The 55,711-nt window shown below is 75.8% G+C and carries 56 protein-coding genes, 1 pseudogene and 2 riboswitches (2 of these 59 running past the window's edge); of the genes and pseudogenes, 29 read left to right on the top strand and 28 right to left on the bottom strand.

Annotated elements, in window-relative coordinates; translation table 11 throughout:
• Positions 1–150, bottom strand: the start of a protein-coding gene (locus tag FS882_RS01360; RefSeq protein ID WP_158370019.1) for a VTT domain-containing protein. Its footprint begins 609 nt before the window's first position; the window shows 150 of its 759 coding nt (coding positions 1–150); it begins with the start codon at positions 148–150; its stop codon lies beyond the left edge, outside the window.
• A gap of 152 nt (positions 151–302) precedes the next feature.
• On the opposite strand from FS882_RS01360, the gene purT reads away from it, so the two are divergent.
• The 5 genes from purT (at position 303) to fbaA (ending at position 4,353) form a co-directional block, all read left to right on the top strand.
• A complete protein-coding gene (purT, locus tag FS882_RS01355) occupies positions 303–1,526 on the top strand; it encodes a formate-dependent phosphoribosylglycinamide formyltransferase (RefSeq protein ID WP_262347989.1) in 1,224 nt (407 codons plus the stop codon).
• Positions 1,527–1,528: 2 nt separating this feature from the next.
• Entirely contained in the window at positions 1,529–2,203 is a 675-nt protein-coding gene (locus tag FS882_RS01350) for a TrmH family RNA methyltransferase (RefSeq protein WP_187365067.1), read from the top strand.
• Between the two features lie 127 nt (positions 2,204–2,330).
• On the top strand, positions 2,331–2,843 hold the full coding sequence (locus FS882_RS01345; RefSeq protein ID WP_187365066.1) for a GNAT family N-acetyltransferase: 513 nt from the start codon (positions 2,331–2,333) through the stop codon (positions 2,841–2,843).
• A 63-nt stretch (positions 2,844–2,906) separates the two neighbouring features.
• Positions 2,907–3,224, top strand: a complete 318-nt coding sequence (locus FS882_RS01340) for a DUF1778 domain-containing protein (RefSeq protein WP_158370011.1) — start codon at positions 2,907–2,909, stop codon at positions 3,222–3,224.
• A 106-nt stretch (positions 3,225–3,330) separates the two neighbouring features.
• Positions 3,331–4,353, top strand: coding sequence for a class II fructose-bisphosphate aldolase (fbaA, locus tag FS882_RS01335; RefSeq protein ID WP_158370009.1), 1,023 nt, complete (start codon positions 3,331–3,333; stop codon positions 4,351–4,353).
• A gap of 93 nt (positions 4,354–4,446) precedes the next feature.
• On the opposite strand, the gene FS882_RS01330 is transcribed toward fbaA, so the two are convergent.
• The gene (locus FS882_RS01330; protein ID WP_410053254.1) at positions 4,447–4,863 is read right to left on the bottom strand and encodes an STAS domain-containing protein; all 417 of its coding nucleotides are present in this window, start codon (positions 4,861–4,863) and stop codon (positions 4,447–4,449) included.
• A 110-nt stretch (positions 4,864–4,973) separates the two neighbouring features.
• On the opposite strand from FS882_RS01330, the gene FS882_RS01325 reads away from it, so the two are divergent.
• The gene (locus tag FS882_RS01325; protein WP_158370007.1) at positions 4,974–7,181 is read left to right on the top strand and encodes a SpoIIE family protein phosphatase; all 2,208 of its coding nucleotides are present in this window, start codon (positions 4,974–4,976) and stop codon (positions 7,179–7,181) included.
• A 10-nt stretch (positions 7,182–7,191) separates the two neighbouring features.
• Here the strand turns inward: FS882_RS01325 and FS882_RS01320 are convergent, their stop codons facing one another.
• Positions 7,192–7,563 carry an STAS domain-containing protein gene (locus FS882_RS01320; RefSeq protein ID WP_158370005.1) on the bottom strand — a complete coding sequence of 124 codons (372 nt, stop codon included), beginning with the start codon at positions 7,561–7,563 and terminating at the stop codon, positions 7,192–7,194.
• Between the two features lie 103 nt (positions 7,564–7,666).
• Here FS882_RS01320 and FS882_RS01315 point away from each other — a divergent pair, with 103 nt between their 5' ends.
• The 6 genes from FS882_RS01315 (at position 7,667) to FS882_RS01290 (ending at position 13,344) form a co-directional block, all read left to right on the top strand.
• Complete coding sequence (locus FS882_RS01315) at positions 7,667–8,089, top strand: DUF3151 domain-containing protein (protein WP_158370003.1); 423 nt, start codon at positions 7,667–7,669, stop codon at positions 8,087–8,089.
• A 186-nt stretch (positions 8,090–8,275) separates the two neighbouring features.
• Positions 8,276–9,562, top strand: a complete 1,287-nt coding sequence (locus FS882_RS01310; protein WP_158370001.1) for an adenylosuccinate synthase — start codon at positions 8,276–8,278, stop codon at positions 9,560–9,562.
• Between the two features lie 96 nt (positions 9,563–9,658).
• Complete coding sequence (locus FS882_RS01305) at positions 9,659–10,708, top strand: alpha/beta fold hydrolase (protein ID WP_158369999.1); 1,050 nt, start codon at positions 9,659–9,661, stop codon at positions 10,706–10,708.
• Between the two features lie 25 nt (positions 10,709–10,733).
• Positions 10,734–11,996, top strand: a complete 1,263-nt coding sequence (purD, locus tag FS882_RS01300) for a phosphoribosylamine--glycine ligase (RefSeq protein WP_158369997.1) — start codon at positions 10,734–10,736, stop codon at positions 11,994–11,996.
• 156 nt (positions 11,997–12,152) lie between these two features.
• Positions 12,153–12,371, top strand: a complete 219-nt coding sequence (locus tag FS882_RS01295; RefSeq protein ID WP_158369995.1) for an SCO4848 family membrane protein — start codon at positions 12,153–12,155, stop codon at positions 12,369–12,371.
• A gap of 49 nt (positions 12,372–12,420) precedes the next feature.
• Positions 12,421–13,344, top strand: coding sequence for a phosphoribosylaminoimidazolesuccinocarboxamide synthase (locus tag FS882_RS01290; RefSeq protein WP_158369993.1), 924 nt, complete (start codon positions 12,421–12,423; stop codon positions 13,342–13,344).
• Positions 13,345–13,386: 42 nt separating this feature from the next.
• Here FS882_RS01290 and FS882_RS01285 read toward each other — a convergent pair whose 3' ends face one another.
• The gene (locus FS882_RS01285; RefSeq protein WP_187365065.1) at positions 13,387–14,394 is read right to left on the bottom strand and encodes an iron-siderophore ABC transporter substrate-binding protein; all 1,008 of its coding nucleotides are present in this window, start codon (positions 14,392–14,394) and stop codon (positions 13,387–13,389) included.
• Positions 14,395–14,480: 86 nt separating this feature from the next.
• Here FS882_RS01285 and FS882_RS01280 point away from each other — a divergent pair, with 86 nt between their 5' ends.
• The 3 genes from FS882_RS01280 to FS882_RS01270 are packed head-to-tail and all read left to right on the top strand — an operon-like array spanning position 14,481 to position 17,382.
• On the top strand, positions 14,481–15,545 hold the full coding sequence (locus tag FS882_RS01280) for a FecCD family ABC transporter permease (RefSeq protein WP_262347988.1): 1,065 nt from the start codon (positions 14,481–14,483) through the stop codon (positions 15,543–15,545).
• Positions 15,546–15,550: 5 nt separating this feature from the next.
• Positions 15,551–16,585 carry an iron chelate uptake ABC transporter family permease subunit gene (locus FS882_RS01275; RefSeq protein ID WP_222848099.1) on the top strand — a complete coding sequence of 345 codons (1,035 nt, stop codon included), beginning with the start codon at positions 15,551–15,553 and terminating at the stop codon, positions 16,583–16,585.
• Entirely contained in the window at positions 16,579–17,382 is an 804-nt protein-coding gene (locus FS882_RS01270; protein ID WP_158369991.1) for an ABC transporter ATP-binding protein, read from the top strand. The genes FS882_RS01275 and FS882_RS01270 overlap by 7 nt, the downstream gene beginning before the upstream one ends.
• Before the next feature lie 7 nt (positions 17,383–17,389).
• On the opposite strand, the gene FS882_RS01265 is transcribed toward FS882_RS01270, so the two are convergent.
• The 11 genes and pseudogenes from FS882_RS01265 to FS882_RS01215 form a co-directional block, all read right to left on the bottom strand.
• Entirely contained in the window at positions 17,390–18,328 is a 939-nt protein-coding gene (locus tag FS882_RS01265) for an anti-sigma factor (RefSeq protein ID WP_187365064.1), read from the bottom strand.
• Positions 18,325–18,900, bottom strand: a complete 576-nt coding sequence (sigK, locus tag FS882_RS01260) for an ECF RNA polymerase sigma factor SigK (protein WP_158369987.1) — start codon at positions 18,898–18,900, stop codon at positions 18,325–18,327. Before sigK ends, FS882_RS01265 begins: the two co-directional genes overlap by 4 nt.
• A gap of 110 nt (positions 18,901–19,010) precedes the next feature.
• Positions 19,011–20,309 (bottom strand): hypothetical protein, encoded by a 1,299-nt coding sequence (locus FS882_RS01255; protein WP_158369985.1) that lies wholly within the window; start codon positions 20,307–20,309, stop codon positions 19,011–19,013.
• 84 nt (positions 20,310–20,393) lie between these two features.
• Positions 20,394–20,630, bottom strand: a complete 237-nt coding sequence (locus FS882_RS01250; RefSeq protein ID WP_147794605.1) for a hypothetical protein — start codon at positions 20,628–20,630, stop codon at positions 20,394–20,396.
• Positions 20,631–20,889: 259 nt separating this feature from the next.
• Positions 20,890–22,590, bottom strand: coding sequence for a dipeptide ABC transporter ATP-binding protein (locus tag FS882_RS01245; protein WP_158369983.1), 1,701 nt, complete (start codon positions 22,588–22,590; stop codon positions 20,890–20,892).
• Positions 22,587–23,099 (bottom strand): GbsR/MarR family transcriptional regulator, encoded by a 513-nt coding sequence (locus FS882_RS01240; RefSeq protein ID WP_187365063.1) that lies wholly within the window; start codon positions 23,097–23,099, stop codon positions 22,587–22,589. The genes FS882_RS01245 and FS882_RS01240 overlap by 4 nt, the downstream gene beginning before the upstream one ends.
• Positions 23,100–23,104: 5 nt before the next feature.
• Positions 23,105–24,541 carry a serine hydrolase domain-containing protein gene (locus tag FS882_RS01235; protein WP_158369981.1) on the bottom strand — a complete coding sequence of 479 codons (1,437 nt, stop codon included), beginning with the start codon at positions 24,539–24,541 and terminating at the stop codon, positions 23,105–23,107.
• Between the two features lie 80 nt (positions 24,542–24,621).
• Complete coding sequence (locus tag FS882_RS01230; protein WP_158369979.1) at positions 24,622–25,527, bottom strand: ABC transporter permease; 906 nt, start codon at positions 25,525–25,527, stop codon at positions 24,622–24,624.
• Positions 25,520–26,446 carry an ABC transporter permease gene (locus tag FS882_RS01225; protein WP_158369977.1) on the bottom strand — a complete coding sequence of 309 codons (927 nt, stop codon included), beginning with the start codon at positions 26,444–26,446 and terminating at the stop codon, positions 25,520–25,522. Before FS882_RS01225 ends, FS882_RS01230 begins: the two co-directional genes overlap by 8 nt.
• Positions 26,443–27,843 carry a M14 family zinc carboxypeptidase gene (locus tag FS882_RS01220; RefSeq protein WP_158369975.1) on the bottom strand — a complete coding sequence of 467 codons (1,401 nt, stop codon included), beginning with the start codon at positions 27,841–27,843 and terminating at the stop codon, positions 26,443–26,445. The genes FS882_RS01225 and FS882_RS01220 overlap by 4 nt, the downstream gene beginning before the upstream one ends.
• Positions 27,840–29,261: pseudogene (locus FS882_RS01215) on the bottom strand (ABC transporter substrate-binding protein). Before FS882_RS01215 ends, FS882_RS01220 begins: the two are co-directional and overlap by 4 nt.
• Positions 29,262–29,746: 485 nt before the next feature.
• Between FS882_RS01215 and FS882_RS01210 the strand changes: the two are divergent.
• From FS882_RS01210 to FS882_RS01175, 8 genes are all read left to right on the top strand, one after another.
• Positions 29,747–30,502, top strand: a complete 756-nt coding sequence (locus FS882_RS01210) for an FMN-binding negative transcriptional regulator (protein ID WP_187365062.1) — start codon at positions 29,747–29,749, stop codon at positions 30,500–30,502.
• A gap of 72 nt (positions 30,503–30,574) precedes the next feature.
• Positions 30,575–32,059, top strand: coding sequence for an amidohydrolase (locus tag FS882_RS01205; protein WP_262347987.1), 1,485 nt, complete (start codon positions 30,575–30,577; stop codon positions 32,057–32,059).
• 159 nt (positions 32,060–32,218) lie between these two features.
• The gene (locus tag FS882_RS01200; RefSeq protein ID WP_158369969.1) at positions 32,219–32,656 is read left to right on the top strand and encodes a hypothetical protein; all 438 of its coding nucleotides are present in this window, start codon (positions 32,219–32,221) and stop codon (positions 32,654–32,656) included.
• 78 nt (positions 32,657–32,734) lie between these two features.
• Positions 32,735–33,022 (top strand): phosphoribosylformylglycinamidine synthase subunit PurS, encoded by a 288-nt coding sequence (gene purS, locus FS882_RS01195; protein WP_154729127.1) that lies wholly within the window; start codon positions 32,735–32,737, stop codon positions 33,020–33,022.
• A complete protein-coding gene (gene purQ, locus FS882_RS01190; RefSeq protein WP_158369967.1) occupies positions 33,022–33,717 on the top strand; it encodes a phosphoribosylformylglycinamidine synthase subunit PurQ in 696 nt (231 codons plus the stop codon). Before purS ends, purQ begins: the two co-directional genes overlap by 1 nt.
• Positions 33,718–34,382: 665 nt before the next feature.
• A complete protein-coding gene (locus FS882_RS01185; RefSeq protein WP_158369965.1) occupies positions 34,383–34,916 on the top strand; it encodes an LLM class flavin-dependent oxidoreductase in 534 nt (177 codons plus the stop codon).
• 101 nt (positions 34,917–35,017) lie between these two features.
• Entirely contained in the window at positions 35,018–35,233 is a 216-nt protein-coding gene (locus FS882_RS01180) for a hypothetical protein (RefSeq protein WP_158369963.1), read from the top strand.
• A 29-nt stretch (positions 35,234–35,262) separates the two neighbouring features.
• Positions 35,263–35,745, top strand: coding sequence for a hypothetical protein (locus FS882_RS01175; protein ID WP_158369961.1), 483 nt, complete (start codon positions 35,263–35,265; stop codon positions 35,743–35,745).
• Between the two features lie 28 nt (positions 35,746–35,773).
• Here the strand turns inward: FS882_RS01175 and FS882_RS01170 are convergent, their stop codons facing one another.
• Genes FS882_RS01170 through FS882_RS01160 form a run of 3 tightly spaced genes read right to left on the bottom strand, consistent with a single transcriptional unit; the run spans position 35,774 to position 37,661 of the window.
• Complete coding sequence (locus tag FS882_RS01170; RefSeq protein WP_158369959.1) at positions 35,774–37,033, bottom strand: O-succinylhomoserine sulfhydrylase; 1,260 nt, start codon at positions 37,031–37,033, stop codon at positions 35,774–35,776.
• Positions 37,030–37,455, bottom strand: coding sequence for a rhodanese-like domain-containing protein (locus FS882_RS01165; protein WP_158369957.1), 426 nt, complete (start codon positions 37,453–37,455; stop codon positions 37,030–37,032). Before FS882_RS01165 ends, FS882_RS01170 begins: the two co-directional genes overlap by 4 nt.
• A complete protein-coding gene (locus FS882_RS01160) occupies positions 37,452–37,661 on the bottom strand; it encodes a DUF1737 domain-containing protein (RefSeq protein ID WP_158369955.1) in 210 nt (69 codons plus the stop codon). The genes FS882_RS01165 and FS882_RS01160 overlap by 4 nt, the downstream gene beginning before the upstream one ends.
• A gap of 6 nt (positions 37,662–37,667) precedes the next feature.
• A riboswitch (SAM riboswitch) is annotated at positions 37,668–37,770 on the bottom strand.
• A 118-nt stretch (positions 37,771–37,888) separates the two neighbouring features.
• A riboswitch (SAM riboswitch) is annotated at positions 37,889–38,004 on the top strand.
• 48 nt (positions 38,005–38,052) lie between these two features.
• On the opposite strand from FS882_RS01160, the gene FS882_RS01155 reads away from it, so the two are divergent.
• Positions 38,053–39,432 carry an aminotransferase class V-fold PLP-dependent enzyme gene (locus FS882_RS01155; protein ID WP_158369954.1) on the top strand — a complete coding sequence of 460 codons (1,380 nt, stop codon included), beginning with the start codon at positions 38,053–38,055 and terminating at the stop codon, positions 39,430–39,432.
• Between the two features lie 176 nt (positions 39,433–39,608).
• Here FS882_RS01155 and FS882_RS01150 read toward each other — a convergent pair whose 3' ends face one another.
• A complete protein-coding gene (locus tag FS882_RS01150; RefSeq protein ID WP_158369953.1) occupies positions 39,609–40,232 on the bottom strand; it encodes a pentapeptide repeat-containing protein in 624 nt (207 codons plus the stop codon).
• A gap of 77 nt (positions 40,233–40,309) precedes the next feature.
• On the opposite strand from FS882_RS01150, the gene FS882_RS01145 reads away from it, so the two are divergent.
• Complete coding sequence (locus FS882_RS01145) at positions 40,310–40,675, top strand: hypothetical protein (RefSeq protein ID WP_158369951.1); 366 nt, start codon at positions 40,310–40,312, stop codon at positions 40,673–40,675.
• Between the two features lie 42 nt (positions 40,676–40,717).
• On the top strand, positions 40,718–40,984 hold the full coding sequence (locus FS882_RS01140; protein ID WP_158369950.1) for a hypothetical protein: 267 nt from the start codon (positions 40,718–40,720) through the stop codon (positions 40,982–40,984).
• A 30-nt stretch (positions 40,985–41,014) separates the two neighbouring features.
• Here the strand turns inward: FS882_RS01140 and FS882_RS01135 are convergent, their stop codons facing one another.
• The 3 genes from FS882_RS01135 to FS882_RS01125 all read right to left on the bottom strand — a co-directional run bounded on the left by FS882_RS01135 (position 41,015) and on the right by FS882_RS01125 (position 44,804).
• Positions 41,015–42,004, bottom strand: coding sequence for a MaoC family dehydratase (locus FS882_RS01135; protein ID WP_262347985.1), 990 nt, complete (start codon positions 42,002–42,004; stop codon positions 41,015–41,017).
• Between the two features lie 98 nt (positions 42,005–42,102).
• Positions 42,103–43,467 (bottom strand): 3-oxoacyl-ACP reductase, encoded by a 1,365-nt coding sequence (locus FS882_RS01130; protein WP_158369948.1) that lies wholly within the window; start codon positions 43,465–43,467, stop codon positions 42,103–42,105.
• Positions 43,467–44,804, bottom strand: coding sequence for an acetyl-CoA C-acetyltransferase (locus tag FS882_RS01125; protein ID WP_158369946.1), 1,338 nt, complete (start codon positions 44,802–44,804; stop codon positions 43,467–43,469). The genes FS882_RS01130 and FS882_RS01125 overlap by 1 nt, the downstream gene beginning before the upstream one ends.
• A gap of 121 nt (positions 44,805–44,925) precedes the next feature.
• Between FS882_RS01125 and FS882_RS01120 the strand changes: the two genes are divergently transcribed.
• Together FS882_RS01120 and FS882_RS01115 are read left to right on the top strand one after the other, a co-directional pair.
• Positions 44,926–45,615 (top strand): TetR/AcrR family transcriptional regulator, encoded by a 690-nt coding sequence (locus tag FS882_RS01120; RefSeq protein WP_262347983.1) that lies wholly within the window; start codon positions 44,926–44,928, stop codon positions 45,613–45,615.
• 50 nt (positions 45,616–45,665) lie between these two features.
• Positions 45,666–47,798 carry an acyl-CoA dehydrogenase gene (locus FS882_RS01115; protein WP_158369942.1) on the top strand — a complete coding sequence of 711 codons (2,133 nt, stop codon included), beginning with the start codon at positions 45,666–45,668 and terminating at the stop codon, positions 47,796–47,798.
• A 116-nt stretch (positions 47,799–47,914) separates the two neighbouring features.
• Here FS882_RS01115 and FS882_RS01110 read toward each other — a convergent pair whose 3' ends face one another.
• The 6 genes from FS882_RS01110 to FS882_RS21500 all read right to left on the bottom strand — a co-directional run bounded on the left by FS882_RS01110 (position 47,915) and on the right by FS882_RS21500 (position 54,201).
• The gene (locus FS882_RS01110; RefSeq protein ID WP_158369940.1) at positions 47,915–48,715 is read right to left on the bottom strand and encodes an ABC transporter ATP-binding protein; all 801 of its coding nucleotides are present in this window, start codon (positions 48,713–48,715) and stop codon (positions 47,915–47,917) included.
• The gene (locus tag FS882_RS01105; protein WP_158369939.1) at positions 48,712–49,545 is read right to left on the bottom strand and encodes an ATP-binding cassette domain-containing protein; all 834 of its coding nucleotides are present in this window, start codon (positions 49,543–49,545) and stop codon (positions 48,712–48,714) included. Before FS882_RS01105 ends, FS882_RS01110 begins: the two co-directional genes overlap by 4 nt.
• Positions 49,542–50,456 (bottom strand): ABC transporter permease, encoded by a 915-nt coding sequence (locus tag FS882_RS01100; protein WP_262347982.1) that lies wholly within the window; start codon positions 50,454–50,456, stop codon positions 49,542–49,544. The genes FS882_RS01105 and FS882_RS01100 overlap by 4 nt, the downstream gene beginning before the upstream one ends.
• Positions 50,453–51,409 carry an ABC transporter permease gene (locus FS882_RS01095; protein ID WP_147794573.1) on the bottom strand — a complete coding sequence of 319 codons (957 nt, stop codon included), beginning with the start codon at positions 51,407–51,409 and terminating at the stop codon, positions 50,453–50,455. Before FS882_RS01095 ends, FS882_RS01100 begins: the two co-directional genes overlap by 4 nt.
• A 4-nt stretch (positions 51,410–51,413) precedes the next feature.
• Complete coding sequence (locus tag FS882_RS01090; RefSeq protein WP_158369937.1) at positions 51,414–52,943, bottom strand: ABC transporter substrate-binding protein; 1,530 nt, start codon at positions 52,941–52,943, stop codon at positions 51,414–51,416.
• Positions 52,944–53,370: 427 nt separating this feature from the next.
• Positions 53,371–54,201, bottom strand: coding sequence for a DUF2599 domain-containing protein (locus FS882_RS21500; RefSeq protein ID WP_262347979.1), 831 nt, complete (start codon positions 54,199–54,201; stop codon positions 53,371–53,373).
• Between the two features lie 377 nt (positions 54,202–54,578).
• Between FS882_RS21500 and purL the strand changes: the two genes are divergently transcribed.
• A protein-coding gene (purL, locus tag FS882_RS01080; RefSeq protein ID WP_158369935.1) for a phosphoribosylformylglycinamidine synthase subunit PurL crosses the window boundary here: on the top strand, positions 54,579–55,711 show its 5' portion. It continues 1,279 nt past the right edge of the window; 1,133 of the gene's 2,412 nt are visible here — the first part of the coding sequence; it begins with the start codon at positions 54,579–54,581; the stop codon falls past the right edge of the window.

Raw genomic sequence — 55,711 nt, 5'->3', positions numbered from 1 at the left:
GGTCTCGATGAACACGACGAGGACGATCCCGATCAGCGCGTACGAGCCGAACGAGGAGATGAGGTGCTCCGCGTCGAGCCAGTCCGGCAGCAGCGCCGGCTGGGCACCGAGGGCAGGGACGAGCGAGACGAGCGCGGCTGACGCAGGCATGGGCCTCAGCGTACGGGGCGGGCGCCGGGACCCCGGGCCCCCGGCGTGCAGGTCCTGTGTGGGTGGCCCACCGCCCGTGAGTGGTGCGCGCGGTGCGGTATGCGCCGTGCCGGGGTGCCGTGGCGGCCCGGCGGTGCGACAGGATGGCCGCCGTGACGACCTCCCCGCAGGCCGGCGAGCCCGGCGTCCTCGGCACCCCGCTCACGCCCGGCGCCACCCGGGTCCTGCTGCTCGGCTCGGGCGAGCTCGGCAAGGAGGTCGCGATCGAGCTGCAGCGGCTCGGCGTCGAGGTGGTGGCCGTCGACCGGTACCCGGACGCCCCCGCCATGCAGGTGGCCCACCGGTCGCACGTCGTCGACATGCTCGACCCGACCGCGCTGCGGGCCGTCCTCGACGCCGAGCGCCCGCACGTCGTGGTCCCGGAGATCGAGGCCATCGCGACCCACGTCCTCGCCGAGGTCGAGGCCGCGGGGGTCCGGGTCGTGCCGACCGCCCGTGCCACCGTCCTCACGATGGACCGCGAGGGCATCCGGCGGCTGGCCGCGGAGGAGCTCGGTCTGCCCACCTCGCCGTACCGGTTCGTCGACGACCTGGACGCGCTGCGGGACGCCGTCGACGCGGTCGGGCTGCCGTGCGTGGTCAAGCCGGTCATGTCGTCGTCGGGCAAGGGGCAGTCGGTGGTCCGGGGCCCGGCGGACGTCGAGGCGGCGTGGGCGTACGCGCAGTCCGGGGGCCGGGCCACGGCCGGCGACGGTGCCGCGGTGCGGGTGATCGTCGAGGGCTTCGTGCGGTTCGACTCGGAGATCACCCTGCTCACCGTCCGGCACGCGGGCGGCACGACGTTCTGCGCCCCGGTCGGGCACGTGCAGGTCGACGGCGACTACCGGGAGTCCTGGCAGCCCGCGCCGCTGCCGCCGGGCACCCTCGCCGAGGCGCAGCGGGTCGCCGCCGCGGTGACGGACGCGCTGGGCGGCTGGGGCCTGTTCGGCGTCGAGCTGTTCGTCGTCGGGGACCGGGTGCTGTTCTCCGAGGTGTCGCCGCGCCCGCACGACACCGGGCTCGTGACGCTCGCGTCCCAGGACCTCTCGGAGTTCGCCCTGCACGCCCGCGCGGTGCTGGGGCTCCCGGCCGGCGACGTCCACGACCTCGGGCCGGCGGCCTCCTGCGCGGTGCTCGCCGAGGGCGACGGCGTGCCGCGGTTCTCGGGCGTCGACGCGGCGCTGGGGGTGCCGACCGCGCAGGTGCGGCTGTTCGGCAAGCCGTCCGTCGCGGGGCGCCGCCGGGTGGCCGTCGCGGTCGCCCGGGGTGCCGACGTCGAGCAGGCGCGGGAGCGGGCCCGTGCGGCGGCCGCGGCGCTGACGGTCGACCTGGTGTGACCGTGGACGCCGCAGACCCCGCGGACCCCGGCGCCCGCGGCCCCGAGGAGGTCGGCGTCGGCCCCTGGCCCGGCGGCCCGGACGCCTGGCCCGACGACCCGCGCCTGGACCCCGAGCTGCTCGCGTACGGCGACCGCCGCAACGTCGCCGACCGGTACCGGTACTGGACCGTCGAGGCCGTCGTCGCCGACCTGGACACCCGCCGGCACCCGTTCCACGTGGCCATCGAGAACTGGGCGCACGACCTCAACATCGGCTCCGTGGTCCGCACCGCCAACGCCTTCAACGCCGCCGGGGTGCACGTCGTCGGCCGCCGCCGGTGGAACCGCCGCGGCGCCATGGTCACCGACCGCTACCTGCACGTGCACCACCACCCCGACGTCGACGACCTGCTCGCCTGGGCGGCGACCGCCGGCCCCGGGGGCGGCGCGCTGCCCGTGCTCGGCGTCGACAACGTCCCGGGCTCCGTGCCGCTCGACGGGTACCCCGTGCCCCGGGCGTGCGTCCTGCTGTTCGGCCAGGAGTCCGCGGGGCTGTCCGACGCGGCGCGGGCCGGCGCCGACGCGGTGCTGCACATCGACCAGTACGGCTCGACGCGGTCGATCAACGCGGGCGCGGCGGCCGCGATCGCGATGCACGCGTGGGCGGTGCGGCACGCGGGACCGCCCCCGGCCTGACGGGCGGCGTCCTCGGCATGTCGCCGGGCGCGCGCCGAGCGTGGTCCACAGGCCGGCCCCGTCCCTGTTCCTTTCGGTGCCGGTCGGCGCGACCCTCGGGGGCGAGCCGACCCGAGGAGGCCCGACGGTGATCGTGATCCGCGACTTCGACCGTGCGCTCGCCCGGCGCAGCACCTTCCGGTCCGGCGAGCCCGCCCTTGACCTCTGGTTCCGGGACCAGGCCTCGCAGCAGGACCGCCGGCACAACGTCCGAACCGTGCTCGCCGTGGACGACGACGCCGGCCGGGTCGCCGGGTACTGCTCCGCCCGAGCGTGCGAGACCGTGCCGGACACCGCCTTCTCGCGCGGCGGCAGCGCGGAGCGGTACCGCGTCCCCGCGGTGCTGATCGCGCGGCTGGCCGTCGACGCCGACTACCAGGGCGGGGGGATCGGGAAGCTCCTGCTCGCCGACGCCCTCGAGCGCATCGCGCGCGCGTCCCGGTCGCTCGGCTTCGAGGTCGTGGTCGTGCACGCGCTGCACGAGGAGGCCGCGCGGTTCTACCTCGCGCGCGGGTTCCGGCGGTTCCGTGATCAGCCGCTCTCGCTCTACCTCACCACGCGCGACCTCCGCGCGACGGTGGCGGACGTCGATCGCGGTTGAACACGTGCAGTCGTCGTACATACAGTGGGCGGACGGACACCAGGCATCGACAGAGGAGGTCCCGTGCTCGCCGAGCCCACGCCCACCGAGCGCACCGCCCGGCTCAACATGCGCATCGCCCCCCGTGCCCTGGACACGATCCGCCGCGCGGCCGCGGCGCAGCAGCAGGACGTCTCGTCCTTCGTCCTCGGCGCCGCCATGGAGCGGGCTCGTACGGTCCTGGTCGAGGAAGGGGCGCTCCTGCTCACGGCGCGCGAAGCCGCCCAGCTCGACGAGGCGCTGGCCCGGGACGCACGCGTGGTCCCGGAGCTGGCCGCGCTCCTGCGCGAGGCGCGCGAGCTGCGGACGCGGACCCCGGGAGGCGGCTCGGCCCGGGTGTGAGGGCTGTGCCCCGCGTCTTGTGGGCAGGACGTCCCGCCCGGCCTGCGCGCAGGACGTGCCAGACTTGGGGAGAAAGCGAAACCCCACTCTCTTTGGAGCTGCTGCGATGCCCATCGCCACCCCCGAGGTGTACGCCGAGATGATCGACCGGGCGAAGGCGGGCAAGTTCGCCTACCCGGCCGTGAACATCACGTCCTCCCAGACCATCACCGCCGCGCTGCAGGGCTTCGCCGAGGCGGAGTCGGACGGCATCCTCCAGGTGTCCGTCGGTGGCGCCGAGTACGCGTCGGGCTCCACGGTCAAGGACCGCGTCTCGGGCACCCGCGCGCTCGCCGCGTACGCCACCGAGGTCGCCAAGGGCTACGGCATCACGGTCGCCCTGCACACCGACCACTGCGTCAAGAAGAACCTGGACTCCTGGGTCCGCCCGCTCCTGGCCCTGGAGGCCGAGGAGGTCAAGGCCGGCAAGAACCCGACCTTCCAGTCGCACATGTTCGACGGCTCCGACATCCCGCTGGACGAGAACCTCGTCATCGCGGCCGAGCTGCTCGAGCTGTCGCAGGCCGCGCGCACGATCCTCGAGATCGAGGTCGGCGTCGTGGGCGGCGAGGAGGACGGCCACGAGGCCGAGATCAACGAGAAGCTCTACACCACGGCCGAGGACGGCCTGGCGACGGTCCGCGCCCTCGGCGCCGGCGAGAAGGGCCGCTACCTGACGGCCCTGACCTTCGGCAACGTGCACGGCGTGTACAAGCCGGGTGCCGTCAAGCTGCGCCCGTCGATCCTCGCGGACATCCAGAAGGCCGTCGGTGCCGAGGTCGGCAAGGAGAACCCGTTCGACCTCGTGTTCCACGGCGGCTCGGGCTCCACGGCCGCGGAGATCGCCGAGGCGGTCGACAACGGCGTCATCAAGATGAACATCGACACCGACACCCAGTACGCGTTCACGCGTCCCGTGGTCGGCCACATGTTCAGCAACTACGACGGCGTCCTGAAGGTCGACGGCGAGGTGGGCAACAAGAAGGCCTACGACCCGCGTGCCTGGGGCAAGCTGGCCGAGGCCGGCATGGCCGCCCGCATCGTCGAGGCCGCGCAGCAGCTGCGCTCGGCGGGCCAGCGCATGCGCTGATCCGCCCGGTCCCCGTCACGGGGAGCGACGCGGCGAGGGCCCGGTCACCGTCACGGTGACCGGGCCCTCGTGCGTCCGCCGGTCGTGCGCCGCTCAGGCCTGGTGGTCGTCCTCGACCACGTCGAGCAGCTCACCGATCCGCGTGACCTCGAGCAGGAACTGCACCGTCGGCGGCACGTGCAGCAGCCGCACGCGGTGCGGGGTCCGCATCGCGAGCCGGGCCAGGAACGCCACGCCGGACGAGTCCATGAACGTCACGTGGTGCGCGTCCACCTCGATGGGCACGCCGGCCTGCTCGGCGTCCGTGGACGCCTGCGCCAGGTCCGCGCCGAGGTCCGCGTCGACCTCGCCCGAGAGCACGATCGTGGTCCGGTCGGGGGACAGGATGACGTGCACCGAGCCCGGCTCCCCGGCGATGTCGCCCGGAGCGGGTACGGTCGGCGCGGCCGAGGCATCCGAGCCCTGGTCCCCGGCGAGCCCGCCCGGGGGTGTGCTGTTACCGTCGCGCACGATGCTCCCTCCCGTCCGGGCGGCTGCCACGGGGGCCGCCGCCGGTGATCGGCCCGTCCCGGCGGGCTGCTGCACCGGGATCTGTCGGGAACGCTAGACGATCGGAGGCGGTGGTGGTCAACTCCACGCCCGGCGACGGTGCCGCGGACACCGTCGGCTCCATCGGGCGCGCGGTCGGCCAGATCGTGGGGATGCCGGTCCTGGTCGTGGCCGCGGAGCCGCCCCGGTGGCCCGTCGTCTGGGTGAACCGTGCGTTCACGGACACCACCGGTCTCACGCTCGACGACGTCGCCGGACCGGCCGTCGACCTGGTCGCCCTGTCCGCCGAGGACGCCTCCGGCCTGCACCAGCTGCAGGACGCGGTGCTGGACCGGCGCGCGACCTCCGCGCTGCTGCGGCTGCGCCGCGCCGGGGGCGACTGGTTCTGGGCCCGCACGGTCGTGACCCCGGTGACCGCCGAGGGCGCGACGGAGCCGACGCACTGGGTGGCCGCGCTGGTCGACGTCACCGACCAGGTCGACCGCGACGCCGCGGTCGCCGCCGAGGTGGAGGTCGTCCGCCGGGAGAGCGAGGACCTCGCGCTGATCGGCGCGGTGTCCGACCTGGTGATGGACCTGGACGACCCGTACGGACTGCGCGCCATCGCGGAGCTGCTCGCGCACCGGGTGGTCGCCTGGGCCGGGTTCTACGTGGACGACGACGGCCTGCAGGCGGCGGACGGCGTCGACGTGACCCGCGCGCCCCGCGCCTCGGGGCGCCGGCACGGCCCCGGCGGCACGGGCGTGCCGTTCGTCGCCCGGCGCGGCGCGCGGCCGCCGGGGGACGACCCCGTGCAGCGGCTGCTGGACGGCGAGGGCGAGACGCACCTGGTCCTGGACCTCGACACCGACGCGCCGGGCCGGCCGGGCACTGCCTCGGCGTGGCTGGCGGAGGACCTGCGCGCCCGCGTCCCCGACGGGGCGGCCGTCGGGCACGTCGCCGTCCTGCCGCTGCCCGGCCGGCACCGCGTGCTCGGCCTGCTGGCGGTGGTCCCGCGCGCGACCGGCCCCGACCTGGTCCACGCCGCCCCCGCCCGCGGCGGCCTCGACGAGCGCACCCGCACGATCCTGTCGCTCACGGCGCGCCGCGTCGGCCTGGCGATGGAGAACGTCCGGCTGTACGCCCGGGAGCACCGCGTGGCGGAGACGCTGCAGCGCGCGATGCTGCCGGAGCAGGCCGAGATCGAGGGGCTCGACGTCTGGTCGTACTACGCGCCGAACGTCGTCTACGCGCAGGTCGGCGGCGACTGGTACGACGTCGCGCAGATCGCCCCCGACGTCGTCGGCGTGGTGATCGGCGACGTCGTCGGCCACGACGTCGAGGCCGCGGCGGCCATGGGCCAGCTCCGGTCGGTCGTGCGCGCGTACGCCTTCGAGGTCACCGAGCCCGGCCCGGTGCTCGAGCGCGTCGACCAGCTCGTGGGCGGCATGCGCATCCCGCGCTCCGCGGGGCTGGTGCTCACCACGCTCACCCGCCGGGACCCCGACGACGGGGGCTGCCCGAGCTGGCACCTGGAGTACTCGCGCGCCGGCCACCTGCCCGCCCTGCTCGTCCGGGACGGGCAGGTCGAGCTGCTCGACGGCGCCGGGGGCGCGCTCATCGGGTTCGGCGACGGACGCCGGCGGACCGCCCGGCACGACCTGCTGCCGGGCGACGTGCTGGTGTTCTACACCGACGGCCTCATCGAGCGCCGCGACCGGGCGCTCCCCGACGGCCTGGCCGCGCTGCGCGAGGTGGCGGCGGGCGCGTCCGCCGTCGACGCCGCGGGCATCGGCGAGGAGCTGCTGGCGCGGCTCGCCGACAGCCCGGAGGACGACGTCGCCGTCGTGGTCGTGCGGATCCCCGACCTCACGGACACCTCCGGGCACGGCGGCAACGTGCGCAGCCGGCGGTGGCAGCTGCCGAGCGAGCCGGGTTCCATCGCCCGCGCCCGGCACGCGGTGCTGCGGACCTCGCACGCCTGGGAGCTGGGTGACGCGTCGAACGCCGAGCTCGTCGTCTCCGAGCTGGTCGCCAACGCCGTGCTGCACGGCTGGGGACGGGTCACCCTGCGGCTGCACGACACCGGCGAGGGTCTGCGGATCGAGGTCGAGGACTCCAACCCGACGCCGCCCGTCGCGACCGAGGGGCATCCGGGCCGGATCGGCGGGTTCGGCATGCGGATCGTCGAGCGGCTCGCCGACTGGGGCTGGCGGCCGTCCCGCGGCGGCAAGGTCGTGTGGGCGCGCGTGCGGCCGTCGGAGCCGTCGGTGCTGGACGGGCCCCGCGGCGGGGCGTAGGTCCGCGAGGTCAGGCGGGGGAGGACGCGTCCTGCGCGACCTGCTCCGTGCCGTCGCCCTCGGGCGCGGCGCACCGGTGGTCCGCGTCGATGCGGAACAGCTCGAGCGCCCCGCAGATCTCCAGCACGAACAGGTCCCGCGGGTCGGCGCCGCGCAGCACCGTGGCGCCGCCGCGCTTGCGGCTGGCGTCCGCCAGCGAGATGAGGAACGCCGCGCCGGTCGAGTCCATGAACGTCACGTCGCACATGTCGATGACGAGCAGCTGGCGGCGCAGGCCGACCACGCGGGCGGCGATCTCGGGGAACTGGTCGCGCTCGGCCAGGTCGAGGTCCCCGGCGATGACGAGGGTCGTCGTCGCGGCCGAGGTGGCGATCTCGATCATGGGGGGACCTGTCGACGAGGGGCGCGTGCTGGACGACTGTAACCGCGTCCCCGGTGCGCACGCATGCCGAGGTTCCTCGCCGACCGCCTGCGACACTGTCGGCATGACCGGAGCCAACCTCCTCGGACCCGAGCCCACCCGCCTCCCGGAGGACGCCGACGCCGACGCGCGCGCCGTCCTGACCGCCGGCGGCGACCCCCGGGACGCCGCCCGCCGCGCGCCCGCCTCGTCGCTCGCCTGGGCGCTGCTCGCCGAGCGGGCGCTCCGGGACGAGGGCGACCCCGTCGCGGCGTACGCCTACGCCCGCACCGGCTACCACCGCGGGCTGGACGCGCTGCGTCGCGCCGGGTGGAGGGGCCAGGGGCCGATCCCCGCGGACCACGAGCCCAACCAGGGCTTCCTGCGGGCGCTGCTCGCGCTCGCCGAGGCCGCGGAGGCCATCGAGGAGGACGAGGAGGCCGCGCGCTGCGCGCAGTTCCTCGTCGACTCGGGCACGTCCGCCGCGGAGGTCGCCGGGCTCCGCTGACCGTGCCCGCGCGGCGCCGGCACGCAACGGTGCCGGCGTCGCCCGGACGGTGATCACGCGGCTCCGCTAGCATTTCGGAGGTACTGGGGTCGCCTGCCGCCCCGTGCCCGGACCTCCCGCGCCCGAGCCACGCCGCTCGGCACCGCTGCGGGTGCCGCCGCGAGGCAGGGTGGGAGTGGTGATCACATGCCGGCCGTCGTGGTGCTCGGGACCCAGTGGGGCGACGAGGGCAAGGGCAAGGCGACCGACCAGCTCGGGTCGCGGATCGACTACGTGGTGAAGTTCAACGGCGGCAACAACGCCGGGCACACCGTGGTCGTGAACGGCGAGAAGTACGCCCTGCACCTGCTGCCCTCCGGCATCCTGTCGCCGGGCGTCGTGCCGGTCATCGGCAACGGCGTCGTCATCGACATCGAGGTGCTGTTCGAGGAGATCGACGCGCTGGAGGCCCGCGGGGTGTCCGCCGAGCGGCTCCTCGTGTCCTCCGCGGCGCACGTGATCGCCCCGTACCACCGCACGGTCGACAAGGTCACCGAGCGGTTCCTCGGCAAGCGGAAGATCGGCACGACCGGCCGCGGCATCGGCCCCGCCTACGCGGACAAGATCAACCGGGTCGGCATCCGGATCCAGGACCTGTTCGACGAGAACATCCTGCGGCAGAAGGTCGAGGGCGCCCTCGACCAGAAGAACCACCTGCTGGTGAAGGTCTACAACCGCCGCGCGATCACCGTCGACGAGACGGTCGAGGACCTGCTGGGCTACGCCGAGCGGCTGCGCCCGTACGTCGCGGACACCCCGCTCGTGCTGAACCAGGCGCTCGACGCCGGCAAGACGCTGGTGTTCGAGGCCGGCCAGGCCACGATGCTCGACATCGACCACGGCACGTACCCGTTCGTCACCTCGTCGTCGGCGACCGCGGGCGGCGCGTGCACCGGTTCCGGCATCGGCCCGACCCGCATCGACCGGGTCGTCGGCGTCGCCAAGGCGTACACCACCCGCGTCGGCGAGGGCCCGTACCCGACCGAGCTGTTCGACGAGGACGGCGAGTGGCTCCGGCAGACCGGCGGCGAGTTCGGCACCACCACCTGCCGGCCGCGGCGCACCGGCTGGTACGACGCCGTGGTCGCGCGCTACTCGTCGCGGATCAACGGCCTCACCGACCTGGTCGTCACGAAGCTCGACGTGCTCACCGGGCGGGACAAGATCCCGGTCGCCGTGGCGTACGACGTCGACGGCCGGCGGTTCGACGAGATGCCGGACGACCAGAGCGACTACCACCACGCGAAGCCGGTCTACGAGTACCTGGACGGCTGGACCGAGGACATCTCCGGTGCCCGCGAGCTCGCCGACCTGCCGGTCAACGCGCAGCGGTACCTGGCACGCCTGGAGGAGATCAGCGGCACGCGGATCTCGGCCGTCGGCGTCGGCCCGGGCCGCGAGGCGACGGTCGCGATCCACGACCTGCTGGGCTGACCCGCCCCGGGGACTCCGCCGGACGGAGGACGCGGTCCGCGCAGGTCCGTCGTCCCGACGACGCGGCGGGTCCCCGCGCCGGGGGACGGTGCCGGGGTGCGAACCACCCGTCACCGCTCCAGGACCCTGCTCCGCCGGACCGCGCTCGCCGTCGCGCTGGCCCTCCTCGCCCTGCCGCTCGCCGGCGCCGGGTACGAGGCGTGGTCGGCGCGCGGTGCCGCGGACCGCTACCCGCCGCCCGGCCGGCTGATCGATGTCGGCGACCACGCGCTGCATCTCGACGTCCGGGGCACCGGATCGCCGGTCGTCGTGCTCGAGGCCGGCAGCGGCGAGACGTCGCTCGGCTGGCAGGCCGTCGCCGACGCGCTCGCCGAGCGCACCACGGTGGTGGCGTACGACCGCGCCGGGTACGCCTGGAGCGAGCCGTCCCCGGAGCCGCGCACCGGTGAGGCGGTCGTCGGCGACCTGCGCGCGGCGCTCGACGGCGCGGGCCTCGCCGGCCCCTACGTCGTGGTCGGCCACTCCATGGGCGGGCTGTTCGCCCGGCTGCTCGCCGAGCGGGCGCCGGAGGACGTGACCGGCCTGGTGCTCGTGGACGCCCGGCCCGAGGACGATGCCCGGGACACCGCGGCGGTGCTCGCCGCGGAGGGCCGGCCCACCGACCCGCCGGCATGGGCCCTGGGGGCGCTGCAGCGCACCGGGGTGCTCCGGCTGTTCGCCGACCAGCTCCTGGCGGGCATGGTCGACCCGGCGGAGCAGGAGCGGTTCCTCGACGTCGTCGCCACCCCCGCGTTCTTCGCCGCGCGGCAGGAGGAGGCCGACCTGATCGGGTCGACCGAGGACGCCGTCCGCGGCCAGGACCTGGGCGACCTCCCGGTGCGGATCATCGCCCGGGGCGAGCCGCAGGACTACGCCGCCGCCGGGATCTCCGTGCGCGGCGGCGCCGAGCTGGAGCGGATCTGGCAGGACGGGCAGCACCGCATGCTCGCGCTCTCCTCGCGCGCCGCGCTCGTGGTCGCGGAGGGCAGCGGCCACCTCGTGCCGCGCGACCGGCCGGACGTGGTGGTCGACCAGGTGCTCGAGGTGCTGGACGAGGTGCGCGCGGACGGCGGCGCCCGGTCGGCGTGGACGGCCGGGCCGGGGTGAGCGCGACCTCGGTAGGGTCGGCCCCGTGAAGATCCTCGTCGTCGGGACCGGCGCCCGCGAGCACGCCCTCACCCTGGCCCTGTCCCGCGACCCGCAGGTCACCGGGCTGCACGCCGCGCCCGGCAACCCGGGCATCGGCGCGCTGGCCACCCTGCACGCGGTGGACCCGCTGGACGGCGCGGCGGTCGCGGCGCTGGCGACCTCGCTCGGGGCCGACCTGGTCGTCGTCGGCCCGGAGGCGCCGCTCGTCGCGGGCGTGTCCGACGCGGTGCGGGCGGCCGGGGTGCCGGTGTTCGGGCCGAGCGCCGAGGCCGCGCGGCTCGAGGGGTCGAAGGCGTTCGCCAAGGAGGTCATGGCCGCCGCCGGCGTGCCGACCGCCGACCCGGTCGTCGTCACCGAGGCGTCCGCGGCCGAGGCCGCGCTCGACACGTTCGGCGCGCCGTACGTCGTGAAGGACGACGGCCTCGCCGCCGGCAAGGGCGTCGTCGTCACCGAGGACCGGGCCGTGGCGCTGGAGCACGCGCTCGCGTGCCTGGCCAAGCCGGGCGGTCGGGTCGTCGTCGAGGACTACCTGGACGGCCCCGAGGTCTCGCTGTTCGTGCTGTCGGACGGGACGCACGTCGTCCCGCTCGTGCCCGCCCAGGACTTCAAGCGCGTCGGCGACGCCGACACCGGCCCGAACACCGGCGGCATGGGCGCGTACACCCCGCTGCCCTGGGCGCCGGAGGGGCTGGTGGGGGAGGTGGTCGCGCAGGTCGCCCAGCCCACCGTGGACGAGATGGCGCGGCGAGGCACCCCGTTCGTCGGCGTCCTGTACTGCGGGCTCGCGCTGACCAGCCGCGGCACCCGGGTCGTGGAGTTCAACGCCCGGTTCGGCGACCCCGAGACGCAGGTGGTGCTGGCCCGGCTGGCGACGCCCCTCGCGGGCGTGCTGCTCGCCGCGGCGACCGGCGGGCTCGGCGACCTGCCGCCGCTGGAGTGGACCGACGAGGCGGCCGTCACCGTCGTCGTCGCGTCGGCCGGGTACCCGGAGGCGCCGCGCACCGGCGACGTCATCACCGGGCTCGACGAGGCCGAGGCGGTCCCCGGCGTCCACGTGCTGCACGCCGGCACGGCGGCGGGCGCGGACGGCGCGGTCGTGTCGGCGGGCGGCCGGGTGCTGTCGGTCGTCGGCACGGGACAGGACCTGGCGGCGGCGCGCGCGACGGCCTACGCGGGCGTCGACCGCATCGCGCTGGCGGGCTCCCACCACCGCTCCGACATCGCCCGGGCGGCCGCGGAGGGCTGAGGCCGGCCCGTCGCCCGGCAGGCCGCGCCGCCGCACGGCGGGCAGCGGCGCCGAGCGCGGTGGTTCCCGTCGAGCGCGGTACGTGCTGCTGCCGCGCTCGGCGGGACCGACCGCGCTCGGCGGGCGGGGCCGGTTGCCCGGGGGATACTCGCCCGCATGGAGCTGCCCCTCGCCTGGTCCCTCGTCCTGGTCGTCGCCGGCGCCTGGAGCCTGCTCGTCTGGCCCCGGTTCGGCGCGCGCATCGCGAAGGACCCGCGGGCGCGGGACGCGCAGGGGCGGCCGACGCGGTTCCTCACCGTGCACCTCGTGCTCATCACGGTGTCGATGCTGCTGGGCGCGGCGGTCGCGCTGCTCGGGGTGCTCACGCTGGTCTGACGCCCGGACGCCCCGCGAGACAGCCCCGCCGCTGCGGCAGGATGGCCCCATGACCGCACCCACGCTGCCCGGCTGGACGCACACCTACTCCGGCAAGGTCCGCGACCTGTACGTCCCGGACACCACCCACGAGGCCGGGGCCGCGGTGGCCGAGGCGCACGGCGACGTCGTGCTCGTGGTGGCGAGCGACCGGGTGAGCGCGTTCGACCACGTGCTGCGCCCCGGCATCCCCGGCAAGGGCGTCGTGCTCACCCGGCTCAGCCTGTGGTGGTTCGACCAGCTCGCCGACCTGGTGCCGAACCACGTCGTGTCGGCCGAGGCGCCCGCGGTGCCGGAGGCCGTGCTCGGCCGGGCGATGGTGTGCCGGCGGCTGCAGATGTTCCCCGTGGAGTGCGTCGCCCGCGGCTACCTGACCGGGTCGGGCCTGGCGGAGTACCGCGCGACCGGCGAGGTCACCGGCATCCCGCTGCCGGCCGGCCTCGTGGACGGGTCGCGGCTGCCGGAGCCGATCTTCACGCCCGCGACCAAGGCGGAGCTCGGCGAGCACGACGAGAACGTCAGCCTGGACGTCGTCGCGAGGCAGCTCGGGCGCGAGCGGGCCGAGGAGCTCCGCGCCCTGACGCTGGCGGTGTACGCGCGGGCCGAGGGCGTCGCGCGGGAGCGCGGCGTGATCCTGGCGGACACGAAGCTGGAGTTCGGCGTCGACCCGACGACGGACGCCGTGACCCTGGGCGACGAGGTGCTGACCCCGGACTCCTCGCGGTTCTGGCCGGCCGACGCCTGGGAGCCGGGCCGGGCGCAGCCGAGCTTCGACAAGCAGTTCGTCCGCGACTGGCTGGCCTCGCCGGCGTCGGGCTGGGACCGAGCGGCGGACGGCGAGCCGCCGGCGCTGCCCGCGGAGGTCGTCGACCGGACCCGCGCCCGGTACCTCGAGGCCTACGAACGGCTGACGGGGACGCCGCTCACGGTGTGAGCGGCGCCCCCGCCGGGGCCGCGCCGGGAGGCGCGACGGGGCTCAGGAGCCGAGCGCGTCCTCGATGAGCGGCACGAGGTTGTCGAGCGCGTACTGCTGCGCGCCGACCGTGCCGAGCGAGTAGGCGGACTGCAGCTCGCTGCCGAGGATCACGGCGCGGCCGTCGGCGACGGCCGGGACCGCCTGCCACTGGGGGTCGTCGGTGATCTCGGAGGCGTCCAGGTAGATGGGGAACGCGACGATCAGGTCGGCGTCGAGCAGGTCGAGCTGCTCGGACGAGATGTCGACGCTGAACCCGGAGGAGGACACGGGCAGCCCGGCGATGGTCGGGGACTGCTCGAACCCGAGGTTCTCCATGAACTGCACCCGCTCGCTGCCCTCGATGTACGCGCCCCAGCCCTCCGAGGTGCGCGCGGCCGCGGTGAACGTCCTGCCCTCCCAGTCCGGGTGGTCGGCCCGGGCCTGCGCGAAGGCGTCGTCGAGGCCGGCCTGGAGCTCCTCGCCCTTCTCCGGGACGCCGAGGGCGGCGGAGATCAGCGCGAGCTGCTCCTCCCCGGTGGTGAGCCAGGTGTCGCCGCCCTCGGGCACGCCGACGGTGGTGGCGATCTCGGAGAGCCGGTCGTACCGGTCCTGGTCGCCGGACGACTTCACGTCGAGGATCAGGTCGGGCTCGAGCGCGGCGATCGCCTCGTAGGACGGCTCGAGGGTGTCGATGATCTCGGGCGACTCGTCGTACTGGCCCTCGGCCCACGGGCCCACGCCGTCGCCGCCGAACGCCAGCCAGTCGGACGCGCCGACGGGCTGGTAGCCCAGGGAGAGCGCGGTCTCGGCGTCGCCCCAGCCGAGCGCGACGATCCGCTCGGGCCGCTGCTCGACGGTGACCTCGCCGAACTTGGTGTCGACCGTGGCCGGGAAGGTGCCCTCGCCCGCCGAGGTCGAGCCGCCCGCGGCGGTAGTCTCGCCCGAGCCGGCGGAGTCGTCGGCGCCGGAGCACGCGCTCAGGGCCAGGACCGCGACCGCCGCGACGGCGGCGACACGCATGGACTTCATCGAAGGCCTTTCGTGGAGAGGGCCCGCGGCGACTTCGGGAACGGAGTCACGATCGGGATGCCGGAAGGTTAGCCTAGCCTCATGACGTGCGGGAACCCCGGGTGAGCGCGGTCGGCGCACCGCACCCCGCGACGGCCCGCCCGGCGTCGACCGCGCACGCCCGGCGCGGGGCAGCGGTGCTGCTGGTCGCGGGCCTGCTCGTGGTCGCGCTGGCCCTGAGCCTGGCCGTCGGCTCCCGCCCCGTGGACCTGTCCACGGTGTGGCACGCGCTGACCGGCGGGGACGTGCCGCCGGCGGACCACGCCGCCGTCGTCGGGCTGCGGCTGCCGCGCACCGTGCTGGCGGTGCTGGTCGGCGCCGGGCTGGCGGTCGCGGGCGGGCTGATGCAGGCGCTGACCCGCAACCCCCTGGCGGACCCCGGCATCCTGGGCGTGACGAGCGGCGCGGCGTTCGCGGTGGCGATGGGCGTGGTCCTGCTCGGCGTGACCCGGCCGTCGGGGTACGTGTGGTTCGCGTTCGGCGGTGCGCTGCTGGCGACGGTCGCGGTCTACCTGGTCGGCTCGGCGGGGCGGTCGAACGCGGGGCCGGTCCAGCTGACCCTGGCGGGGGTGGCGCTGAGCGCGGTGCTGACCGGGGTGGTCGGCGCGCTCCGGCTGACGGACCAGGAGCGGTTCGCGGTCCTGCTGACCTGGGAGTCGGGGTCGTTCCAGGGCCGCGGCTGGGACGTGGTCGTGCCGGTGCTGCCCTTCGTGCTGCTCGGGCTGGCGGTCGCGGGGGTCGTGGCCGGGGCGCTGAACACGCTCGGGCTGGGGGAGGACCTGGCGACGGCGCTGGGCGCCTCGGTCGGCCGGACGCGGGTGCTGTCGGTGCTGGCGATCACCCTGCTGGCCGGCGGCGCGACCGCGATGGCCGGGCCGATCACGCTGGTGGGTCTGATGGTGCCGCACATCGTGCGCTGGCTCGTCGGCCCGGACCAGCGGTGGATCCTCGGGCTGTCGGCGCTGGCCGGGCCGGTGCTGGTGCTGCTCGCGGACGTGGCGGCGCGGGTGCTGCTGTGGCCGGGGGAGCTGCCGGTGGGTGTGGTGACCGCCTTCGTGGGCGCACCGGTGCTGATCGCGCTGGTGCGGCGGCGGAAGGCGACGGGGCTGTGAGCGGCCTGCGGGTGGCGACGACGCCCGCCCCCGGCGCCCCGCCCCGCCGCCGGGCGGACCCCCGGCGCCGTCCCCGGGTGGCCGTGGCGTGCCTCGCGGTGGCCGCGCTGCTGCTCGCGCTGGTGGCGCTGGGGCTGGGCGACTACCCCCTGGGGGTGGTGGACGTGGTCCGGGCACTGGTCTCCGACCAGGGCTTCGCCACCACGATCGTGACCGAGTGGCGGCTGCCGCGTGTCCTGGTCGCGCTGGCGTTCGGCGCGGCGCTCGCGGTGTCGGGCGCGCTGTTCCAGTCGCTGACCCGCAACCCGCTGGGGTCGCCCGACGTCATCGGCTTCTCGACCGGTTCGTACACCGGGGTGCTGGTCGTGACGACCGTCCTGGGCACGGGCACGCTCGGCGTGTCCGCGGGGGCGCTGGTGGCGGGGCTGCTCACGGCGCTGGTGGTGTACCTGCTGGCGTACCGGGACGGGGTCCAGGGCTTCCGGCTGATCGTGGTCGGCATCGGCGTCACCGGGATGCTGCACGGCGTCAACGTGTGGCTGCTGCTGCGGGCGAAGACCGAGGTGGCGCTCGCGGCCTCGATCTGGGGCGCCGGGTCCATCTCGCTGGTCGGGTGGTCGCAGGCGCTGCCCGCCTTCGCCGTGCTGGTGGTGCTGGCGCCGCTGGTGTGGGTCGTCCGCGGCCCGCTCCGGCAGCTCGAGCTCGGCGACGACGCGGCGGGGTCGCACGGCGTGCGCGTCGAGGCGTCCCGGCTCGCCGTGGTCGTGCTGGCGGTGGCGCTGATCGCGACGGTGACGGCGACCGCGGGGCCGATCGCGTTCGTGGCGCTGGCCGCCCCGCAGATCGCGCGGCGGCTCGCCGGGTCGGCGGGGCTGCCGCTGGTGGCGTCGGCGCTGACCGGCGCGGTGGTGCTGCTGGCCGCGGACGTGCTCGCGCAGCACGTGCTGCCCACGGCGCTGCCGGTGGGCGTGGTGACGGTGGTGCTCGGCGGGGCGTACCTGCTGGCCCTGATCGTGCAGGAGGCGCGGCGGCGATGGTGAGTCAGGACCGGCTGCGGGCCGACCGGGTGACCCTGGGCTACGAGCGGAAGACGGTGTCGACCGACCTCAGCCTGGCGGTCCCGGACGGCTCGTTCACGGTGGTCGTCGGCCCGAACGCGTGCGGGAAGTCGACGCTGCTGCGCTCGCTCGCGCGGCTGCTGCGGCCGGCGGCCGGCGAGGTGGTGCTCGACGGCACGTCGATCCACCGGATGCCGACCAAGGAGGTCGCGCGCCGGGTGGGGCTGCTGCCGCAGACGGCGCTGGCGCCGGAGGGGATCACGGTCGGGGAGCTGGTCGCGCGCGGCCGCTACCCGCACCAGAACCTGTTCCGGCAGCAGTCCGACGCCGACCGCCGGGCGGTGGCGGACGCGATGGACGCGACGCGCGTGACCGACCTGTCCGCGGTGCCGGTCGACGAGCTGTCCGGCGGGCAGCGGCAGCGGGTGTGGGTGGCGATGGCCCTGGCCCAGGAGACCGGCATCCTGCTGCTCGACGAGCCGACGACGTTCCTCGACATCGCGCACCAGATCGAGCTGATGGACCTGTTCGCCCGGCTGCACGCCGAGGGCGCCACGCTGGTCGCGGTGCTGCACGACCTCAACCACGCGGCCCGCTACGCGACGCACCTGGTGGTGATGAAGGACGGCGCGGTCGTGGCGCAGGGCCGGCCGACCGAGGTGGTGACGGCCGAGCTGGTCGAGGAGGTGTTCGGCCTGCCGTGCCTGGTGATCCCGGACCCCCTGGCGGGCACCCCGCTGGTGATCCCGCGCGGCTCGGCGCACACCGCCGCGGACTGAGCGCCGGTCAGGCCGGGGCCAGGACCACCACGGGCTCGCTCGTCGGCTGCTCCGAGCCGCCCTCGGGCTCGACCGTCAGCGCGAGCGCGTCGCCGGTCCGGTACGCGTCCGTGCGGATCTGGAGCGTGCCGTCGGTGACGCCCGTCGTGCCCGCGGAGACCGGCGCGCCGTCCCGCATGACCCAGAGCTGGTAGACCTCGTCGGCGCCCGGGGCGTCGACCCCGCTCGCGGTGACCAGGGCGGCGTCCGCCGTGACCACCGCGACGGCGGTGCCGCCCGACGTCACCGGCGCGGAGACGACCTGGGCGCCCGGCTCGGCGAGCAGGGCGGTGATCCGGTCGGCGCGGGCCTCGGCCTCCGCGGCGCGCTCGGACTGCCGCCAGGCGACGGTCGACGGCACGGCGATCGCGGCGAGCACGGCGAGCGCCGCGACGGCGGTCGCCCAGCGGCGGCGACCCGCGCGGCGGCCGGCCGGCCGGGTGGACCCCGCGGGCCGGGTGGTCCCGCCGGGCGTGCCGGCGGGGCGTGCGGGTGCCGACGACGGGGCCCGCTCCTCGCGGGCCGTGCCGGGCGCCGCGGGGGCCGGCGCGGCAGGACCGGGTGCTGAGGCACCCGGCGCCGGGGTGGCCGGGCGCGCCGGCTCGGACGCCGGTGCCCCCGCCGCCGCCGGAGCGGGGTCGTCCTGCCGGGTCCGCTCGATCTCGGCCAGCACCGCGAGCCGCACGGCGTCCGGCGCCGCCACGGCCACGGCCTCGCCGAGCACCGCCGCGGTCTCGCGCAGCGCACGGGCCTCGCGCGCGGCGTCGGGGTCGCGCGCGATCAGGTCGTCGACGCGGGCGCGCTCGGCGTCGTCGAGGGCGTCGAGCGCCCAGGCGCCGAGCAGCTCGCGGGTGGCGGCGTCGTCGGGCCGGCGCTCGCCAGGGCGCGGCGGGGTGGGCGTGGTCACGCGGCCACCCCCAGGCAGTCGCGCAGCCGGGTGAGGCCGTCGCGGATCCGGCTCTTCACGGTCGGCAGCGGGGCCGCCAGCGACTCGGCCACCTCGCGGTAGGTCCGGCCGTCGTAGTAGGCGAGGACGACGGCCTCGCGCTGGGTGTCCGTCAGCCCGCCCAGGCAGTGCCGGACGCGCTCGGCCTCGAGGTTCGACTCGGCCTGCTCGGCGACGACGTCGAAGGCGCGCGGCCGGTCGGCGTCGAGCACCGCCTGGTCGCGGGTGCGCTGGGCCTGCACCGAGCGCACGCGGTCGACGGCCCGGCGGTGCGCCATCGTGGTCGCCCACGCGCGCGCCGAGCCGCGACGGGCGTCCCACCGGGACGCCGTGCGCCAGATCTCCACCATGACCTCCTGGGTGACCTCCGCCGCGTGGTCCGGGTCGCGGAGGACGGCGAGCGCCGTGCCGTGCACGGCGGGGGACAGCATGTCGTAGAGCGCCGGGAAGGCGGCGCGGTCGCCGTCGGCGACGCGCGCGAGGGCCTCGTCGGCCGTCGCGCGGGCGGCTGGGCGGGATCCGGGGGAGGACACCGCAGCAGTCTGCCGCACGGTGCCCGACCCGGCCCCCGGCGACCCGCCCGGCACGGGCGTGACGCCGGCCCCGACGGGGAACGGGGTCGGCGTCACGGTCTCCGGGCCCGTCAGGGGACGAGCGTGGCCGCCAGCGAGTCGATGGCGCCCGCGAGGGTGGACACGTGCATGCCGAGACCGGTCGCGACGTCGTCCGCCGGCAGCTCGCCGTTGCTGATCTGCTCGAAGAACGCCCCGGCCGCCGGGCGGTAGCCGTCGAGGTTCATCAGGGCCTCCTGCTGCCCGTCGGTGTCCCCGGTGGCGTCGGCGACGGCGTAGTCGACGAAGTAGCCGATGTGCTCGCGCCACAGGTCGAGGAACGCGGCGCCGTTCTCCTCGCCGGCGAGCGAGGTCACGGCGTCGGACAGCGCGACCGAGTTGGCGTCGAGCGTGGCGGCCGCGGCGGTGAACGCGGGGGACTCGACCCCGCCCTCGGCCGTGTAGGCCGTGAACACCGCGTAGGACGCCAGGTAGACGTGCTCCTGGAGCAGCGCGGTGAGCGCCGAACGGAGGGTCGAGGCGTCGTCCATCGCGTCGCCGGACAGGCCGGCGCCGGCGGCGAGGCCGGTCGCGATGGTGGCGGCGTCCATGCCGACGTGGTCGGCGGCGGCCTTCAGCGTGTCGGACGCGGTCGGCTCGCCGGCGGCGAGGGCGTCGATCGCGGCGGTGAGCGTCGTGACGTGCATGGTGAGCGCCTCGGCCACGGCGGCGGCCGGCAGGTTGCCGGCGCTGATCTGCTCGAAGAACGCGCCCGCCTGCGTCGTGTACCCGGCCAGCGACGCCTGTGCGGCGTCGGCGCCGGCCTGGTCGCCCGACTTCACCGCGACGGCGTAGTCGACGAAGTAGCCGATGTGCTCGTCCCACAGGTCGTGGAACGCGGTGCCCTGCTCCTCGCCGGCGAGCGAGCCCACCGCGTCCGCGAGGTCGTCGGTGTTGCCGTCGAGGGCGGCCTTGGCGGCCATGAACTCGTCGGAGTCGGCGCCCGCCGTGTAGGCGGTCGCCACGCCGATGCCCGTCAGGTAGACGTGCTCCTGGAGCAGCGCGGTCAGACCGGCGCGCAGGGTGGCGGCGTCGGAGTCGACCTCGCCGGCGGTGCCCGTGGCGGCGGCCAGGCCGGTCGCCAGGGTGAGCCCGGTCTCGGGCATGTGCGCGGCGGCGGTCCGGGCGTCGGCGAACGGGTCGCCGGTGCTGACCGGGGCGACGGCGTCCATGTCGCTCATGCCGGAGTGGTCCGAGCCGTCCATCGACGAGGAGGCGGACGGCGCGGTGCCGCTCGTCTCGTCGGTGCCGCTGCAGGCGGCCAGCGTCAGGCTCAGGGTGAGCCCGGCGGCCATCGCGGCCACGGCGTAGGTGCTGCGGGTGCGTCGCATCATCGCTCCTTGCGTCCCTCGGGTGTGAGTCACGAGGGGTTCGGAGCGGGGGCCGGCCCGGATGGGTCCGGGGCGGGTGAACGGCTACGCGGCCCCGTGCCAGGCCAGCGCGAGGACGACGTCCTCGGGCCGCTCCGCGTGCTCGGGCGCGGGCCCGCCGACGAAGCACTGGCACGGCCCGTCGCGGTGCACCAGCCCGGCGTGCGGACGGGCGACGCAGGGGGTGGGGCCGACGGCGGCCCGCAGCTCGTCGAACGGGGTCCAGGCGGCGGGCAGTCGCGTCACCGTCGCCGCCGGGCGGCCGAGGTCGTCGAGAGTCATGCGGTCCCACCTCCGTGCTCCAGACCTCCCGGGGGAGGTCCCTGCGGCGTCGGCCGGGCCGACGTCGCCCCGCGGGCCGGGTCGGCCCGTGTGCTGCTGTCCATCGGACGGTCGCACGGGTTCCTGTGGCGTCAGGCGCATCTCGGTGGTATCGAGCGGGTGAAAAACCGCACATGTGGTCGACATCACGGGCGAATCGGACGTCCCCCGGTGGCGGGGGCGGCCGCTCCGTGCAAGCAGCCGCCCGCGGGGACGCTGGTCAGCCGGCGAGCCGCACCGCCCGTCGCGCCGCCTGCGCCGCCGGGTCCGGCACCGGGGCCGCCGCCAGCAGCCGCCGGGTGTAGTCGTGCTCCGGCGCGCCCAGCACGCGGCTGCGCTCGCCCACCTCGACCACCCGCCCGCGGTGCATCACGGCCACCCGGTCCGCCAGCTCGTCCACGACCGCGAGGTCGTGGCTGATGAACAGGCACGCGAACCGGAGGCGCTGCTGGATCGACCGGAACAGCTCGAGCACGGTGGCCTGCACGGACACGTCGAGCGCGGAGGTGGGCTCGTCGGCGATCAGCAGCTCCGGGTCCAGCGACACCGCGCGGGCGATGGAGACCCGCTGCCGCTGCCCGCCGGACAGCTCGTGCGGGTACCGCGAGGCCCAGGCGGCGGGGAGCTCGACCCCGTCCAGCAGCTCGGCGACGCGCGTGGCCAGGGCGGTGCCCCGCAGCCCGGCGTGCACCCGCAGGGGCTCCGCGACGGACTCGCCGATCGTGTACCGCGGGTTGAGCGACGCGGCCGGGTTCTGGAACACGACGCCGATCCGCGTGCGGGCCGCGCGCACGGCGCGCGGGGTGTCCCGGCCCAGCCGGGTGCCGACGACCTCGACGGTGCCGGACGTGAGCGGCGCGAGCCCGAGGGCGCACCGGCCGAGCGTCGACTTCCCCGAGCCCGACTCGCCGACCAGGGCGAGCATCTCGCCCGGCTGCACCCGCAGCGTCACGTCGTCGACCGCACGGACCACCCGGCCCCGGCGGTTCCGGTACTCGACGACGAGGTTCTCCACGTTGAGCGCGGGCCGCTCCGCGGCGTCGGTGCCGGCCGGGCGCTCGTCGGCCCCGATCCGCGGCACGGCGTCCAGCAGCGTGCGGGTGTACGCGGCGGCGGCGGGGGCGTCGAACAGGTCGACGACGTCGGCCGTCTCCACGACCTCGCCGTGCCGCATCACGACGACCCGGTCCGCCAGGTCCGCCACCACGCCCATGTCGTGCGTGATGAGGACGACGGCCGCCGAGGTGCGGGCGCGCAGCCGGCGCAGGACGTCGAGGACCTCCTGCTGCACCGTGACGTCGAGCGCGGTGGTGGGCTCGTCGGCGATCAGCACCTCGGGGTCGCACGCCAGGGCCATCGCGATCATCACCCGCTGCGCCTGCCCGCCGGACAGCTGGTGCGGGTAGAACCGCAGCCGGTCCTCGGGGTCGGGCAGCTCGACCATCCGCAGCAGCTCGACGGCCCGGGCGCGGGCCTCGGCGCGGGACAGGCCGGGCAGGTGCCGGCGCAGGGTCTCGCGCAGCTGGAACCCGATCGTGAACACCGGGTCCAGGGCGTTCGACGGGTCCTGGAAGATCATCGCCACCCGGCGGCCCCGGACGTCGGACAGCGCGCGGTCGTCCAGGCCGACCAGCTCCAGGTCGCCGAGCCGCGCGCTGCCGGTGACCCGCGCGGTGCCGGGCAGCAGGCCGAGCACGGCGAGCGAGGACACGGACTTCCCGGAGCCGGACTCGCCGACGACGGCCAGCACCTCGCCGGCGTGCAGGTCGAACGACACGCCGCGGACGGCGTGCACGTCGGGGCTGCGCCCGCGGTCGACGCGGAACGTGACGGTCAGGTCGCGGACGGACAGCACGGGGGCGGCACCGGGGGCGGTGCCAGGGGCGGCCGTGGCCGCGCCGGGGGTCGGGTCGGTCGTCACGGTTCTCCAGTCCCGGCCTGCGCGTCGCGGTAGGCCTCCCAGTCGGCGAGCATCTTGCGGTGGTACCCCGCGAGCCACTCCATGTAGTTGCGGGCGTTGCGCAGCCGGCGCTCGGGCCCCTCCGCGGGCCCGCCGGTGAGGGCCTGGTCGAGGACTCGCTGCAGCCGCGGCAGGTAGTTCCGCTCGCTCGCGAGCCAGCGCCCCCAGATGTCGTCCTCGACGCGGAAGTAGTGGTTCCGGTCGCCGCCGATCGCGTGCCGCTGGATGAACCCGACCTCCACGAGCCGCCGGGTCGCGGTGGACACCGCCCCGGCGCTCGCGGTGAGCAGCTGCGCGATCTGCTGCGAGGACAGGTACGGGCGGTCGGCGATCATCAGCAGCCCGACCACGCGGCCCTCCATGCGGGCGCTGTTCGTGCCCTCCCAGGTGAGCGCGAACTGCTCGATCCACGCCAGCTGCTCCGGCGTCATCGTGAGGTCGGCGGCCGGTGCGGCGTCGTCGCTGGTCATGCCGGTCAGCCTAGGGACGCCGGGACCGGCGCACCGACGTCCCGGCGGCGGGTCATGCCGGTGCGCCGGCGGCGGAACTCCTCGAGGGGCCAGGAGGTCATGCCGTTGCGCACCGCGGCGATCGCGCCGTCCGCCGTGCGCTCCACGACCACGTCCTCGCCGGCCGACCCGAAGCCCGGCTGCCGGGTGGTGCCGAGCACGTCGCGGCCGCGGACGTGCAGCTCGTCGTACGCGGCCACCGGGTCCGGCGCGGCGGGGTGCAGCAGCAGGAGCCGGCCGCCGAGCTCGGCGATGTCGGTGATCCCCCACAGGGCGCCGAACCGCCCGGTGTACTCGGCGAGCGGCCGGGCGTCCGCGGCGGGCTCGGGCGCATCCGCAGGCGGGTTCAGCGCGAGGTCGATCAGCTTGATGAGGCCGACCGCGATCGCGTCCGCGGGGCCGTCGATCGCGTTGGTGAGGACGCTGACGACGAGCCGCTGCTCCGGGTCGATGTACGTGCGGGTGATGTGGCCCGGGTACCCGCCGGAGTGCCCGACGACCTCGCGGTCGCCGATGGTGTGCAGGTCGAGGCCGATGCCGTACCGCCCGACCTCCTTGCCGTGCACCTTCACCACCGACTCCTGCCGGTGCAGCAGCCGCTTGCCCGCGTCGGAGAGCAGGGACTCGTCGCCGGAGAAGTGCGCGGCGCCGAACGCGGTCATGTCCCGGGCGGTGGAGTAGAAGCCGGTGGCGGCGGCGAGCGCGCGGGTGTCGACGTGCTCGATGGTCTCCCGGCGGTCGTCGGCGTCGAGCAGGGCGGTGTGCCCGGCGGCGTACCGGTCGGCCAGCGCCTCGTCGTACTCGGCGCCGGTGTCGGCCATGCCGAGCGGGTCGAGCACCGCGGCGCGCAGGTGGTCGCGGAACGGCTCGCCGGTCACGGACTCCACGACCAGGCCGACGATCCCGTACCCGTAGTTGGAGTACTTGAAGTGCTCGTTCGCCCCGTACACCTCCCCGGCGTCGAGCAGCTCGGCCAGCAGGGTCGGCTCGTCCGGGAACGGCCCGTCGAGCTGCCAGAAGTCGCCCCGCTCGCCGTCGCGGATCACGCCGGCCTGGTGGCCGAGCAGCTCGCGGACGGTGCGGGACCCGAGCGGGGACCCCGCCAGCCCGGCGACGTGCGTCCCGACGGTGTCGTCCAGCCGGAGCCGGCCCGCCTCGACGAGCCGCATCACCGCGGTCGCCGTGAACGACTTGGAGTGCGAGGCGATCCGGAACAGGTGGTCGGTGCGCAGCGGCTCGCCCGTGGCGACGTCGGCGGTGCCCCAGGCGTGGTCGAGCACCAGGTCGTCGCCGGACCGGATCGCCACCTGGACGCCGACGGCGCGGCGGAACGCGCCCTGGAGGTCGACCCACGACGCCAGGTAGGGGGCGGCGGCGCGGAGGGTGGCGGTCGTGTCGGACATGCGGTGGGCCTCTCGGGACGGTGCGGGACGGTGCTCGGTGCGGGCGGTGCGGGGTGGTGCGAGGTGCGGGCGGCGCGGCGTCAGCCGCGGCCCTTCGGGTCGAGGACGTCCCGCAGGACGTCGCCGAGGGTGATCATCGCGAGGACGGTCACGGTCAGGAAGATGCTCGGGAACAGCAGCATGTGCGGGGACGTCTGGAAGTAGGTCTGCGCGCTGGACAGCTGCAGGCCCCAGGAGATCGACGGCGCGCGCAGGCCCAGGCCGAGGAAGGTCAGCGTCGACTCGGAGACGATGACCCCGCCGACCATGGTGGTGGCCACGGCGAGCACCGGGCCGATCGAGTTGGGCAGCACGTAGCGGGCGATGATCCGGCGGTCGCGCAGGCCCATCGCCTTCGCGGCCTCCACGTACGGGGCGTCCCGGACGGCGCGGACCGAGCCACGGACCAGCCGTGCCATGGTCGGCCAGGAGAACAGCGCGAGCACCAGGGCGACCGTGACGGCGGACCGGGTGCCGATCGACGTCAGGACGACGACTGCCCCGAGCAGGAACGGGAAGCCGAGGAAGACGTCGGTCAGCCGGGCGATCAGCCGGTCGGCGATCCCGCCGTAGAACCCCGCGGCGGTGCCGACCACCAGGGCGACCAGCAGGGCCACGGCGGTCGCGAGCACGCCGACCGTCAGCGACGCCTGGGTGCCGTAGATGACGTTGGCGTACACGTCGCAGCCCTGCACGTCGGTGCCGAACACGTGCTCGCCGCCCGGGCGCAGCGCGCTGTCGGACAGGTCGCAGGCCCGCGGGTCGGGCTGGCCGAACCAGCCGGCGAACCAGGACGGCGCGACCGCGATCAGCAGCAGCACGCCGAGCACCCCGGCGCAGAGCCAGAACAGCGGGCGGCGCCGCAGCGTGCGCCAGACGCCGCGCGGCGCGGCGGGCACGTCCGCGTCGACCTCGGTGGCCGCGGTCGCGGTGAGGGTGTCACTCATGGCGGATCCTCGGGTCGAGCACCGACGACAGCAGGTCCACGACCAGGTTCGTCAGCAGGAAGATGATGATCAGGGCGGTGGAGACGCCGACGACGGTCGGCCCCTCGTGCGCGCGGATCGCCTGGAACAGCAGCTGGCCGACGCCCGGCAGGTTGAACACGCCCTCCACGACGACGGTGCCGCCGAGCAGGAAGCCGAGGTCGATGGCCAGGAAGGTCAGCACCGGGATCGCCGAGTTCCGCATCACGTGCACGCCGACCACCTGCCGCTCCCGCAGGCCCTTGGCCCGCAGCGTCCGGACGAAGTCGGACTGCAGCGTGTCGACGACCGAGCCGCGCATGAGCCGGGTGACCGACGCGAGGCCGAACACGGCGATGACGGCCGCGGGCAGCAGGTACGAGGTCGGCCAGCCGTCGCTCGTCCCCGCGACGGGGAACCAGCCGAGCCGGACGCCGAGCACGAGCTGCGCGGTCACCGCGACGACGAACACCGGGATGCTGGTCGCGAGGATCGTGCCGGCCAGGACGAACCGGTCGCCCGCGCGGCCGCGGCGCAGGCCCGCGAACAGGCCGAGCAGCACGCCGAGGACGACCTCGATGCCCCACGCGGTCAGCGCGAGGGTGATCGTGACGGGCCACCGGGACTCCATGCGGCCGGCGACGGACTGCCCGCTGAAGTTGGTGCCGAGGTCGCCGGTGAACAGCCCGCCGAGGTAGCGGGCGTACTGCTGGAGCACCGGCTCGTCCAGGTGGTACCGGGACCGCAGCTCGGCCACGACGTTGTCCGGCAGCGGCCGGTCCCCGCCGAGCGACCGGATCGGGTCGCCGGGCAGCGCGAACACCATGAGGTAGATGACCAGCGTGACGCCGAGGAACACGACCAGGAGCTCGACCGCGCGGCGCACGGCGTACCGGCTCACGACGCGCCGCCCGCGGTCCGCGCCGCCAGCACCTGCGACATCGCCAGCGTGGCGCCGTACTGCACGCCGACCAGCCGCTCGACCGGCAGCACGGTGAGGCCGGTGAGCGAGTCCGCCTCGGCCACCCAGCCGTCGTAGACCTCCCGCGCCCGGTCGGTGACCCGCCGGACCCGCGCCGTGGCGATCCCGGCGTGCACCTCCGCGTCGAGCGCCCGCAGCAGCATGCCCCCGAACCGCAGCCGGAAGCACCGCACCACGTCCTCGTTGCTGAACACCTCGGCCGCGGTGGCGGCGCGGCGCAGCTCCGGGCGCTCGGCGCGCAGCAGCTCGGCGCGGCCGCCCTCGCCCATCATCGGCACGAACGCCTCGCTCGCCCGCAGGAACGGCGAGCGCAGGGTGAGGTCGGGCCGGGCGTCGTCGAGCAGCCGCGTGAGGGTCGCGCCGAGGTCGACCAGCTCCTCGCCCTTGGCCCGCACCACGTCGGCGTAGTCCGCCGGGGTCGGGGTGGTGTCGTCGGCCAGCGGGTGCGACCAGTACGGCAGCTCCGCGACCAGCGACACCGTGCCGTGCCGGCGCGCGTACGCGCTGGACGACTCGCCGCCGACCATCGTCGCCGCGGCCAGGCCCAGCGACTCGAGGTAGTCGTACTCCTCGCGGGTGCTGGACATGTGGAACATCGCGGGCGCGATCGACCGGATCGACGGCGACTCGGGCTCGCCGACGTCGAGCGGCAGGCCGAGCGTGCGGGGGACGGCGTGCAGCGCGTCGACGGCCCCCGGCACCTCCTCGGACAGGTAGTAGTAGACGCCGCCGAGCTCCGCGTTGTGCAGGCTGACCATGAGCTCCGGCCGCACGTCGTCGATCACGCGCATCAGGGCCTGGGTCTCGGGGATGACGTCGTCGAAGTACGCGTCCTTGTAGGCGAACGGGAACGTCCACTCGACCTGCTCGGACGGCGCGGGCCGGTAGAACCGCCGGGAGTACGCGGTGCGGTCCGACGGGTCCGCGAACCAGGACTCGTTGAGCCGGGTGCCGTCCGGGTCGATGCACGGGACGAGGTGCCAGGTGGCGCCGGACCGCGCGAGCAGGTCGGGGTCGGCGACCAGCTCGGCAGCGAGGTGCTGGAGCGTCCGGAAGCCGATCGGCTCGTTCGGGTGCACGCCGGCGAACAGCAGGTGCGACCGCGGGCCGGAGCCGACGGTGAACATCGGGATCGGCTCGCCCAGGCGCGAGGTGCCGATCCGCCGCTCGGTGACCAGCCGCGGGTGGTCGGCCGCGAGGGTGCCGAACCAGGCCAGCAGCTCGTCCACCGGGGGGAAGCCGGACATCGGGGGGACCCGGCGGGCCCGCTCGAGGACGTCCTCGAGCGAGCCCACCGGGAGGGTGCCCTGGCTCATGCGCCCTCGGCGAGGACGACCTGGGTGTACGTCGGGTTGCCGACCGCCGACGTGGGCAGCTCGGCCACCCGGTCGGACACCACGTAGGAGTAGGTCTCGAAGAACAGCGGCGGGGCCGGGAAGTCCTCGAGGATCCGCTCCTGCACGGCCGCGTAGGCCTCGGCCGCGGCGTCCGCGTCCACCTCGGCGTCGGCGGCCGCGATCAGGTCGGTCACCTCGGGCTCGTAGTACGGGATGCAGTTCGGGCAGCCGCCGCCCTCGACGTAGAACGCCCGGAGGGTGTTCTGCTGGCTCGGGTACAGCGCGCCCCAGCGGGAGAAGAACGGCCCGGCGATGTCGCCCGCGGTCCGCTTGTCGGCGAACTCCGCCCAGTCGGTGCTCGGGGTCGCGACGGCGTCCACGCCCAGGTTCTGCCGGAGCTGGTTGGCGATGGCCGTGTACAGCTCGTCCAGGCCGGAGCCGCCCGGGAAGTAGATGTCGATCGTGCCGTCGAACCCACCGGCCTCCTCGAGCAGCGCCTTCGCGCCCTCGGGGTCGTACTCGCAGTACTCCGCGCAGATGCCCTCGGGCGTGCCGGCCTCGACGGCCGGGGTCAGCGCGGTCGCCGGGGTGAACAGGCCGCCGTAGATGACGTCGTTGATGGTGTCCCGGTCGATCGCCATCGAGATCGCCTGGCGCACCCGGACGTCCGAGTAGCGCGCGTCCCACAGCGGCAGGCCGAGGTAGGAGATGCCGGCCGCCTCGAAGGTGTAGAGCCGGTCGCCGAAGTCGGCCGAGGCCTGCGTCTGGCGCGCCACCGGGACGCCCGCGACGTCGATGTTGCCGGCCTGGACGTCGGTGTAGGCGGTGGTGGTGTCGGTGTACGGCACGAACGTGATCGCGTCGACCGTCGGGGCGGGGCCCTGTTAGTCGGCGTACGCCGTGACGGTCATCTCCTCGTTCTCGGCGTAGTCCGTCTCGACCTCGAACGGGCCGTTGCCGACCGGGTGCACGTTGTACGCGTCGAAGTCGTCGAACGCGGACTCGGGCATCGGGTAGAACGCCGTCTGCGCCTGGCTGAGCTGCATCGGGAACTGGCCGTCGGGGCCGGTCAGCGTGACGGTGAAGGTCGTGTCGTCGACGACGGCCAGGCCGGACATCTCGGTGGTCGTCGGCTCGCCCTCGGCGGGGTTGAGGTCGGCGTAGCCCACGATGTTCGCGAGCTGGCCGGAGTTCTCCCACGCGTTGGGGCCGTAGGCCACCGCGTTCCACGCGTCCACGTACGACTGCGCCGTCACCGGCGTCCCGTCGTGGAAGGTCCAGCCGTCCTTCAGCGTGATCGTCCAGGTGGTGCCGTCCTCCGACTCGACGGAGTCGGCGGCGACGTACGTGAGCTCGCCGGCGTCGTCGATCCAGGTCAGCGGGGCCCAGACGGCCATGTTGAAGTCGAAGGCGATCGACTGCCGGCCGGGGATCAGCTGGATCGGGTCGGTCACGGCGACGCGGATCGCGCCGCCGCCCGAGCCCGTCGCGCTGGTGTCGGCGGAGTCGTCGCCACCGCCGCCGGAGCAGGCGGCCAGGGCGAGCGCCAGCACGGCGGCACCGGCCGCGAGCCGGATCCGGGTCGTTCTCATGGGTCCTCCACTGCAGGGGGAGCGGCGGCCGGGGCCGCCGGGGCGGGGGAGTGCACGGGGAGCGGGGTCGGCGGCTCTGCCGGGTGGCCGGTCGCGCGGCGTCGGGGGTGGGACGGCGCGGGCCGGGGGCCGGGTCCGTGCCCGGCGGCGGTGCCGGACAGTCAACCCCGGCACCCCGTGGTGGAGTCAATAGCCGGGATGCTGAGAGTTCAGTAGGCAATGAAAGTTTTACGTGCGTGACACAGGGCGAGGGTGCCGCCCGCGGGGTGCGTGGTGGTTCGATGGGCCGCGTGATCCACACGACCGACTACGTGCTGACCGACGAGGGACGCGTACGTGACCTGGTGCGCCGGCACGGGTGGGCGACGCTCGTCTCGGTGACCGACGACGGGCCGGTCGCGTCGCACGTGCCGGTCCTGCTGGCCGAGGACGTGGCGCTGCCGTCGGGCGGGGTCGCGGACGCGGCGGCGGGTCTGGCAGCGGCTCCGGAGGCGGCCCCCGCGGCGCGGCCGGCCCGGGACGCGCACGGCCTGCCCGACCGGTTCACCGTGCCGGCGGCCCCGCTCACCGTGCTCAGCCACCTGGGCCGGCCCGACGAGGTGCTGCACCAGATCGGCTCCGGCCGGGAGCACCTGCTGATCGTCGAGGGTCCGTACGGCTACGTGTCGCCCGGCTGGTACGGCTACGCACCGGCGGTGCCGACCTGGAACTACCTCGCCGTGCACCTGTACGGCACGCTCGAGCTGCTCGACGCGGAGGACTCGTACGCCGTCATGGCCGCGACCGTCGACCGGTACGAGGCGCCGATGCCCGAGCCGGTCCGGATGCCCGACGTCGAGGGCTACGCGCGCCGGATCGCACCCGGTGCCGTCGGGTTCCGGATGTCGGTGACGCGCTGGCAGGGCAAGGCCAAGCTCAGCCAGGACAAGCCGCGCGCCGTCGCCGAGCGGGTCGTCGAGCACCTCGGGACCGACCCGCACTACGCCGAGCCGGCGCTCGCGGCCGAGATGCGGGCCGAGCTCGACCGCCGCCCGGACTGGACCTGACGCGCGATTGACCCGCGCATGACCGCGGGCCGGCGCCGCCGCCGGCCCCTTCCCGAACGGAGACGCACCGCCGTGAGCACCGCACCGCTCGTCCTGACCCACGCCCGCCTGGTGGGCGCCGCCCGCACCGTCGACGTGCTGCTGCGCGACGGCCGGGTGCACGCCGTCGGGCCGGACCTCGCGCGCGGCGCCGGCGCGGGCATCGAGCAGGTCGACCTCGGCGGTCGCACCGTCATGCCCGGCCTCTGGGACGCGCACACCCACATGACCCAGTGGGCGCTCGCCCGGCAGCGGCTCGACGTCTCGGCCGCGACCTCCGCGGCGCACGCGATCCGGATCGTGCTGGACCGGCTCGCCGCCCGGCCGCTCACCCCGGGCGCCGCGCTGGTCGGCTACGGGTTCCGCGACGGCCTGTGGCCGGACGCCCCGACGGCGGACCTGCTGGACGCCGCGGTCGGCGACGTGCCGGTGATCCTGGTGTCCGGGGACCTGCACTGCGCCTGGTTCAGCACCGCCGGCCTGCGGTACGCGGGCGTGTCCGGACACGCGACCGGGCTGCTGCGCGAGGCCGAGTGGCTGCCGCTGACCAGCGTCGTCGACCACGTGCCGGACGACGTCGCCGACGACTGGGTGGCCGAGGCGTCCCGGGCGGCCGCCGCGCGCGGCGTCGTGGGCGTGGTCGAGCTCGAGATCACCGAGAACCTCACGCCGTGGCGCCGCCGGATCGCCGCGGGCAACGACGCGCTCCGGGTCCGCGCGGGCGTGTGGGAGCCGTACCTGGACCGGGTGCTGGCCGAGGAGCTCCGGTCCGGTGACGTGGTCGTCGGCACCGGCGGGCTGCTCCAGCAGGGCCCGCTCAAGGTGGTGACGGACGGGTCCCTCAACACCCGCACCGCGTTCTGCCACGACCCGTACCCCGGTCTGTCCGGCGCCGACGCGCACGGCGTGCTGTCCGTGCCGCCCGAGCACCTGGTGCCGCTCATGGCGCACGCCACCCGCAAGGGCCTGACCTGCGCGATCCACGCGATCGGCGACCACGCGAACACCCTGGCCCTGGACGCGTTCGCGGCCTCCGGCGCGCGCGGGTCCGTCGAGCACGCCCAGCTGCTCACCGACGCCGACGTGGCGCGGTTCGCCTCGCTCGGGGTGGTGGCGTCGGTGCAGCCCGAGCACGCGATGGACGACCGCGACGTCGCCGACCGGCACTGGGCCGGCCGCACCGATCGCGCCTTCGCCCTGGCGTCGCTCGCCGCCGCGGGCGTCGAGCTGGTGCTCGGCTCGGACGCCCCGGTGGCGCCGCTCGACCCGTGGGTCGCGATCTCCGCGGCCGTCGAGCGGGCCCGCGACGGGCGCGAGCCGTGGCACCCCGAGCAGCGGCTCGACCTGCTCACCGCGCTGCGGTCCTCGGTGGACGGGCAGCCGCTGACGCTCGCGGTGGGGGCTCCGGCCGACCTCGCGGTGCTCGACGCGGACCCGTTGTCCGCGGGGGCGCCGCTGCGCGTGATGCCGGTCGCGGGGACGCTGCTCGGCGGGCGGTGGACGCACCGGGGGTTCTGACGAGGGCCGGTGGTGGCCGGACGGGTCACGCGGTCGGGGGTGACACCCACCCACCCGGGCGGCGTCGACCGATCGGGTGGTCCGTCCAACGGGGCGTGGGTGGTAGCACCCAGACGTCCCAGGAAGCGGACCGTACCGGGTCGTAGCGTCGCGGCACATATGCGCCCTGACCTGCATGTCCTCGCCCCCCACGGCATCGGCTGCCGCACCGCGCTCGGGTACCACCCCCGCGACGGGCGCCCGGTCGCGTGCTGGGTCGTGCACCCCACCCGCCGCGAGCCGGGCGTGGTGCCGCGGCTCGAGCGGTACGCCGCCGCGCTCGGCCTGTCCGACACCGACGACGCGGCGCTGCGCGAGGTCGACGACTACCGGGCGTCCCTGACCGCGGCCGGCGGCTGGGCGACGCTCTGGGTCGGCGACGAGGTCGAGCTCGCGGCCGAGCACGACGACGCGTGGCTGGACGCGCTGCTCGACCGCGGCTGGGCCGTGGTGGTCGTCGGGTACTCCACCGACCTCGCCACCTCGGACAACCCGGCGATCATGGCCTATCTGACCGGCGGCGGGAACGCGCACGTCGGGGTGGTCCGGGCCGCCTGACGGACGCGCGCGCGGAGGGGCCCCGCGGGGTCGGTACGCTGTGACCATCCCCACCGCCGCGAACCAGGGAGCTCACCCGTGGGACGAGTCGTCGTCGATGTGATGCCCAAGCCGGAGATCCTCGACCCGCAGGGCAAGGCCGTCGCCGGGGCGCTGCCGCGGCTCGGGTTCGGCCAGTTCACCTCCGTCCGCCAGGGCAAGCGGTTCGAGCTCGAGGTCGACGGCCCGGTCACCCCCGAGGTGCTGGCCGCCGCCGCCGAGGCCGCGACCCAGGTGCTGTCGAACCCGGTGATCGAGGACGTGGTCCGCGTGGCCGACTCCGAGGCCGACGCCGCCGGCACCGTGCTGTCGGAGGGCCTGGCCTGATGACGAAGGTCGGCGTGGTCACCTTCCCGGGCACCCTGGACGACCGCGACGCCGCGCGCGCCGTGCGCCTCGCCGGGGCCGAGCCCGTCGCCCTCTGGCACGCCGACGCGGACCTGCGCGGCGTCGACGCCGTGGTCCTGCCCGGCGGGTTCTCCTACGGCGACTACCTGCGCGCCGGGGCGATCAGCCGGTTCGCGCCCGTCATGGGCGAGGTCGTCGCGGCCGCCGGCAAGGGCATGCCCGTGCTCGGCATCTGCAACGGCTTCCAGGTCCTCACCGAGGCGCACCTGCTCCCGGGCTCGATGATCAAGAACGACCACCTGCACTTCGTCTGCCGCGAGCAGGTGCTGTCCGTCGAGCGCGCCGACACCGCCTGGACGAGCGAGTACGCGCAGGGCGAGCGCATCACGATCCCGCTGAAGAACCAGGACGGCCAGTACGTCGCCGACGAGCACACCCTCGACGAGCTCGAGGGCGAGGGCCGGGTCGTGTTCCGCTACGAGGACGTCAACCCCAACGGGTCGCGGCGCGGGATCGCCGGCATCAGCAACGCGCGCGGCAACGTCGTCGGCCTCATGCCGCACCCCGAGCACGCCGTCGAGGCGGGCTTCGGCCCGGACGGCGCCCGCGGCCCGCGCTCGGGCACGGACGGCCTGCGGTTCTTCACCTCGGTGATGCGCGCGCTCGTCTCCTGACCCGCGCGCCGAGCGCCCCGGACCCGTCACGGGTCCGGGGCGCTGCCGCGTCCCCGCCCGCGGCGCCCCGCCGCCGGCTGCGGCCGTCGGGCTGCGGCCGTCGGGCGCCGGGCGTCGGGCGTCGGGCGTCGGGCGAGTATCCGACGCGTCGAGCGAGTAGTCGGCGGATACTCGCTCGACGTGTCGAGTGCACGCTCGCGGGCGGCCGCCGGGTCGGCGGGCGGCGGCCGCCGGGTCGGGGCCGCGGCCGGGGCGCGTCACCGGCGCCCGGGATGTGGACACGGTGCTGCCGTGCCGGGCGGAGCGCGGCTAGGCTGCCCGCGTGTTCCTGAGCCGGGTGTGTTGTCGCTGAGCTGACGACCCCGCGCGCCCGCGGCCGGACGGCCCTCGTCGCGCACCCGCCTCACCCCGAGGACACCACCGACATGGCTCAGCCCGTGCTGGACCGCGCGCTCGCGGTCGCCACCCGTCACGTCCCCGCCGCCCGCCGTGCGGCCCCCGCCCGTCTCGCACCGGTGCCGCCGGCGCCGGCCTCGGTCGCGTCCGCGGCGCCTGCGCCGACCTCGCCCGCGCCTGCCTCGGCCGTGCCCCCCTCGCCCGTGCCCGCGTCCCCCGCCGATCGTCTCGCCGCCACCCGGTCGATCAGCGGGTGGCGCGACGATCCGGTGGAGATCACGATCGAGCGGCCCGCCGTCGCGCCCCTCGCGCCTGCGACCGGAGCCGACCGGGCGGTCGTCGTGCACGTGGGGGCGCCCGCCTACGGCGTGCGGACCGTCGAGCACCGGCCGGGGTCGGAGTCGGCGATCGCCGTCGCCGCCCGCACCGCCGACGTCATCCGGCTCGGGTTCTCCGTCGCGGTGCCCTCCGTCGGGGCGCTGGCGCGGGTCGCCGCGCTCGTCGACGACGCGCTCGCCGAGGCCGGCCGGGACCGCACTGAGGTCCGGGTGCTGCTCGACCTGGAGGTCGTCCTCGCGGGCGACGAGCGCACGGCCCGCCGCAAGCGCTCGCACCTCGAGTACCTGGACGCGCTCGCCGGTCTGTCGTGGGCGCCGGCCGACACCCGCGTGGTCACCACGGCCGACCGGCTGGTGGCGGAGGTCGGCGAGGTGGCCCGGCGCGCGGGCGTCGACGGCGTGGTCCTGCACCCGCTGGCCGGCGGTGCCGGGGTCGAGGCGGAGCTCCGCGCCCTGGTCGCCTGAGCCCGCACGGAGGTGACCCGCCGGCGGGGAGGGCACCTACCCCTGACCCCGGAGCGCGGCCCGACGTGCGAGGGTGCGGGTGGTCGGGCAGTCTCGGCGGCATGCTGAACGGCTGGCCGCTCGTCGTCATCGGTGTCGTCGCGGCGGTCGCCGGGCTGGCGGGCGTGCTCGGCCGCTTCGACCGCACGCGGTTCGCGCTCTACCGGCGCCACGGCGAGCCGACCCGGCGCCAGCACGTGGTCCTGCAGCGGCTCGGCGGGGGGATGTTCGTGCTGGTCGGTGTCGGTTTCGTGATCGCCGGGGCGAACGACCTCTGACGGCCGCGCCGCGCCCGTAGCCTCGACGCGTGACGAGGCTCCGGCACTGGGCGCTGCTCGGTGTCCTGCTGCCGCTGTGGCTCGCGGTCGTGAACGCCGCCGAGGTCCTCGGGTGGCACGCCGGCCTCGCGGACTGGCTCGTGCTCGTCGCCTTCGGGACCGTGCTCACCCTGGGACCCGTCCTGGTGCTCAGCGTCGCCGTCGCGCTGCTGGTCGGGGCCGGCGTGCTGGCCGTGGGTCGTCGGCTGCCGCCGCCCGGGTCCCGGGTCCGAGCCGTGGCCGTGTCGATCGGCACCATCACGGTGGCGGCGGTCGCCACCGGCACCGCGCTGTGGCCGCAGGCGCTGCGCGCCGCACCGTTCGACCTCGTGCTCGGCCCGAAGGTGCTCGCGACCGCGGCGGCGACCGGTGCTCCCCTCATGGTGGCGGCCGTCGCCGCGTGGCGGCGGAGCGACCGCATCACCCCGCTGCCCCCGGTGCCGAGCCCGTGGGAGGACGACCCGGCGACGTGACCGCCGCCGGGTCGACAGGCCGGACCGATCAGCCGCCCAGCGTCCCCAGGGCCTGCTCCAGGTCGTCGGCCAGGTCGTCGACGTCCTCCAGCCCGACGGACAGCCGCACCGTCGACTCCGCGATGCCGACCGCTGCCCGCCCGGCGGGGCCGAGCTTGCGGTGCGTCGTCGTCGCCGGGTGGGTGACCAGCGACTTCGCGTCGCCGAGGTTGTTCGAGATGTCGACCACCCGCAGCGCGTCCAGGACCCCGAACGTCAGCGCCTTGGCCTCGGCGGGCGTCGAGCCCTCCGGCACCCGCAGATCGAACGTCACCACCGTCCCGCCGCCGGACTGCTGCGCGAGCGCGAGCGCGTGCTGCGGGTGTGACGGCAGGTACGGGTACCGGACCTGCGCGATCGCGGGGTGCTCCTCGAGCCGGGTGGCCACCACCAGCGCGGACGCGGTCTGGTGCCGCACCCGCAGCGACAGCGTCTCCAGCCCCTTGAGCAGCACCCACGCGTTGAACGCCGACAGCGAGGGCCCCGTGTTCCTGATCAGCGTCTGCACCGGCCCGTGCACGAACGCGTCGGTGCCGAGGATCGCCCCGCCGAGCACCCGCCCCTGGCCGTCGATGTGCTTGGTCGCCGAGTACACGACCACGTCGGCGCCGAAGTCGAGCGGCCGGGACAGCACGGGCGTCGCGAACACGTTGTCCACGACGACGACCGCGCCCGCGGCGTGGGCGAGCCTGCTGACCGTGGCGATGTCGACCAGGTCCTGCATCGGGTTGGACGGCGTCTCGAAGAACACCACGTCCGCGGGGGTCGACAGGGCCTCCTCCCACTGCGCGGGCACGTGGCCGTCGACGTAGTCGGTGCGCACGCCCCACTTCGCGAGGATCTCGTCGAAGATCACCACCGACGACCCGAACAGCGCGCGCGCCGCGACGACCCGCGAGCCCGACCGGACGAGCGCGGCGAGCGCGGTGAACACCGCCGACATGCCGGACGCCGTGGCGTAGCAGGCCTCGGCGCCCTCGAGCAGCCGGAGCCGCTCCTCGAACGTCGACACCGTCGGGTTGCCGTACCGCGAGTACAGGAACCGGTCGGCCTCTCCGGCGAACGCCGCCTCGGCGTCGGCCGCGCGGGAGTAGACGTAGCCCTGGGTGAGGAACAGCGCCTCGGACGTCTCCTGGAACGGGGTGCGCACCGAGCCGCCGCGCACGGCGAGCGTGTCGGGGCGCAGCTGCTCCAGCGGGAGGCGGTCGTCCCGCCACGCGGCCGGTCCGGGCGCGGCCGGGCCGGTCACGCCTCCCGCCACGGCAGGCCGGCGGCGCGCCAGCCCTGGTGCCCGCGGCGGCCGTCCGGGCCCACGTCGCCCTCGAACCCGGTCAGGATGTTGTACGCCGGGCCGAGGCCCGCGGCGGTCGCGGTCACGGCGGCCGCCACCGAGCGCACGCCGGACCGGCAGAGGAACACCACGGGCCGCGGGTCGTCCGCCGTGACGCCGGCCGCGGCGAGGCCGTCGAGGAACGCGGGGTTCGGGCGGCCGAACGCGTCGACCCACTCGACGAAGGCGGTGCGGCCCTCCCCGGCGTCGGCGGTGTCCGGCACGCCGATCGTCTGCCACTCGCCCTCGGTGCGGACGTCCACGAGGACGGCGCGCTCGTCGGACAGCAGCAGGTCCCAGGCCTCCTGCGGGGTCAGGTCACCCGCGTAGGGCGCGGTCACAGCGGCCGCACCGGGGTGCCCGGGGCCGTCGCGGCCGGCAGGACGACGGCCTGCGCGACGATCACGCGCTCCCCGTCGAAGGTGGCGGCGGGCCCGCCGTGCAGCTCGTAGCCCTCGGCCAGGGCGGCGCTGACCCGCTCGCAGAACGAGCGGTCGTCCGGTCCGGTCAGCAGGCGGTAGCGCAGGCGGTCGTCGGTGTCGGTCATGCCTCTCCTCCATCGGATCTGGCGGAAGCACCCTCGGCCGGCCCCGGTGGGGGTCCGCGGGTTGCTGCGGCGTCGACGAGCCAGATCTCTCGGCCGCTCTGGATGGTGCCGGCGATGCTACGCCATCGCCGGCACCAGGATGGACGTCCTCCCGCGCCCGGGTGAACCCGTGTCGCACCGTGGACCACGATTGACACCTCCGCGCACAGGGCCGCATCCTCGGACGAGGTCATGAGCGCCAGCGCGAAGCCCCGGCTCGCTGGCCGGCAACCCTCCCACCGCGGCGGGGTGCCCCGGGTGACGACCTGGCCGTCCACCGACCGGTGGCCGGCAAGCGCGGGGTCGCCCGGTCGGCGACCGGGCCCCCACCGATCCGCTCGGGGGTAGTCCCATGTCCGTCACCGTCACCACCTCGTGTGCCGAGACCGCCCTGCTGCCCGTCGTCGGCGGGGACACGCGCGTCCCGCTGGTCGACGGCCGGTCCGTGCCGTACGCCAACCTCGACTACGCCGCGTCCGCGCCGGCGCTCGAGTCCGTCGCCGCGCGGGTCGTCGAGGTGCTACCGCTGTACGCCTCCGTGCACCGCGGGGCGGGGTACCTGTCCCAGGTGTCGACGGCGCTGTACGAGGCGTCCCGCGCCACGGTCGCCCGGTTCGTGGGCGCCCGCCCCGACGACGTCGCGGTCATCACCCGGAACACCACGGACGCGCTCAATCTGCTGGCCGGCTGCGTGCCGGACGGCGGCCGGGTGCTCGTGCTGGACGTCGAGCACCACGCCAACCTGCTGCCGTGGGTGCGCTCGGTGCGCGGCTCGGGCCGCACGGCGACGATCCTGCCGTCGGCCCCGACGGTCGCCGAGACGCTGACCGCGCTCCGCGACGAGCTCGCCCGCCAGCCGTACGCGCTGGTCACGCTGACCGGGGCGTCGAACGTCACGGGTGAGGCGCTGCCCATCGCCTCGGTCGTGGCGCTCGCGCAAGAGGCGGGCGCGCGGGTCGCGGTCGACGGCGCGCAGCTCGTCCCGCACCGGGCGTTCTCGCTCGCGGACAGCGGCGTCGACTACGTGGCGTTCTCGGGCCACAAGACCTATGCGCCGTTCGGGGCGGGCGCCCTGGTCGGCCGGCGCGACTGGCTCGACGCCGGCACGCCGTACCTGGCCGGGGGCGGTGCGGTCCGCGACGTCCGCACCGACCGGACGCTGTGGCAGCCGGCGCCCGCGCGGCACGAGGGCGGGTCGCCGAACGTGCTCGGCGCGGTCGCGCTGGCCGAGGCGTGCGACGCGCTGTCCGCCCTGCCCGCCGGCGCGCTCGTCGAGCACGAGCGGGTGCTGCGGGAGCGGCTGGTCGAGGGGCTCGCCACCATCCCCGGCGCTCGGGTCCTGCAGCTGTGGTCCGACTCCGCGGACCCCGTCGGCGTCGTCGCGTTCACGCTCGGCGACCACGACTCGGGGCTGGTGGCGGCCTACCTGTCCGCGGAGCACGGCATCGGCGTGCGCGACGGCCGGTTCTGCGCGCACCCGCTGCTGGCGCGGGTCGGCGTCACCGGGGGCGCCATCCGCGCGTCGGTCGGCGTCGGGACGACCACCGAGACGGTCGACCGCCTGCTCGCCGGACTGCGCGCGTACGTCGGCGAGGGCCCGGCCGCCGCGTACGACGTCGTCGACGGCTGCTGGACGGTCGCCGACGACAACCGGCCGCGCCCGGCGGTGACCGGCATCGACGCGATCGCGGCGACTGCCGCCGCGGCCTGCGGCCCCGCCGTCGAGGACTGAGCCCCGGCGACGGACGGCCCGCGCAGGGGGCGGGTCGCCCGTCGCCGGTTCCGGGGTTCCTCCGAGCCGGGACCCTGTGGTGCACTGGCCGCGAGCACGCGGCCCGGATCCGCGCAGCCGCGGCCGCGGTCGCGGCGTCGGTCGGGCCCGCGGGGTGCCGGCGGGCGCCCGCGGCATCACCGCACGGTGACCCCGAGGTGCGCCGCCAGCGCGCCCGCCAGGTCGAGCAGCTGCGCCGGGCTGATGGTCGCACCCTTCAGCCCGGCGGTGCCGTCGATGCCCGCGAGGTCCGCGCCGCGCAGGTCGACGTCCTTGAGCTGCGCCCGGGTGACGTCGAGCCGGCCGACCCGGCAGTCCTCCAGCCGCACCGTCGCCGCGCGGGCGCCCGCGAGGTCGAGGTCGCCGATGGTGCAGCCGACGAGGCGCACGTCGTGCAGCCGGGCGTCGCGCAGGTTGAGGTAGTCGATCTTGCCGCCCTCGACCGTCACCCGGTCCCACGAGCCGCCGAACGCCTCGAGCGCGCCGAGCCGGCAGCCCTGGAGCGTGACGTCCCGCCACGTGCCGGAGCGCGCGCGCAGCATCCCCGCCCGGCACTCTGCGAGCGTGGTGTCCACGAGGTGCGCGTGGTCGAGCTCCGCCCCGTCCAGGTCGCACGCCCGCAGCAGGCACTCGATCAACCGGGCGCTCTCCGCGTCGGCACCGACCAGGTCGAGGCCGTCGAGCAGGAGGCGGTCGTAGTCGCCCTCGGGCTGGAGGGGGCCGGAGTACGGATCGAGGAGGTCGGTGCGCGGCGCGGGCATGGGTCCAGGGTGGCACCTCGGAACCCGGCCTGTGGACGACGGCGATCGGGGGATTGGGCGCCCCTACCGTGGTCGCCATGGCGGCGGGAGCGGCGGTGACGCAGGCGGCGCCGGCGCTCGGCACGGCCGAGTGGCTGGCGGAGTTCCTGCTGTCCCCGGGGCCGGCGGCGCTCGCGGCGGTGCTCGCGGCGGTGGTCGGGTTCGCGGCGACGCGGGCGCGGATCCGGGCGGACCGGGCGGCGGCGGAGAAGGCTCGTCAGGACGCGGCGCTCCGGTCGGCCGTCGCCAGGCGTGGGCAGGTGGAGGACCGGGACCTCGCGCAGTGGTGGTCGGTGTTCTGCTGGGTGGCGGCGCAGGACGACCCGGACGGGACCGTCCCGGCATCGGGGGTGCTGGGGGCGCTCGGTGGCTGCGCGACGACGGTGTCCGGTCGGCGCTCGTGACGCTAGCGTTGAGCCGGGGCCGGACGAGCGAGGAGCGCTGCGATGACGCCTGACCCCGAATCGACGACGCCTCGGCCGCGCCGCGGGTGGCCGCCGGAGGTCCAGGCCCAGGTCGACGAGTACATCGCCCGGCTCTCCGAGGGCGGCGACCTGTGGCAGCGGGCCCGCGACCGCGAGCGCGCGAGGTACGAGGAGCTCGAGGAGGACATCCGCCGCGCGCGGGACGGTGTCGCGTACTGGGAGGCCGAGCACCGGCGCCTGACCCGCGGCGGCCCGGTCCGGCGGATGCTCCGCGCCCTGTTCACCTAGGCAGCCCCCGTCCGCCGGACCGCGCCGGCCTCACCCCCGCGCCCGCACCTCCGCCGTCAGGTGCGGCTTCCGGCGCTTCGCGTCCCACGCCGTCACCGACCACACCCCGTCGCCGGCCGCGGCGACCCGCACCACCGGCGTCGACGGCAGCAGGACCGGGGAAGCGAACTCGACGTCCCAGTCGTACGCGTCCCCGCGCCGGGCGCCGACCGCGGCGAGCGCCCGCGCGGCGGTGAGCATCCCATGCGCGATGGCCCGCGGGAACCCGAGCGCCCGCGCGGTCAGGGGGTGCAAGTGGATCGGGTTGGCGTCGCCCGACACGGCGGCGTACCGACGCCCCGCCCCGGCGTCGAACGCCCACCGGCCGGTGGGGACCGGCGCGACGAACTCCGGCCGCTCGGCCTCGTCCGGCGCGGGACCGGGCACCCGCACCCCCGGTGCCAGGTAGGTCGACAACCCGCGCCAGGCCGGCGGCTCGTCGGCGGGCGCGCCCGCTCGGCACACCTCGGCGACCAGCTCGACCTGCGCGCCCTTGCGGTGCGGCCGCAGGTCCTGCGCCCACGTGCGGATGTCGAGGGTGTCCCCGACGCGCAGCGGGGCCCGTTGCTCGACCCGGTTCGCCAGGTGGACGATCCCGAGCGGCGGCATCGGGAAGTCGGGTCGCACGATGAGCGCGATCGCCGCCGGGAACGCGAGGACGTGCACGTAGCCGGCGGGCAGCACGTCCGTCGCGGGCTCGCCCACCAGGTGCTGGTACGCCGTGAGCTGCGCCGGGTCGGGGACCACCCCGCCGAGGCGGTGCTCGACGGCGGGCAGCGTGGTGGCCGCGGGCCCGTCCGACGCCGCCCCGGACCCCCCGGCCGGCCCCGACCCCGCGTCCGGCCCCGCCTCCCCGGCCGGCCCCGCGCGCCGCCGGTCCACGGCCCGGCGCACCGGCCCGCCCACCGCCGCGCGGCCGGAGGCCAGCCCCGCCCGCGCGTACAGCCCGGCGAGCGACGGGGACTGCGCCAGCGTGAGCACGCGCCGACCGCCGGGCCGTGCCGACCCGTCCGCCCCTCCGCCGCCCGGACGTGGCCCGTCAGGGGTCGCGGCGTCCCGCGCCGGAGCCTCGGCGGCCGTCACCGGCCCACCATGCTCTGCCCGCACACCCGCAGCACCTGCCCGACGACCCCACCCGCCTGCGGCGACGCGAGGAACGCCACGGCCTCCGCCACGTCCACCGGCAGCCCGCCCTGCTGCAGCGACGAGAGCCGGCGTGCGACCTGCCGGGTGAGCGCGGGCATCCGCGCGGTCATCTCGGTCTCGATGAACCCCGGCGCGATGGCGTTGGCGGTGCCGCCGAACGCGGCGAGCAGCGGCGCGGTGGCCTGCACCATGCCGATGACCCCGCCCTTGGACGCGGCGTAGTTGCTCTGCCCGCGGTTGCCCGCGATCCCCGACGTCGACGCGAGCGCCACGATCCGCGGCGCGTCGGCGAAGTCGCCCGAGGTCAGCAGGGCCTCGTTGATCCGGAGCTGGGCGGCGATGTTCACCGCGATCACGGACTCCCACCGGTCGGGCGTCATGTTGGCGAGCAGCTTGTCGCGGGTGATCCCGGCGTTGTGCACCATGACGTCGAGCCGCCCGTGCCGCCCGAGCGCGTGCTCGAGGATCCGGGCGCCCGCGTCGTCGGCGGTGACGTCGAGCTGCAGCGCCGTGCCGCGGACCCGGTTGGCGACGGCGGCCAGCGCCTCGCCCGCCGCCGGCACGTCGACGGCCACGACGGTCGCCCCGTCCCGGGCGAGCGTGGTCGCGATGGCCTCGCCGATGCCGCGCGCGGCGCCGGTCACGACGGCGACCCGGCCGTCCAGCGGCCGCTCCCAGTCGGCGGGCAGCGCGCCGGCTGCGGAGTCGACCGGGAGCAGCTGGCCGTCGACGTAGGCGGACCGTGCGGACAGGAGGAACCGGAGCGCGCCGAGCACGGCGGGCGCGGTGACCGGCACGTCGTCGGCCAGGACCACGCCGTTGCCGGTCGCCCCGGCGCGCAGCTCCTTCGCGATCGACCGCAGCGCGCCGTCGACGCCCTGCCGCGCGGCGGCGAGCGCGGGCGCCTGGTCGGGCGTGGCCGCGCGGGACACGGTGACGACCCGGCCGCCGGGGGCCAGCGTCTTCAGCACCGGCGCCAGCGCCAGCAGCGGCTCCGCCAGGTCCCGGGGGTGGGCGACCTCGGTCAGTGCGAGGACGACGGCCGCGAACCGGGTGCCTTCGCCGGCGTGCCGGCGGACGTCCAGGTCCCAGCCCTTGTGCTCCGGCGAGGTGCCGGACAGGAACTGCGCGAGCGTGTCCGCGTCGCCGCCCTCGCCGAGGACCAGCACCGGGCCGTCGACCAGCGGCGCGCCCGCGCGGTACCGGCGCAGCCGCGCCGGGCGGGGCAGGCCGAGCTGCTTCGCGACCTTCGCGGTGAACCCGCTGTTCACCAGGTCCAGGTAGGTGTCGGTGGCCATCACACCGCCTCCAGGATCGCGGCGACGCCCAGGCCGCCGGCGGCGCACACCGACACCAGGGCGCGGACGGGCCGGTCCTCGCCCGCGGCCAGCAGCTCCGCGCGGCGCCGGTGCAGCGTCTTGGCGACGGTCGCGACGATGCGCCCGCCGGTCGCGGCGAACGGGTGCCCGGCCGCCAGGGACGAGCCGTGCACGTTCAGGCGCTCGCGGTCGACGGACCCGAGGGCGTCGTCCAGGCCGAGGCGGGACAGGCAGAACTCCTTGTCCTCCCAGGCCGCGAGGGTGGTGAGCACGGTCGACGCGAACGCCTCGTGGATCTCCACGTAGTCCAGGTCGCCGAGCCCGAGGCCCTGCCGCGCGAGCAGCCGCGGCACCGCGTACACCGGGGCCATCAGCAGCCCGTCCTCGCCGTGCACGAAGTCGACGGCGGCGGTCTCGGCGTCGACCACGGCGGCGAGCGGGGTCAGGCCGCGGGCGTGCGCCCAGTCCTCCGAGGCGAGCAGCACCGCGGACGCGCCGTCGGTGAGCGGGGTCGAGTTGCCGGCCGTCATCGTCGCGGGGGTGTCGAGCCGGGTGCCGAACACCGGCTTCAGCTTCCCGAGCTTCTCCAGCGAGGTGTCCGCGCGCAGGTTCTGGTCGCGCACGAGGCCGCGGTACGGGGTGACGAGGTCGTCGAAGAAGCCGTCCTCGTAGGCCGCGGTGAGCCGCTGGTGGCTGGCGAACGCGATCTCGTCCTGGGCCTGCCGGCTGATGCCCCACTGCGCGGTGGTGAGCGCCTGGTGCTCGCCCATCGACAGCCCGGTGCGCGGCTCGTCGGTGCGCGGGGTGGCCGGCTTGAGGTCGCCGGGCCGGAGCGCCGCGGCGGCCTGGAGGCGCTGCGGGACCGTCTTGGCCCGGGCGAGCGCCAGCAGCGTGCGGCGCAGGCCCTCGCTGACGGCGATCGGCACGTCGGAGGCGGAGTCGACGCCGCCCGCGACGCCGGACTCGACCTGCCCGAGCCGGATCTTGTTGGCGATCGACACGACCGCCTCGAGGCCGGTCGCGCACGCCTGCTGCAGGTCGTACGCCGGGGTGCGGGCCGACAGCGGGGAGCCGAGCACCGCCTCGCGGGTGAGGTTGAAGTCGCGGCTGTGCTTGAGCACCGCGCCGGCGACCACCTCACCCAGCACCTCGTCCTGCAGCCCGAACCGGGCGACGAGCCCGTCGAGCGCCGCGGTGAGCATGTCGAGGTTGCTCACCCGGGCGTAGGGCCCGCCGGCCCGCGCGAACGGGATCCGGTTGCCGCCGACGACCACGGCGCGCGTGGCGCCGGCCGTCGGGGTGGGGGTCGCTGCCATGTGGGGGTCCTCCCGCATCGTCGTCGATGTCGCTGGGTGGTGCTGTCCCGGGTCGCCGGTGTTGGGACCTCGGTCCCTTGCGCGGTGCCCGAAACTCACAGTACTTGATACCGTCGGTTCTGTGAGCCCGGTCACGCGTGCACCGTCGACGACGACGGACGACGGCCGGTCGACGCGGTGGGAGGACCACCGCGAGGCCCGCCGCGCGGAGCTCGTGCGCGTCGCGCGCCGGGTCGTGCACCACCAGGGGCCCGACGTGTCGATGGACGACATCGCGGCGGCGGGGGGCACGTCGAAGTCGATCGTGTACCGGTACTTCACCGACAAGGACGGGCTGCAGCTCGCGGTCGCCGCGGCCGTCGTCGCCGACATCCGGGACGCCCTGGACGCCGCGGCGGCGGGGGCGAGCACGCCGCGGGACGCACTGCGCGGGATGGTCGACACCTACCTGTCGATGATCGAGTCCTCGCCGCACGTGTACGCGTTCGTGACCCGCGGCGGCTCGGTGGGGCACTTCCTGGACTCCGTCACGGAGCTCGTCGCCGCGCCGTTCGTGCGCGCCCTCGGTCCGGACGCGTCGGAGGGCGACGGGGCCGCGTGGACCCGGCTGTGGGCCGCGGGCGCCGTGGGGTTCGTGCGCGGCGCGGGCGAGCGGTGGCTCGCGGAGGCCGGCGGGTCGGATGCCGACCGCGAGGACGTGGCCACCCGGGTCGCGGCGTGGCTGTGGGCGGGGCCGGTCGGCGTCCGCTCCCGCGAGCAGGCCGGGCGACCGGCACCGGACCAGCGGGACCCGGGCGACCAGCCCGGCTGATCCACCCGAGCGTGCGCCGACGGCGACGCACCGACACAGGGGAGACACGCATGACGACCACCGCACCGACCCCGGCCACCACCCCCGGCCCGGCGGTGACGAACCCGACGGCGACCGTCCGGCCCACGGGCGCCGGCCACCCGCACGGCAGCCGGCACGCGGATCCGCGCGTGGACGTGCCCCGGCTGACCGACGTGCTGCTCGGCCGGTACGCCGACCTGCGCCGCGGCGCGCGCGACGTGGTCGCCCAGCCGCGGTTCCAGCGCGTCGAGGGCCTGGCGGTCCCCGAGCACCGCGCCCGCGTCCTCGACCAGCTCCGGACGCTGGCGCGCGAGGGCGACGTGCTGCGCGCGTTCCCCGAGCGGCTGGGCGGCGCCGACGACCACGGCGGCAGCCTGGCCCGGTTCGAGGAGCTGGTCGCGGCGGACCCGTCGCTGCAGATCAAGGCGGGCGTGCAGTGGGGCCTGTACGCGTCCGCGATCCTGCACCTCGGCACCGAGCGGCACCACGACCGGCTGCTGCCCGGCGCGATGTCGGTCGACGTGCCCGGCGCGTTCGCCATGACCGAGACGGGCCACGGCTCGGACGTCGCCAGCATCGGCACCACCGCGACGTACGACCCCGCCACCGAGGAGTTCGTGATCCACACGCCGTTCCGCGCGGCGTGGAAGGACTACCTCGGCAACGCGGGCCAGCACGGCACCGCGGCGGTGGTGTTCGCGCAGCTCGTGTCGCAGGGTCCGGACGACCCGCGGCCGGTGAACCACGGGGTGCACGCGTTCCACGTGCCGATCCGGGACGCCGCGACCGGGGAGTTCCTGCCGGGCGTCGGCGGCGAGGACGACGGCCTCAAGGGCGGCCTGAACGGCATCGACAACGGCCGGCTGTGGTTCGACCACGTGCGCGTCCCGCGGGCCGACCTGCTCGACCGGTACGGCTCGGTGGCCGCGGACGGGACGTACTCGTCCCCGATCGCCAGCCCCGGCCGCCGGTTCTTCACCATGCTCGGCACCCTCGTGCAGGGGCGGGTGTCCCTCGACGGCGCGGCGGTGAACGCGGCGAAGCTCGGCCTGGTCGTCGCGGTGACCTACGGCAACCAGCGCCGGCAGTTCGCCGGGGCGTCGCCGACCGACGAGGTGGTGCTGCTCGACTACGGCGAGCACCGCCGCCGGCTGCTCCCGCTGCTGGCCGAGACCTACGCCGCCACGTTCGCGCACGAGCACCTGCTCGCCGCGTTCGACGACGTGTTCTCGGGCCGCGACGACACCGCGGAGTCGCGCGAGGAGCTCGAGACCCTCGCGGCGGCGCTGAAGCCGACGTCGACGTGGCACGCGCTGCGGACCCTGCAGACCTGCCGGGAGGCGTGCGGTGGTGCCGGCTTCCTCACCGCGAACCGGCTGAGCTCGCTGCGCGCCGACCTCGACGTGTACGTGACGTTCGAGGGCGACAACACCGTGCTCTACCAGCTCGTCGGCAAGCGGCTGCTCGCCCGCTACGCCGCGCAGGTCGGCGGGGACCCGGCGGTCATGGCCCGGCTGGTGGCGGGCAAGGCGGCGGACGCCGCGCTGCACCGGATGCCGCTGGCCCGCGCCGTGCAGACGCTGGTCGACGCGGGCGACGCCCGGCGGTCGGCCGGCCAGCTCCGGGACCCGCACACCCAGCGGGACCTGCTCGCCGACCGGGTGGCGACGATGGTCGCCGAGCTCGCCCAGGCGCTCCGCCCGGCCCGCCGCGCGACGCCGGAGGTGGCCGCCGAGCTGTTCGACGCCCACCAGCACGAGCTGGTCGAGGCCGCCCGCGCGCACGCCGAGCTGCTGCAGTGGGAGGCGTTCACCCGGGCGCTCGACGCGGTGCCGGACGCCGGCACCCGCCAGGTGCTGACCCGGCTGCGGGACCTGTTCGGGCTGACCGTCATCGAGCGGAACCTGGCCTGGTACCTGGTGAACGGCCGGCTGTCCGCGGGCCGGGCGCGCACCGTGACCTCCTACATCGAGCGGCTGCTCGTCCGGCTGCGGCCGCACGCCCAGGACCTGGTCGACGCGTTCGGGTACGGGCCGGAGCACGTGCGGGCCGAGATCGCGTCCGGGGCGGAGGCCGCGCGGCAGGCGGAGGCGCGGGAGGCGCAGCGCGCCGCCCGGGCGTCGGGGACGGAGCCGGTGCCGGAGCCGAAGCCGCGGCGGTGAGGCGGGGCGGGGCGGGCCGCCGGGCCGCCCCGGGTGCCCGCCCACGGTGGAAGGTTCTGCCGGAGACGCCCGTGGCGTGTCCGGCAGAACCTTCCACCCGAGGTCGTGCCCGAGACTCAGACCGCCGGCAGCTGCGGGACCGCCGCCAGCAACCGGCGCGTGTACGCCTCCTGCGGGTCCGCCAGCACCGACGCCGTCGGCCCCTCCTCGACGACCCGCCCGTGGTGCAGCACGACGGTCCGCTCGCACAGCCGCCCGACGATGGCGATGTCGTGCGACACGAGCACCAGGGTCAGCCCCTGCTCCGCGGCGAGCCGCTGCAGCAGGTCGACGACCTGCCCGCGCACGGACACGTCGAGCGCGGAGACGGGCTCGTCGGCGACCAGCACCGACGGCCGGGGCGCCAGGGCCCGCGCGATCGCGATGCGCTGCCGCTGCCCGCCGGAGAACTGCGCCGGGTACCTGGCCGCGACGTCGGGGTCGAGGCCGACCGCGCCCAGCACCTCGGCGACGCGCTCCCGGTGGTCGCCGGGGACCTTGAGCGAGCGCAGCGGCTCCGCGACGACGGCGCCGACCCGCATCCGGGGGTCGAGCGAGGACCGCGGGTCCTGGAACACCGGCTGGACGTCGGCGCGGAGCCGGCGGAGCAGGTGGCGGTCGCGGCGCGCCAGCGGCTCGCCGCGGTACCGGACCTCGCCCGCGGTGGGGGAGTCGAGGGCGAGCAGCTGGCGCAGCAGGGTCGACTTCCCGGAGCCGGACTCGCCGACGATGCCGACGCTGCGGCCGGCCTCGACGCGCACGGAGACGCCGTCGAGGGCGCGGGTGGCACCGAAGGTGCGGACCACGTCGACGGCCTCGAGCACGGGCGCGGCAGGGGCGTCCGGCGCGCCGGCGGGGGTCGGGACGGTCGCGGTCATCGGGCCGCCTCCTCGTGCGTCGCGGGACCGGCCGCCGGACCGCCGCCGGGCAGCCCCGTGACCGCCCGCGCCGCCCCGACGAGCTCCCGCGTGTACGCGGCCTCGCCCCCGGCCAGCGCCGCGGCGACCGAGGTGTGCTCGACCACCCGGCCGTCGCGCATGACCACCAGGTCCCGCGCGACGCGGGCCACCACGGGCAGGTCGTGCGTGACGAAGACCAGCGCGACGCCGGTCCGGTCCACGAGGTCGTCGAGCAGGTCGAGCACCTCGGCCTGGACGGTCACGTCGAGCGCGGTCGTCGGCTCGTCCGCCAGCAGCACCCGCGGTTCGCAGGCCAGGGCCATGGCGAGGGCGACCCGCTGCCGCTGCCCGCCGGACAGCTGCCACGGGTAGGAGCCGAGGATGCGCTCGGTGTCGTCGAGGTGCACGAGCCGGGCGAGCCGGGCGGCCTCGTCGCGTGCCGCCGCGCCGCGCAGCCCGCGGTGCAGCCGCAGCGGGCCGGTGATCTGCCGGCCGACGGTCATCAGCGGGTCGAGCGCGGTCAGGGGCTCCTGGAACACCATCGCGACCTGGCCGCCGCGGACGCGGGCCAGGCGGCGGGGCGGCAGGGTCAGCAGGTCCTCGCCGTCGAGCAGGACGCGGCCGGTGGCCCGCATCCCCTCGGGCAGCAGGCCGAGCACGGCCAGGGCGGTCATCGACTTGCCGGAGCCCGACTCGCCGACGACGCCGAGCCGGCCGCCGGCGTCCAGCGACCAGGAGACGCTGTCGAGGATCCGGCGCCCGGTCGAGGTGGTGACGGTCAGGTCCTCGACGGACAGCAGCGCGGTCATCGGTCCCCCCTCAGGTTCGGGTCGGTGCGCTCGCGGATGCCGTCACCGAGCAGGTTCAGCCCGAGCACGGCCACGACGATCGCGACGCCGGGCAGGATCGCGCCCCACGGCTGGACCAGCATCGTCGACTGCGCCTCCTGGAGCAGCCGGCCCCAGGACGCGTTGGGCGGCGGGGCGCCCAGGCCGAGGTACGACAGCGACGCCTCGGCGAGCACGGCGCCGCCGCCGAGCAGCATCAGCTGCACCAGCAGGGTCGGCCAGACGTTCGGGACGACGTGCCGCAGCACGGTGCCCCACCAGCCGGTGCCCGCGGCGTGCGCGGCGGTGACGTAGTCCTCGCGCAGCACCCGGGCGACGTTGACCCGGGTGACCCGCGCGATGACGGCGGACCCGGAGATGCCGATGGCCCAGATCGCCGACGACAGGGAGGCGCCGCGCACCGTGACGATGAGCATGGCGAGCAGCAGCGTGGGGAAGGCGATCAGCAGGTCGACCGCCGAGAGCAGCGTGACGTCGACCCAGCGTCGGGTGGCGCCGGCGAGCACGCCGACCGCGACGCCGAGCACCCCGGCGACGAGCATCGAGGCGACCGCGACGACCAGGGCGTTGCCCGCGCCGGTCATCAGCTGGGACAGCAGGTCGCGGCCGAGGCGGTCGGTGCCGCCCCAGTGCGCGGCGCTCGGGCCCGCCAGGCGCTCGCCGGTGCCGGTGTCGTCGAGGGCGTAGGGGGTCCAGAACAGCGACACCAGCCCGACCAGGGCGACCATCCCGACCAGGACGGCGCCGACGACGAGCGACGGGGGCAGGCGGCGGGCGCCGCGGACCCGCCCGGTCGCGGGCGTCCCCGGCGCGGCGCCGGGCGCCCCGACGTCCCGCGCGACCGGGGTCGTGGTGGTCAGCTCGCCGGTCACGCCGTCACCTCCGCCGTCCGCAGCCGCGGGTCGATGGCGCGCTGCCCGAGGTCGACCAGCGCGTTCATGATCAGCACGATCGCGGTGAGCCCCAGCACGAGCGCCTGGACCACCGGCAGGTCGCGGGAGGTCACCGAGTCGAGCAGCAGCGTGCCCAGCCCCGGGAGGGCGAACACGTTCTCGATTACCACGGCGCCGAGCAGCGAGGTCGCCAGCTCGATGCCGAGGATCGACACGACCGGCACGGCCGCGTTGCGCAGCCCGTGCCGCGCCAGCGCGTGCCACCGGCCGTAGCCGAGGGACCGCGCGGTGCGCAGGTAGTCCTGGTCCAGCACGTCGAGGGTCGCGGACCGCACGTACCGGACCATGACCGCCGACATGGCGATCGCCACGGTCACCACCGGCAGCACCAGCGACCGCACCGCGGCCGCGGGGTCGTCCCAGCCGGTGCGCGGGAACCCGCCGGCCGGCAGCCACCGGGCCTGCAGGGCAAGCACGAGCACGAGGAGCACGCCCACCCAGAACACCGGCACCGCGACGCCGAGCTGGGACACGGCCGACACCGCGACCCCGACCGGCCCGCGCCGGTGCACCGCGGCGATCACGCCGAGGGGCACCGACACGAGCACGGCCAGGACGAACGCGGACAGGCTGAGCGGCACCGTGATGGGCAGCTTCTGCGTGATCAGGTCGGCCACGGGGAGCCGGGACACGAACGACGTGCCCAGGTCCCCGCGGACGATCTGGCCGAGCCACTGCACGTACTGCGTCACCACCGGCTGGTCCGTCCCGAGCTCCGAGCGGAGCTGGTCGAGCTGGTCAGTGGTGGTGCCCACGCCGAGCGTCGCGCCCGCGGCGTCGCCCGGCAGCAGCCGGAGCACGACGAACACGACGACGCTCGCCAGGACGAGGGAGATCAGCAGGGCGCCGATCCGCAGCAGTGCAGCGCGCACGGTGTCAGGACTCCCGGACGATGTCGGCGACGTAGAACGACTCGGTCACCTGGTCGACGGGGAAGCCGGTGACGTCCGAGCGGGCGACGCGGATCTGCGGGTCCAGGTACAGCCAGGCGGACGCCGCCTCCTCGCCGATGGTCTCGTTGACCTGCTTCAGCAGGTCGACCTGCTCGGCCTCGGTGCTCGCCTCGTCGGCCTGGGCGACCCACTCCTGAACCTGCGGGTTGTCGTAGCCCCAGTAGAATTCGGGGTTCGCGTACCAGAGCACGTCGCGCGGGTTCACGTGGCCCATGAGCGTGGACTGGAAGTCGTGGTCCGTGTAGACCTTCTGGTACCAGGTGGCGTCGTCGATCGGGTTCGGCGTCAGGGAGACGCCGACGTCGGCGAGGTTCTTGGTGAGCAGGGCGAGGATCGCCTCGGTGGTGTCGTCCGGGATGTAGTCCACGGAGATCTCCAGGTCGGTGACGCCGGCCTCCGCCAGCAGCGCCTCGGCGGCCTCCGGGTCGTAGCCGTGCACGTCGGCCTGGTCGACGAACCACGGGTCGGTGGGCGGGACCATCGAGCCGATGACCTGGCCGTAGCCGTCCCACACCGCCGACAGGATCGCGTCCCGGTCGATCGCCTTGTAGAGCGCCTGGCGGACGCGGACGTCGCTGAACGGCGCCTCGCGGTCGTTGAACGCCCAGATCTGCTTGGTGGTCGAGGTGCCCTCGGTGATCGTGAAGTCCGGGTTGTCCTCGAACTGGACCAGCTGGTCCGGGGAGTCCTCGGCGATGACGAGGTCGAGGTCGCCGGTGAGCAGCGCGTTGTTCAGCGCGGTGGTGTCCTGGAAGAACCGGAACGTGACGCCGGCGTTCTTCGCGGGCTCGCCCCAGTAGCCGTCGTACTTCTCGATGGTGAGGTGGTCGCCCTGCACCCACTCGACGAACCGGTAGGGGCCGGTGCCGTTGTCGCTGGTCAGCTCCTTGTCCCCGTCCTGCACGATCGTGACGGACGCGAGGTAGAACGTCAGGCCCTGCGACGGCCGCGACAGGTCGAGCTGCACGGTGGCGTCGTCGACCGCGGTGGCCTGCTGGATGACGAGCAGGTCGCTCTTGCGGGCGGACTTCGACTCCGGGCCGATCGCCTCGGAGATGCTCCACACCACGTCGTCCGCGGTCAGCGGGGTGCCGTCGTGGAAGGTGACGTCCGGCTGCAGGTGGAACGTGTACGTCAGGCCGTCCTCGGAGACGTCCCAGGACTCGGCGAGCGTCGGGATGACCTGGCCGTCGACGTCGACCGAGGTCAGGCCCTCGAACACGTTGCGGGTCATGGTCTGCGAGACGCCGGACGAGCCGCCGACGTTGCGGACGAGCCCGGTGGGCTCGTTGGTGGAGCCGATGACGATCTCGGCCGAGGCGTCGGGCGTGCCCGAGGCGGCGGACGAGTCGCCGCCGGAGCCCGAGCCGGAGCCGCAGGCGGCCAGCGCCAGGGCGGCGGCGACGGCCAGGGCGGCGCCGAGCGGGGCGCGGCGGGAGCGACGGGTGCTCACGGGGGTGTCCTTCCGGGAGGGCCGCGCGGCGGTGTGCCGCGCGTGGGGGGGGGTGGGCGTGCGTCCGGGCGGCGGGCGGGCTGCCCGCGGCCGGGTGCGTGCGTCGGCGCCACGGCTCCCCGGTGGACCGGAACCAGACCGGCGGGTCGGGAATTCCCGGGACGGGGCGGCGCGGCGGGCGCGTGAGGACGGAGCGGGCTCCGGTCGGCGGCGCCGGCGCGGGTGCGGCGGCTCGCCGGGCGCGTCAGGGACGCGCGGGCGTCAGAGACGCGGGGCGCTCAGCGGCGACAACAGCACGCGGCGGTCGACGCGGGTCGACAGGCGCGGGTGCGTGCGGAGGTGGTCGTGTGGCGCATGATGCGGATGACTGTAGCAACAACCGACCAGGGACCGGGACGGGCGGTCCGGCATGCGGGCGCGCGGGTCGTCAGGACGGGTTGCAGAGCGCCCCGATGGTCTCCAGCAGCCCGACGTCGGGCCGCCACGGCTCCAGGTTCCAGGTCGCCTTGTCGGGCGCGCCGATCAGGTGGCAGGTGAGCTGGTCCCGGACGTTCTGCGCGTCCGCCTCCGGCTCGGCGGCGACGAGCGCGGACCACACCGCCTCCTCGGCGGCGAGGCTGCCGTGCCGGGCCCACGCCGCGGGCTCGACGGCGAGCGAGCGGCCGCCCTCGTCGGCCAGGTCCCGCCAGGTGGCGTCGAGGACGGCCGTCGCGGCGAACGTCGCCGTGACCGTGCCGCCGGCCGCCCCCGACCCGGCGGCGCCCTCCGCGAGCCAGGTGACGGCGCCGTCGCCGGCGGCGCGGACCCGGACCGTGCGGCCGCCGGGGTCGTCCAGCAGCGGCGCGGTGAGCCCGGCGAGCACGCCGCCGTCCGCGTCCCGGACCACGGCCGACAGGTCGTCGAGCACGTCGACGGTCCCGCCCTCCGGCGGCGCGAGCGTCGCGACGGTGACCAGCGTCGCGGCGGCGTCGTCGGCCGGGACGGCGACCGCCAGCAGCACGGCGTCGTCCTCGGCGGGCGTCGCCGTGGGCGGGCCGGCCGGGGCCAGCACGGACAGCGTGACGGGGCCCGAGGGCACGGGGGTGCCGTCGGCACGGACCGCGGCGGCGTCGGGGGAGGCCCCGCCGTCGGGGGAGGACGCGGTGGTGGCCGGCGCGGGCGCGGTCGGACCCGGGGCGCGGTCCGCGGTGCACCCGGCGAGCAGCAGCGACACGAGCAGGGCGGCGGCCGGCAGGGCCAGGAGGGCGCGTCGCGTCACCGCGCCATTGTGACGGCACGCACCCGCCACCCACCGCCGCCCGCCCGCCCCGCCCGCCCGCCCCGCCCGGCCCCTCCGGCCCGCCCCCGGCCCGCCCGCCCCCGGCCCGCCCCACCGTCGAGCGAGCAACCGACACGTCGAGCGAGCAGTCGCCGGTTGCTCGCTCGACGCGTCGAGTACCCGCTCGGCGATGCCGGCCGGCCCGACGCCGCCCGCCCGGTGGCCGGCGCCGGAGGCGCGCGGTCCGCCCGCCGGGCGGGCGTACGGGGCGCGCCCGGCGCGCGGGTAACCTGGGTCACGTCTGCCGATGCCCGCCCGCCGCCGCCGGCCCGGTCCACCGACCGCCGCACGCGCGGGCGCCCAGCCCGAGGGATTCGATGACCAGCGCGCCCACCTCGCAGCACACCGCCGAGCCCTCGTCGTCGGGGCAGTCCGACACCGTGGAGCACGCCGCGGCGACCCCCGACCAGGAGCAGCCGTTCGCGGAGCTCGGCCTCAAGCCGGACGAGTACCAGCGGATCCGCGACATCCTCGGCCGCCGTCCCACGGCCGCCGAGCTCGCGATGTACTCCGTCATGTGGTCGGAGCACTGCTCGTACAAGTCGAGCAAGACCCACCTGCGGAAGTTCGGCGAGCGCGTCACGCCGGAGATGACCGAGCACCTGCTGGTCGGCATCGGCGAGAACGCCGGCGTCGTGGACATCGGCGACGGCTGGGCGGTGACCTTCAAGGTCGAGTCGCACAACCACCCGTCGTACGTCGAGCCGTACCAGGGCGCCGCGACCGGCGTCGGCGGGATCGTCCGCGACATCATCTCGATGGGCGCGCGGCCGGTGGCGGTCATGGACCAGCTGCGGTTCGGCGCGGTCGACCACCCCGACACCGCCCGCGTCGTGCACGGCGTCGTGTCGGGCGTCGGCGGCTACGGCAACTCGCTCGGCCTGCCGAACATCGGCGGCGAGCTGGTGTTCGACGCCTCCTACCAGGGCAACCCGCTGGTCAACGCGCTGTGCCTCGGGGTGCTGCGGCACGAGGACATCCACCTGGCCAACGCCTCGGGCGTCGGCAACAAGGTCGTCCTGTTCGGCGCGCGCACGGGCGGCGACGGCATCGGCGGCGCCTCCATCCTCGCGTCCGAGACGTTCGACGACACCAAGCCCTCCAAGCGGCCGAGCGTGCAGGTCGGCGACCCGTTCATGGAGAAGGTGCTCATCGAGTGCTGCCTGGAGCTGTACGCGGCCCGCGTGGTCGAGGGCATCCAGGACCTCGGTGCGGCGGGCATCTCCTGCGCGACCTCCGAGCTCGCGTCCAACGGCGACGGCGGCATGCACGTCGACCTGGAGAACGTGCTGCTGCGCGACCCCACCCTGACCGCCGGCGAGATCCTCATGTCGGAGTCGCAGGAGCGGATGATGGCGGTCGTCACGCCGGAGAAGCTCGACGAGTTCCTGGCGATCACCGGCAGGTGGGACGTCGAGACCGCCGTCATCGGCGAGGTCACCGGCACCGG

The organism is Cellulosimicrobium cellulans, from assembly GCF_007679345.1.
Taxonomy (GTDB): domain Bacteria; phylum Actinomycetota; class Actinomycetes; order Actinomycetales; family Cellulomonadaceae; genus Cellulomonas; species Cellulomonas cellulans_A.
This window is presented reverse-complemented; position numbering and strand designations above follow the sequence as displayed.

Coding starts and splice junctions, on each gene's coding strand:
- FS882_RS01255 (WP_158369985.1), bottom strand. CDS start 20,309: ATGCGACGCACCCGCAGCACCTACGCCGTGGCCGCGATGGCCGCCGGG.
- FS882_RS01110 (WP_158369940.1), bottom strand. CDS start 48,715: ATGACCGCGACCGTCCCGACCCCCGCCGGCGCGCCGGACGCCCCTGCC.
- FS882_RS01105 (WP_158369939.1), bottom strand. CDS start 49,545: ATGACCGCGCTGCTGTCCGTCGAGGACCTGACCGTCACCACCTCGACC.
- FS882_RS01180 (WP_158369963.1), top strand. CDS start 35,018: ATGCTGAACGGCTGGCCGCTCGTCGTCATCGGTGTCGTCGCGGCGGTC.
- FS882_RS01145 (WP_158369951.1), top strand. CDS start 40,310: ATGGCGGCGGGAGCGGCGGTGACGCAGGCGGCGCCGGCGCTCGGCACG.
- FS882_RS01200 (WP_158369969.1), top strand. CDS start 32,219: ATGCGCCCTGACCTGCATGTCCTCGCCCCCCACGGCATCGGCTGCCGC.
- FS882_RS01155 (WP_158369954.1), top strand. CDS start 38,053: ATGTCCGTCACCGTCACCACCTCGTGTGCCGAGACCGCCCTGCTGCCC.
- FS882_RS01140 (WP_158369950.1), top strand. CDS start 40,718: ATGACGCCTGACCCCGAATCGACGACGCCTCGGCCGCGCCGCGGGTGG.
- FS882_RS01250 (WP_147794605.1), bottom strand. CDS start 20,630: ATGACTCTCGACGACCTCGGCCGCCCGGCGGCGACGGTGACGCGACTG.
- FS882_RS01230 (WP_158369979.1), bottom strand. CDS start 25,527: ATGAGTGACACCCTCACCGCGACCGCGGCCACCGAGGTCGACGCGGAC.
- FS882_RS01160 (WP_158369955.1), bottom strand. CDS start 37,661: ATGACCGACACCGACGACCGCCTGCGCTACCGCCTGCTGACCGGACCG.
- purQ (WP_158369967.1), top strand. CDS start 33,022: ATGACGAAGGTCGGCGTGGTCACCTTCCCGGGCACCCTGGACGACCGC.
- FS882_RS01125 (WP_158369946.1), bottom strand. CDS start 44,804: ATGGCAGCGACCCCCACCCCGACGGCCGGCGCCACGCGCGCCGTGGTC.
- FS882_RS01240 (WP_187365063.1), bottom strand. CDS start 23,099: ATGACCAGCGACGACGCCGCACCGGCCGCCGACCTCACGATGACGCCG.
- FS882_RS01115 (WP_158369942.1), top strand. CDS start 45,666: ATGACGACCACCGCACCGACCCCGGCCACCACCCCCGGCCCGGCGGTG.
- FS882_RS01310 (WP_158370001.1), top strand. CDS start 8,276: ATGCCGGCCGTCGTGGTGCTCGGGACCCAGTGGGGCGACGAGGGCAAG.
- FS882_RS01295 (WP_158369995.1), top strand. CDS start 12,153: ATGGAGCTGCCCCTCGCCTGGTCCCTCGTCCTGGTCGTCGCCGGCGCC.
- FS882_RS01315 (WP_158370003.1), top strand. CDS start 7,667: ATGACCGGAGCCAACCTCCTCGGACCCGAGCCCACCCGCCTCCCGGAG.
- FS882_RS01220 (WP_158369975.1), bottom strand. CDS start 27,843: ATGAGCCAGGGCACCCTCCCGGTGGGCTCGCTCGAGGACGTCCTCGAG.
- FS882_RS01285 (WP_187365065.1), bottom strand. CDS start 14,394: ATGAAGTCCATGCGTGTCGCCGCCGTCGCGGCGGTCGCGGTCCTGGCC.
- FS882_RS01130 (WP_158369948.1), bottom strand. CDS start 43,467: ATGGCCACCGACACCTACCTGGACCTGGTGAACAGCGGGTTCACCGCG.
- FS882_RS01270 (WP_158369991.1), top strand. CDS start 16,579: ATGGTGAGTCAGGACCGGCTGCGGGCCGACCGGGTGACCCTGGGCTAC.
- FS882_RS01290 (WP_158369993.1), top strand. CDS start 12,421: ATGACCGCACCCACGCTGCCCGGCTGGACGCACACCTACTCCGGCAAG.
- FS882_RS01320 (WP_158370005.1), bottom strand. CDS start 7,563: ATGATCGAGATCGCCACCTCGGCCGCGACGACGACCCTCGTCATCGCC.
- fbaA (WP_158370009.1), top strand. CDS start 3,331: ATGCCCATCGCCACCCCCGAGGTGTACGCCGAGATGATCGACCGGGCG.
- FS882_RS01150 (WP_158369953.1), bottom strand. CDS start 40,232: ATGCCCGCGCCGCGCACCGACCTCCTCGATCCGTACTCCGGCCCCCTC.
- FS882_RS01235 (WP_158369981.1), bottom strand. CDS start 24,541: ATGTCCGACACGACCGCCACCCTCCGCGCCGCCGCCCCCTACCTGGCG.